Raw genomic sequence first — 57,095 nt, forward strand, 5'->3', positions numbered from 1 at the left:
GCCCCCCCGCCCCCCCTCCCCCCCCCCCCCCCCCCCGCCGTACCCTCACGAAAGACCACCGCCCAGGGAGCCCCATGACCCCCACCCCCTTGCTCACCGAACTCACCGCCCGAGCCAAGGCCAAGGCCCACTCCCGCACCACCCCCTGCCCCTGCGGCGCAGCCACCCTCGCCGACCGCCCCGACGCCACCGTCGTCCGCCACGCCGACACCGTCGCCAAGGCCCACGCCCCGGACACCCCCCGCGCCGACCTCACCCCCCGCCTCACCACCGCCACCCACCTCCCCGGCATCCTCCTCCCCCCACTCACCCCGACCCCCGTCGACCTGCACGGCCGCCTCGTCACGTTCTGGCCCTACGGCACCCCCGTAGACCCGGACACCCCCGACGCCGCCCCCTGGGAGCCCGCAGCAACCCTCCTCGCCCGCCTCCACCGCACCCCGGTCCAGACCCCCCTCCCGCCCATGCGAGGCCCCGCCAAGGCCGCCCGAGCCGTCGCCCGCCTCAGGGCAACAGCCGCCGCCCACCCCGCCACCCGCCCGGTCCTCCGCGCCTGGGACACCCTCCCGGCCTGGGCCCGAGCCGAAGCCCCGATGCCGGACACCACCACGCTGTGCCACGGCGACCTCCACCTCGGCCAGCTCGTCCGCCACCCCGCCCCCGACGGCCCCTGGCTGCTCATCGACGTCGACGACCTCGGCACCGGCGTCCCCGCCTGGGACCTGGCCCGCCCGGCGGCCTGGTACGCCTGCGGTCTCCTCCCGCCCGACGAGTGGACCCGCTTCCTCACCGCCTACCGCACGGCCGGCGGCCCCGCCGTCCCCGCCGACGGCGACCCCTGGGCCGCCCTGGACGTCCCGGCCCGCGCTCTCACCGTGCAGACGGCCGCCCGCGCCACAGCCAAGGCAGCAGCGGCGGACCGCCCCCTGGACGAGGTCGAACTGTCCATGATCGACGCATGTGCCCGAATGGCTTCGCTCCCGCCGGAGTTGACCCCGGAATTCGCGAAGTAGGGTGCAACCGACCGCACCCTGACAGAGTCTGTCCTGGGGAAACGCGAAGCAGGACCGACCGGCGAGGAGTTGAGCCGACCATGCAGTGTCCGAAGTGCCATGCGCCGATGCACACGTACAACCGCAACGGTGTCCAGATCGAGCAGTGCAGCGGCTGCCGCGGGATCTTTCTCGACTACGGCGAGCTGGAGGCGCTGACCCGCCTGGAGTCCCAGTGGTCCCAGCCCGCGCCGCCGCCCCCGCCCGCCCCGCAGGCGTACCCCGCCCCGCCCGCGCCCGCCTGGGGCGCCCAGCACGGCGGCCACGGAGGACACTACGGCGGCGGCCACCACGGCAGTCACCACCGCCACAAGAGCTTCGGCCACATGCTGTTCTCCAGCTGACGGCACACGACGAAGCCCCCGGCCGTACGAGACGGCCGGGGGCTTCGGCTGGTGCGCGATACTGGGATTGAACCAGTGACCTCTTCCGTGTCAGGGAAGCGCTCTCCCGCTGAGCTAATCGCGCAGGTGAACCTGCATGTGATGCGTACTGCGTGCGCGATACTGGGATTGAACCAGTGACCTCTTCCGTGTCAGGGAAGCGCTCTCCCGCTGAGCTAATCGCGCGGGTATGGATCTCACCGTACGTGCTGCAAGATCCAGTGGACGATACTGGGATTGAACCAGTGACCTCTTCCGTGTCAGGGAAGCGCTCTCCCGCTGAGCTAATCGTCCTTGGAGGTGGAGACGGGATTTGAACCCGTGTAGACGGCTTTGCAGGCCGTTGCCTCGCCTCTCGGCCACTCCACCAGGAGTGCAGGGGTTCGGGAAGATCCCCTGTTTCCATCGAGCGGACGACGAGGCTCGAACTCGCGACCTCAACCTTGGCAAGGTTGCGCTCTACCAACTGAGCTACGTCCGCTTGTCGTTTCGGTCCGCTCTCACGTCCCGGCGACGAACTGAACTCTAGCGGATTCCGGGGCCAGCACAAAAACGCGTTTGCGCAGCGTGCTGCGCTGCACCTGCTCGCGTACGTGGTCAGGGCCCCGAAGGGACATGCCCGGGCCACCTTCACGACACCCGCCCTAGACTCGACTGCGTGCTCGACCTCCCTCCTCTCGCCCGCTTCGGTGACCGCGTCGCCACCGGACTCCTCGACGTCACCAGCGATCCCGCGGCCCTCGACTCCACCGGTTTCTGGGCCGTCGTGGCGGACTTCGAGGGCCGGTTGACCTGCGCCCGCTTCAGGGACGTACGGGTGGAGGCCGTTCCCGCGCCGGTGCCGGGGGAGTGGCGGGGACCGGCTGCCGGTGACTGGACGTCCTCCCTCGACCGCGATGCGTACACGGCGGGTGTGCGCCGGATCCGCGAGCACATCGCGGCAGGGGAGGTCTATCAGGCGAACCTCTGCCGGGTGCTCTCCGCGCCCGTCGCGCCCGACGCCGACGTGGACGCCCTGACCGCGCTGCTGGCCCGCGGCAACCCGGCACCGTATGCAGGAACGATCCGGCTGCCCGGCCACGGGGTCGAGATAGCCACCGCCTCGCCCGAGCTCTTCCTGCGGCGCGGCGGCCGTGTCGTGGAGTCCGGGCCGATCAAGGGCACCGGGCGCACCGAGGCGGACCTGCTGGAGAAGGACTACGCCGAGAACGTGATGATCGTGGATCTGGTCCGCAACGACATCGGGCGTGTCTGCGCCACCGGCAGCGTGAGCGTGCCCGATCTGTGCGCCGTCGAGAAGCACCCCGGGCTGGTCCATCTCGTGTCGACGGTCCGCGGCGAGCTGCGTGCCGGCGTCGGCTGGCCCGAACTGCTCGACGCCACCTTCCCGCCCGGATCGGTCACCGGTGCGCCCAAGTCCAGCGCCCTGCGGATCATCGAAGCCCTGGAGACGGCGCCCCGCGGCCCGTACTGCGGAGGCATCGGCTGGATCGACGCGGACCAGGGAGCCGGCGAGCTGGCCGTCGGCATCCGTACCTTCTGGATCGACCGTGCGGAAGGCGTCCTGCGCTTCGGGACGGGCGCCGGCATCACCTGGGGCTCCGACCCGGAGGCGGAGTGGCGGGAGACCGAGCTGAAGGCGGCCCGACTGCTCGCGGTAGCGTCGGGGACGTACGAGGTGAGTGGAGAGGGACTACAGACGTGAAGATCTGGCTCGACGGCGGGCTGCAGGACAGCGAGTCCGCCCGCGTCTCCGTCTTCGACCACGGGCTGACCGTGGGCGACGGCATCTTCGAGACGGTGAAGGCGGTCGACGGGAAGCCGTTCGCGCTCACCCGGCACCTCGACCGGCTGAGCCGCTCCGCGGGCGGCCTCGGCCTGCCCGACCCCGACCACGACGAGGTCCGCCGCGCCTGCGCCGCCGTCCTCGAAGCCAACCCGGTGCCGCTCGGCCGGCTGCGCATCACCTACACCGGCGGCCACGGCCCGCTCGGCTCCGACCGCGGCGAGCACGGCCCGACCCTCGTCGTCGCCCTCGGCGAGACCACCCGGCGCCCCGACTCCACGGCCGTGATCACGGTGCCGTGGACCCGCAACGAACGCGGCGCCCTCACCGGCCTGAAGACGACCTCGTACGCCGAGAACGTCGTGGCCCTCGCCCGGGCTCGCCAACACGGCGCGTCGGAAGCCCTGTTCGCGAACACCGTCGGGCAACTCTGCGAGGGCACCGGCTCGAACGTCTTCGTCGTCCTCGACGGCGAGATCCACACCCCGCCGCTCGCCTCCGGCTGCCTCGCGGGCATCACGCGCGCGTTGACCGTCGCGTGGACCGGCGCCAAGGAGACCGACCTGCCGCTCGACGTCCTGGACCGCGCGGACGAGGTCTTCCTCACCTCCACCCTGCGCGACGTCCAGGCCGTGCACCGCGTCGACGACCGCGAACTGCCGGGCGCACCGGGCCCGGTGACCGCCAAGGCCATGCGGATCTTCGACGAGCGGTCCGGGGACGACCTGGATCCGTAAGAGCCGGGAAAACAGGCTGCCAAGGGGCGGCCGAGGCGGGTAGAACACCCCTGATGACCACGACTCTGCGGCCGACCGAGCCGCTTCAGCACCATGCCGACGGCACGCGCTCGCGCCGCTTCCAGGTGTGCGTGAACAGCCGGCCCGTCGGCACGCTGCAGCTCGGCACCTCGCCGGGCTTCGGCGACAGGGTGGCCCGCATCGTCGACCTGCGGATCGAGGAGCCGGACCGGCGCCGCGGCCGGGGCACGGTGGCCGCGCTGGCCGCGGAGGAGGTGGCGCGCGGCTGGGGAAGCCGGCAGATCGAGGTGGCCGTGCCCGCCGACGCGGCGCCGGCGCTGCGGCTCGTCGAGGCGCTCGGCTACGTCCTGCGCAACCGCGGCATGGAGAAGCCGCTCGGTGACACTCCGCCCGCGCTGCCGGACGGCAGCCGGGGCCGGCCCATGACCGAGGCCGACTACGAGGCGTGGTTCGCGCACGAATCCGAGACTTACGCGCGCGTGTGGATCGAGCGGGGCGTGCCCGAGGCCGACGCGTACGAGAGGTCGCGGCGCGATCACGAGAGGCTGCTGCCGCAAGGGCTGGACACGCGGGACATGCGGTTCAGCGTCCTCGAACACGAGGGGACGCGCGTCGGCACCCTCTGGGTGGCCCTGCTGGATGACAAGGCCTACGTCTACGACGTCGCGGCCGACGCCGCCCACCGCGGACACGGACACGGCCGCACGCTCATGCTCCTGGCGGAGACCCAGGCGATCACCGCGGGCCGACGCGTCCTCGGCCTCAACGTGTTCGCCGGCAACACCCCTGCCGAACGGCTCTACGAGTCACTCGGCTACCGGACGACGCGGTACACCCTGTACAAGCCGCTGCTCTGAGCGGGCCCGCGCCCTGAAGGGGCGCGGGGCGTGTCGATATGCGGCTCCGCCGCGAAAGCCGAGAGTGGGGGAGCGACCAGCCACGACGAGGCGCAGATGAGCGACAGCCCCTGGCCGCACATCCCGCGGAGCGCTCGGGCACCGGTCAGGCGTCCTGCCCGGCCAGCAGCCGGTCCGCGATCTCCTCGATCCGCTGCCGCAGCCCCTGCTGGCTCTTGCCGCCGTCCAGGCGCTCACCGCCGATGACGTACGTCGGGGTACCGGTCACGCCGATCGCCTTGCCCTCGGCCTGGTCGGCGTCGACGATCAGGATGTGCCGGCCGTCGATCAGCGCCGTGTCGAACTCCTCGGTGTCCAGCCCCAGTTCGGCGGCCACCTCGACCAGGAAGGGTTCTCCCTTACGGTCCAGCTCCTCGACCCGCTCCAGCACGGCCTCGACGTACTCCCAGCCCTTGCCCTGCTCGAGGGCCTCCTCGGCGGCCTGCGCGGCGGCGAAGGCATGCTTGTGCTTCTCCAGCGGGAAGTGCCGCAGCCGCAGCTCCAGCCGGTCGCCGTAGCGGGCGCGCAGGGCACGCAGGTCGTCCAGGGCGCTACGGCAGTCCGAGCACTGGAGTTCGCACCAGACGTCGAGGACGGGCACGGCGGGAGGCACGGGGGAGGAGTCGCTCATGCCGTCAGTCTCCCAGTTCGGGCGCGGTCGACCGAATCGAACCCCGGCCGCGGTGACCTGCGCCCGGGACCCTGATCCGCACCCGGAGAAGAGCCCGGAACCGGCACCTTCGGAGGAGCCGACCCGGAGATGTCCCTGATGTCCGCCCGGACCATGGCCGCGCGGGGTCCGGGCGGTGCAGGATGGAAGGGACGAAGTGCCCCCTGCCCGACCGAGCCCTGCCTGGAGGACCGGATGATTGCCGAGACCGTCTGTTCCGCCGTGTCCGCGGCCGGCCTGGGCATCGCGGTGGTCACGGCGTACCGCAAGCGCTTCCTCGCGGCCGCCCGCATCGCCGCCTACTCACTCGTCCCCATCGGCCTGGTGATGACCGGCACCGTGCAGTGGCTGGCGGACACCGCCTTCAGTCCGACGGCCTGGGCGGGCTTCGGTGTGCTCGGCGCCGCCTGGCTGCTGTTCTCCAGCACGCGCGCGGTGGAGCGCCGCCGGGGCGGCACCCGCAAGGAGCGCAGGGAAGCCAGGGCCGCGGGGCAGCGCGAGGCGGTCGCCCCGACGGCTTCCGCGCCTTCCCTGGGCCCGGGGGCCCGTCCGGCGACCCGGCCCGCGAGCGCACCCCGCGCCGAGTCGGCGGACGACTTCAGTGACATCGAGGCCATTCTGAAGAAGCACGGCATATGACCCGTGCATGACGACTGAAACGACACAGTGGATCAAGGCTGTGGCGTGAAGTGATCACGACCGGAACCGGACTTCACGGAATCCGGCGAACTGCCGGTCATTCCGTGCGTGTTGAGCGCGCCGGACGTGTGGAGTGCGCCATCATCGCCGCGAGATGCTGGACACGGAACACGGCGATACCGCGCCGCCGAAGGACGAGCCGCGCGGATGCCTCTTCGCCCTTTCCCAGCCACCGCTGATGATCTTCCTTGCGGTGATCGGGTGTCTGCTGCTCATGGCCTCGTTGCACGACCTGCTGATGCTGTGAGCCGTACCCGTGGTCCCCGGCGCCACCCGCGGGGGACCACGTCGACATCCGTGTCCGGGCAGGCCCTAGCCCGCCGCCTCCTTGCGCCGTGCCCGGTAGGCGGCCACGTGCAGACGGTTTCCGCAGGTGCGGCTGTCGCAGTAGCGGCGCGAGCGGTTGCGGGAGAGGTCGACGAAGGCGCGCCGGCAGTCGGGGGCCTCGCAGCGGCGCAGCCGCTCCTGCTCACCGGCCACCACGAAGAACGCCAGCGCCATCCCGCAGTCGGCCGCCAGATGGTCGGCGACGGAGGCACCGGGCGCGAAGTAGTGCACATGCCAGTCGTAGCCGTCGTGGTCCGTGAGGCGCGGAGTCGTACCCGCGGCGGCGACCAGCTCGTTGATCACGCCGGCGGCGGTCCGGGCGTCGTGCGCCGCGAAGACCGAGGCGAACCGGCCGCGGATCTTGCGCACGGCCGAGAGATCGAACTCCGAGAGCGTCCCCACATCGCTGATTTCGTGGTTTCGTACGAAATCCTCGAGAGCCGCGACGTCGAGCAGTCCGTCCGGTGCCGCGTTGTCCTCCGGTGCGGTGTTCACCAGATCCACCACGGTGTCGAGCGCGCACCGGGTGTCGTGGGTGATCAGCACGTTTCGCTCCCTGGCCTGGGGGTCGGGCGGACGCCCGCCTCATGCTGGCCGATGTTAGTGGCTTGCCGCCAGGCTGCGGGCGGTCGTGCCACCGGGGCACCTTCCCCCTGCGCCGCCGCACACACCGGCGCCGCCCCACGACTCAATCGCGGCGGCGGCGCTGATGCGTACCGTATGCAGTTGTTCTGGCCCGAGCCGTCTCCCCGAGTCGACGGCGCCGGGCGGCTTCGTGGTGCCTCGCCCTAGCTCTCCGCCAGGATGTGCGAGAGCTCCTGGTCGAGATCGAAATGCCGGTGTTCCGTGCCGGGAGGCACGGCGGCGTCGGTTCGCTTCAGGAAGGACTCCAGCGCCCGCGCCGGGGCTTCCAGCAGGGCCTCGCCCTCCGGAGAGCTCAGGGCGATGCAGACGACCCCCTGACCGTGACTGCGCGACGGCCAGACACGGACGTCGCCGGTGCCGGTGGGCCGGTGCAGCCCCTCCGCGAGGAGGTCGCGGGCGAACACCCACTCGACGGTCTCCTCGGCTCCGGTGTGGAAGGTGGCGTGCACGGCGTAGGGGTCGGCCGTGTCGTACCGCAGGCCTGCGGGGACAGGCAGGGAGGACTCGCTCGACACAACGAGGCGCAGGTGCAGCTCGCAGCTGACCGTGGTGTTCATAAGCGCCAGGGCCTTTCGCTCAGTGTGCGCTCGGGGATTCGCACGTCGGCGAAATCGACATGCCACCTACGGTGCCGTTGTAAACCCCTCTGAGTGTTTTGCGTGCCTTTACGTAACTCTTCCGGCCGATGGGTCGTTCATGAGGTACGGCCATTCCGGTGACTGGTTTCCGCTCGGTAAAGTAAGGTAAAGTTTGGCCGTATGAATACGGGGAGTAACCGGACCGAGGGAGTACCGGGCGAGGCTGCCGTGGCATCGGACGAGACGAGGCCGGACGGGGCGCAGAGCGAGCAGGGGCTCGGCTCCAAGGCGCCGGCGTTCATCAAGAGGCGTCGCGCACTGCATCTGAGCTGGCAGGTCGGAGTCTTCGTCATCGGTCTGGCGGTCGTGGCCGGCGGCATCGTCATGCTGCCGCTGCCTGGACCGGGCTGGGTGGTGATCTTCGGCGGCATGGCCATCTGGGCGACCGAGTTCGTATGGGCTCAGCTGGTGCTCCGCTGGACGAAACGCAAGGTCACCGAGGCGGCGCAGCGAGCCCTCGATCCCAAGGTGCGGCGTCGCAACATCACGCTCACGGCGATCGGTCTCGTGATCGTGGGTGTGCTGGCCGGGATCTACCTGTGGAAGTTCGGCGTCGTGATGCCCTGGAAGATCAAGGACCAGTGATCCGCGCGGGTGGCGCGGGCGCCGGTCGGCGCCGGTTCATGCTGGTCACAGGCACCCCCTGACATGGGGTAATGTTCTTCCTGCGTCCGGGCGATTAGCTCAGTGGGAGAGCGCTTCGTTCACACCGAAGAGGTCACTGGTTCGAACCCAGTATCGCCCACCCGGATCAACGGCCCGTCTGCGACAGCAGGCGGGCCGCCGTCGTGTGAGCCCCCTTGATGGGGTCCCGTGCTCAGGTGGGTTTCGGCCGAGCGACATCCGTGTGCGGATGCCCAGTTGATGTTCGGCCCGTCGGTCGTATGCGTCTCACCTGCGGCATCGCCCCTCTCGAGGTGCGTTCTGGTGCTGATGTGCCGTCAACTCGCCCGGGAGCCCGGCAAGAAATTCCTGTCCGAATCATTGACGCACCCCGAGGCCCTCCGTAACTTGTGGCAGCAAGCGCTTACTTGAAACGATTCATGCAGGTGGCAATGATGCCGGGGAGGGGCCCGACTGTGGGAACCAGCAGGAATGTTGAGAGGCGTACGATCCTCAAGGCCGCCGGGGCGTCGGCGGCCGTGCTGGGGCTGGCCGCGACGACGGGCTGCGGCGGCGACAGCGGCACCTCCGCCGACGGGACGGTGACGATCCGTTACTCCTGGTGGGGTGCCGACGAGCGGGCCAAGAAGATCAACCAGACCATCAGGCTCTTCGAGAAGAAGTACCCGAAGATCAAGGTGAAGACGGACTTCCAGGACTACGTCTCATTCTGGGAGAAGTTCCAGACGCAGGCGGCCGGCGGAAATCCCCCGGACGTTTTCCAAAACGCCGTCACTTTCCTTCGGAAGTACGACAAGAGAAGCGTCCTGCTCGACCTCAAGTCCCAGATCGACGCGGGCAGTCTGAGTCTCGACAACTTCCGTGCGGGTGTCACCAAGGTCGGCGAGGTCGACGGCAAGCAGCTCGGTATCCCGGTCGGCTCCAACACGATGGCGCTCGTCATCGACAAGAAGGTCTTCCAGAAGGCGGGCGTCGAGCCGGCCACGGGCTGGACCTGGGACGACTACTTCAAGGCCCTCAAGACCATCCACGACAAGACCAAGGTGCCCGGCGACACGGGCTACTTCAGCATCATGTACCTGTACGACCTGTATCTGCGGCAGAACGGAAAGGCGTTCTACACCAAGGACGGACTCGGTTTCGACGAGGCCGATCTGACGGAGTGGTGGCAGGACGGCTACAACCGGGTGAAGGCCGGCATCATCACCGACCCCAAGACCGTCGAGCAGGACCGACCCAAGTCCTCCCTCTCCGCAGGACACGGGGCCTCGGAATTCACCTGGGACAACTTCACCGTTCGCTACACCGCCGAGGGCAGCAGCGAGTACGGCCTCGCGCCGATCCCCACCATGGACGGAAAGCACACCGGGCAGTACCTGGCCTCCCTGATGCTGAGCGCCTCCGCACGCACCCAGCACCCCAAGGAAGTCGCCCAGTTCATCAACTTCATGGTCCACGACCCGGAAGTCGGCAAGATCATGGGCTACGACCGGGGCATCCTCGCCTCCACCCAGCAGTACGAAGCGTTCAAGCCGACCGACCCGGTCAACAAGGAGATCGCTCAGTACGAGGCGGACACCGCCAAGGCCGGAGTCCTCGGCACGATCACCCCGCACCCCTCCGGCGCCGACACCATCGAGGCGGCCTTCCTGCGCATCGGCGGCGACCTGGCCCAGGGCAAGACGAAGCCCTCCGCCGCGGTGAAGCAGTTCTTCGACGAGTCGCAGGCCGCCTTCCAGGCATAGCGCTCCGCTGGGGGTGCGGTTTGTTGGGTTCTGTCTGCTGCGCCGTCGTGGCTGGTCGCGCAGTTCCTCGCGCCCCTTTGGGGCGCCGCCAGCCCCCCGGCCCGGAACCGATTGGGAAGCACCGTGACGCTCGTCAAGGAATCACCGCCCGCCACCCGGAAGGCCCGCTCCACCGCCCCGGCCGCCGTCAAGCGGCGGGGGCGGCGGGAGAACCTCGCCGGCTATCTCTTCATGTCCCCGTGGATCGCGGGCTTTCTGCTCCTGACCGCGGGCCCCATGGTCGCCTCGCTCTACTTCGCGTTCACCGACTACAACCTCTTCAACACCCCGAAGTGGGTCGGTCTCGACAACTTCACCAAGATGCTCGACGACCCCCGGTGGCAGAAGTCGGTGGAGGTGACGGCCAAGTACGTGATCATCGGCACCCCGCTGAAGCTGCTGCTCGCCCTCGGGGTCGCCCTGCTGCTCGCACAGAGCCGCCGCGGACAGGCCTTCTACCGGGCCGCGTTCTACGCACCCTCACTCATCGGTGCGAGCGTCTCGGTCGCCTTCGTCTGGCGGTCGATCTTCTCCGACAACGCCATCGTCGACCGTACGATGTCGGCCTTCGGCTTCCACGCCGGCGGCTGGGTCGGCAACCCCGACTGGATCCTCTACTGCCTGGTCGCGCTCACCGTCTGGCAGTTCGGCGCGCCCATGGTCATCTTCCTGGCCGGGCTCAAGCAGGTGCCCAAGGAGCTGTACGAGGCCGCCGAGCTGGACGGTGCCGGGGCCTTCCGCAAGTTCTGGAGCATCACGCTGCCGATGATCTCCCCGGTGCTCTTCTTCAACGTACTGCTGGAGACCATCCACTCGTTCCAGATCTTCGGCTCGGCCTACGTCGTCTCCAACACCTACTGCGGCCCGGCCGACGCCACGCTCGTCTACACCTGCTACCTCTACCAGCAGGGCTTCAAGAACGCCCAGATGGGCTTCGCCTCCGCGATGGCCTGGATGCTGCTGCTCGCCGTGGCCCTGGTGACCGCCGTCCTGTTCTGGTCGCAGAAGAAGTGGGTGCACTACGAGGAGGACGCCCGATGAGCGCCACCACCCCCGCCACCCCGAAGCCGCTCGGCGGACTCGGGCGCAGGCGCGCCGGCTCGCTCGCCTGGCACATCGGCTCGCTGCTGGTCCTCGCGGTCGTCCTCTATCCCGTCGTCTGGGTGATCGGCGCGTCCTTCAAACCGAGCAAGGACATCATCAACAGCCTTCAGCTGTTCCCCGCCCATCCCATCCTGGAGAACTTCAAGGGCCTGGCCGACGGCATCGCCGACATCTCGATCTGGACGTTCTTTCAGAACTCCCTCCTGTACGCGGGCGGCGCCGTCGTCGGCATCCTGATCTCCTGCTCGCTGACGGCGTACGCCTTCGCCAAGATCAGGTTCGCGGGCCGGAACCTGCTGTTCTCGCTGATGATCGGCACGCTCCTGCTGCCGTATCACGTGCTGCTGATTCCGCAGTACGTGATGTTCCAGAAGCTGGAGCTGATCAACACCTATGTGCCGCTGCTCCTGGGCAAGTACCTGGCCACGGAGGCCTTTTTCGTCTTCCTCATGGTGCAGTTCATGCGCAACCTGCCGAGGGAGCTGGACGAGGCCGCCCGGATCGACGGCTGCGGGCATCTGCGGATCTACTGGTCGATCGTGCTGCCGCTGTGCCGGCCCGCGCTCATCACCAGCGCCATCTTCACCTTCATCAACGCCTGGAACGACTTCATGGGCCCGCTGATCTACCTCAACGAGCCCGGCAAGTACACCGTCTCCCTCGGCATGATGATGTTCCGCGACTCCGACGGCGTCGCCGCCAACTACGGCGGCCTCATCGCGATGTCGCTGGTGGCGCTGCTGCCCGTGCTGCTGTTCTTCCTCGCCTTTCAGCGCTATCTGATCGACGGCATGGCGACCTCCGGACTGAAGGGCTGAGGTGGTCACCATGGCCGAAGTACGGGTGAAGGCGCGCAAGGAGTCGGTGTTCGCGGAGCGGTTCGCTGTCTTCGCCGAGTGTCTGCTCACCGGGGTGTGGATCGCGGTGGCCTCGCTGGGAGTGGTGACCTTTCCGGCCGCCTTCGCCGCCGGGGCGAGGCATCTGCGCCGTCGTACCGGCCATGAGGGCGGCTGGCGGGAGTTCGTCGGCGACTTCCGTACGGCTGTGCGGGGCGGGTGGCTCGCCGGGCTCGCCGGGTGGGTCGCGGCGGGCCTGGTCTGGGTGGACGTCCAGGCCGTGCGCGCCGGACTGCCCGGGGGGCCGTTCGTGGGGGTCGTAGGCCTGTTCGCGCTGATCGGCCTCGTCGTGGCCGGGCTGCGTGCGGCGGCGGTCTGGGAGCCCGGGGCGGCCTGGCGGGCGCTGCTCGCCGAAGCCGGCCGCCGTACCGTCCTCGACCCCGCCGGGTCCTTCCTGCTCGTCGGCGGAGTGGTCCTCCTCGTCTGTTCCGCCCTGCTGATCGCGCCGCTGGCGGTCCCCGTCCTGGGGGCCGTCGCGGCCGCGGCCGTCGCCGTGGAGGAGCGGTACCGGCGCCGCTGACGGGCGGTGCCCTCTCCTGGGTCGGTGCCCCGGCGCCGCGCCTCTCTCTGTCATGCCCCTGAGCAGCTGCACGGAAAGACACGTCCCGCACGGAAAGGAAAGGCTGAACTCTCATGTCTCCCATCCCCCGCAGGTCCCTCCTCAAGGCGGCCGCCGTCGCCGGAGCCGCCGCGCAGTTCAGCTGGGCCTCAGGAGCCAAGGACGCGCAGGCCGCGCCCAGAGCCGAGGCCCCGGCCGCCGATCCCGTGACCCTGGACTGGCTGGAGGACGGCGGCCTGGGGGCCGCGCCCGGCTCGACAGTGGGTGTGCCCTGGCCGAAGGGCGTCCACCAGCCCGACCAGACCTTCGCGCTCACGGACGCGGACGGCAAGGCCGTACCCGTGCAGTCCTGGCCCATCGCGTACTGGCCGGACGGCTCCCTCAAGTGGTCGGCGCACGCGGTGAGTTCGGGATCCGGCAAGCTCACTCTCGCCGCCGGAGACGCAGCCGCCCCCGACAAGAAGGTCACCGTCGACCAGAGCGGCGGCACCATCGACGTGTCGACCGGCGTCATCACCGCCAAGATCGGCAAGAACGGCTCCACGATCATCAAGTCGGTGACCCGTGGCTCGACGGAGATCGCCAGGAACGGCCGGCTCGTCCTGATCCGCCAGCCGGAGATCGAGGACGGGGACCAGGGCACGGTCAAGACCGAGCGCTTCGACGGCGCGATCGGAGAGGTGACGGTCGAGCAGGACGGCCCGGTCCGTGCCGTGGTCCGCATCGACGGCAAGCACCGCAAGGGCGACCGGAGCTGGCTGCCGTTCTCCGTCCGCCTGTACTTCTACGCCGGGGCCGACTCCTTCCGCATGGTGCACACCATCACCTACGACGGCACACAGGAGCCCGGCAAGGCGAGCGGCGACTTCATCCGCGGACTGGGGGTGCGCTTCAGCGTGCCGATGCGGGACGCGTCGTACGACCGGCACATCCGCGTCGGCGGCGAGGGCACCGGTCTGCTGCGGGAGGCGGTCAAGGGGATCACCGGCCTGCGCCGCGACCCGGGCGCGGCCGTGCAGGCGGCCCAGTACGCGGGCCAGAAGCTGCCCGACCCGTCCACCTGGGACCAGCGGGTGACGACCCGGCTGCAGTACATCCCGGAGTGGGGCGACTACACCCTCGCCCAGCTCTCCGCCGACGGCTTCACGCTCCGCAAGCGGACCAAGAAGGGCTACGGCTGGATCGGCGCCGGCGGCGGCAAGCGGGCCTCCGGCTTCGGCTATGTCGGTGGCGTCAGCGGAGGATTCTCCTTCGGGCTGCGGGACTTCTGGGAGAAGCACCCCGCCCAGCTCGACATCCGCGACGCCCACACCGACGAGGCCGAGGTCACCCTCTGGCTCTGGTCGCCCGAGGCCCAGCCCATGGACCTGCGCTTCTACCACGACGGCATGGGCCAGGACACGTACGCCAAGCAGCTCGAAGGCCTCAACATCACCTACGAGGACTACGAGCCGAAGTTCGGCACCCCCTACGGCATCGCCCGCACCTCCGAACTCCTCTTCTGGGCCAACGAGTCGACCCCGGCCGCCGAGAAGCTCGCCGAACAGGTCGAGGCCGTACGAGTGCTGCCGCAGCTCGCCGCGCCGCCCAAGCAGCTCATCAAGGCCAAGGTCTTCGGCCCGGGCCTGTACTCCGAGCCGGACCGCTCCACACCGGCCAAGGCGAAGATCGAGGACCACCTCGACTTCCTCTTCACCTACTACAAGGACCAGGTGGAGCAACGCCGTTGGTACGGCTTCTGGGACTACGGCGACTTCATGCACTCCTACGACACCGTGCGCCACCAGTGGCGTTACGACGTCGGCGGCTACGCCTGGGACAACTCCGAGCTGTCGCCGGACATCTGGCTCTGGATGGCCTACGTCCGCTCGGGCCGTGCGGACATCTTCCGCTTCGCCGAGGCCCTCACCCGGCACACGGGCGAGGTCGACGTCTACCACCTGGGCGACTGGGCGGGCCTCGGCACCCGGCACGGCGTCCAGCACTACGCCGACAGTGCCAAGCAGCAGCGCATCGCCAACACCACCTACCGGCGCTACTACTACTTCCTCACCGCCGACGAACGCGTCGGCGACCTCATGCACGCCAACGTCGACTCCGACGAGACCTTCCTGGTCCTGGACCCGCAGCGCAAGGTCCGCACCGACCCGTACACGCCCGACCGACACGCCCTGTCGATCGGCTTCGGCACCGACTGGAGCGGCCTGGTGTCCGCGTGGCTGACCGAGTGGGAGCGCAAGGGCCCCAAGTGGGAGAAGGCCAAGGCGCGGGTGCTGTCCACGATGGAGGGCATCGCCGCCCAGCCCAACGGCTTCGTGCAGGGCAGCGGGCTGTACGACCTCGACACCGGCAAGCTCGCCGTCGCCTCGACGCCCGTGGTCTCCGTCTCGCACCTCTCGGCCGTGTTCGGCCTCAACGAACTGTGCGCGGAACTCATCGACCTCGTGGACATGCCCAAGTTCAACCAGGCCTACTTCGACTACTGCCGCTACTTCAACGCCACCAAGGCCGAGCAGAAGGCCCGCTACGGCTCAGACTTCGGCACCCTGCTGCTGTTCCAGGGGCACTCGCGCCTGGACGCGTACGCCGCCGTCCAGACGGGTGACGCTGCGCTGGCCAAGCGGGCGTGGACGAAGTTCTACAGCTCCGACGGGTACACGGAGACTTCGCCCTGGAAGACGGAGAAGCTGAGCGGGCCGGTGACGTTGGTCGCGGGCAGCGAGGCCGCGTGGGTGTCGTCGAACGACACCGCGCTGTATGGCCTCGCGGCCATTGAGAATCTGGCGTTGCTCGGTGACAAGATGCCGTAACGCTCCGCTGGGGGCCGGGAACTGCGCTCGTTTTTGTCTGCGGGTCCGTTGTGGCTGGTCGCGCCCACGCGGCGGAGCCGCACATTGACAGCGCCCCGCGCCCCTGACGGGGCGCTCAGTGCATGGTCGTCAGGATGTCCCGTACTCGGCGGACGTCCCTGAGGCGGCGTTCGTAAGTTGCCCCGAGTGCCAGCAGGAGCAGGCCGGCGAGTGCGAAAGGTACCCAGCGGGGGAGGGCGCCGGTCATCTGGACCAGGTACGGGGCCAGTTCGTGCAGGGCGTCCAGGACCAGGACCGAGCCGCCGAGCACGAGGGGAGCCTGGAGACGGTGGCGGGCGCCCAGCAGGGTGGTCAGCAGGGCTGCCGTGCCGAGCAGCAGCGGGCGCGTCCAGTGCGGGTCGTCCCAGGCCGCGGCGAGGCTCGGCAGCAGGGTGGCGGCGAGCCCGGCGCCGTACGCCGTCCACGACGACGCCTGCGGGTCGCGGGACCTGCGCCAGACGCCGACACACAGCGCCGGGACGGTGACCGGGAGCGTGTACGCCTCGACGGTGCCGACGTCCCAGGCGGCCAGCCGGACCCAACTGGCCAGCAGGAACAGGGCGGCGGCCACGTAGCCTGCGGGGCGGCGGTCGGAGCGTACCGCCGTGCCCGCCGCGATCACTGCGCACAGGGCCAGCACCAGGGCGAGCATCGGTGGCGCGGTGATCGCGAGGCCGACGGCCAACAGTCCGGTGGCCGCTCCGGTCACTTCGACCGGCACGCGCGCGTGGCTCTCGCCGAGCCGGGCTGCGAGCAGGGCAGCCGCCAGCGTGACCACCAGGACCAGCAGCGCAGTGTGCTGCGGCCGCCAGTCCGCCGCCAGACCTGTCGTGCACGCCAGCGCAGTGGCGTACACGACCGCGGCCGGAGCGGTGAAGGGCGCGAGGTGCGGGCGCAGCGAGGCAGCAGCGAACAGAGCCATCAGGACGGACAGCACAGTCAGGGTGGCCGTCTGGGATGCAAGCGAGAGGAAGGCGAGGGAGACCGAGCTGCCCAGGGCGAGCGTGGTGGCGGTCACGGGCAGGAGCCGGAAGGCCGCCGCCGCGAGGGCCGCTGCGGTCACCGCGCCCTGCAGCAACAGGGCGGCAGAGTAGGGAAGCTGGAGGACCGCAGGCAGCGTCATGACGGTGGCCCAGGCGAGGAGCGTCGCGCCGGTCAGCGCCTGGGGACGTCGGGCCTCGCCGCGCACCAGCAGGGCCAGCACGGCTGCAACGACCACCGGGCCGAGGAGCAGCTGACCGGGATACGGCGGCCACGGCATGTGGACGGCCGCCGCGGCACGCGCGTCCGAGGGGGCACCGGTCCACCAGCGCTCCGCCCAGCCCAGCGGGCCCAGCAGCGCAACGACGACCAGCGGCAGCGCACAGGCGACGACGACCGCCTGCACCGCACCGGAGGCCTGGACCAGCCCCCGCCGCACAGGCTCGGGCAGACGCATCCGCAAGGCCGCCAACAGCGCGATGCCGCATGCCAGATACCCCGGCACCGTCCACCCCTCCGGCAGCGTCACCCGCAGCACACCACCACCGGCGGCGACCAGGAGCAGGCCGCCCGTCACGGCGTTGCCCGTCGCCAGGGCAGGCTTCGGCAGCCGCCAGGCGGCGCCCAGCGCGATCACCGCCGCAAGGGTGAGGAGCGCCGCCGCACGGGCGGCGGCGCCCGGGCCGGCTGCATCCCAGGAGAGCCAGCCGGCCGTCAGTGCACCCAGGGCGCCCGAGCCGTACGCGCCGACGGCGGCGAGGACGCGTACGGACCTGGCGGTCACCCGGAGCGCCACACCTGTGTCGAACCCGGCCGTCACCAGAAGCGCGGCCGCGATCCCGGACGACCCCACCGTGGCCGAGATCGCCCAGAAGAACAGCGGGAGTTGGGCCGCGGCCAGCGCGGCGGGCAGCGGCAGCCGCAGCCCGGCCGCACGCGGCAGCAGACCGTACGCCGTCCAGAGCGCCGCCAGCAGGGCCGAAGCGACGGCCGTGTACCCCGCGCCGTCCGTCCCCATGAAGGCGACCTGCTGCAACGCGTACGCGTCCAGTACCGTCAGCGCCAGCCCCAGGCCGGCCACCGACTCGGCCGTCGAACGCAGCCCGCGCTGCAGCAGGGGAAACGGCGCACCGAGCGCTGCCACCGTGACCGCGCCGAGCACGAGGGCGCGCCCCGTGATCCCCAGATGCCCCCAGCTGACCAGCGTGAACACCATCGCGGCGACCGTGAGCAGGACCCCGCCGAGCAGCAGCAGAAGGTTCTGCACGCCGGGCGCGGTGGTCTCCGGGCGAGACGCCTCGACGGGCGCCTGCGGTGCCTGCTGTGCCGGGGGCACCGGGCGGGCTGCCTGGAGCGCGGCGACCAGCCAGGCACGGCGATGGAGCAACTGGGCCCGGCGGGCGTCCAGTTGCCAGAGCTCGGCGTCGAGGAGCTGCAACTCCTCGGCCGGGGGCGGAACATGCGTCATGCCTCGGAGTGTGGTCCGCGTCACGTCGTACGGCATGAGCGCAGGTACTCAGAACGTACTCAGATCCCGCCACCACGTGGCTCGGATGCGGGGCGGACGCGCTGGGTACGGGCAGAATCCCACCATGGACTGGACGCACTACCGCTTCCGCAGCCTCTGGGTCCTGCCCGCCCCGCCCGCCACCGTGTACGAGGTGCTGGAGCGGGCCGAGGAGTACCCCCGCTGGTGGCCCCAGGTGCGGGAGGTGACCCGGCTCGACGACACCACGGGCGTCATCCGGATCCGCTCCGTCCTCCCGTACGACCTGCACTTCACCGCCCGCGAGACGCGCCGCGACCCCGTCGCGGGCGTCCTGGAGATCGCGATGTCCGGCGACATCGAGGGCTGGGCGTGCTGGACCATCGCCGCCGGCGCCGCGGGCACTCTCGCCCGCTTCGAGCAGGTCGTCGACGTGCACAAGCCGCTGCTCAGGCAGTTCGCCGTACCGGGGCGGCCGTTGTTCCGCGCCAATCACCGGCTGATGATGCGGGCCGGGCGGCGAGGCCTGGTCGCCTACCTGGAAGCGGTTTGAAGGAAACCCGCGGGGACCTGTATTGTTCAGTCCGTTCCCGGGCGATTAGCTCAGTGGGAGAGCGCTTCGTTCACACCGAAGAGGTCACTGGTTCGAACCCAGTATCGCCCACCGGGAAAGGCCGGTCCGCAGCAGCGGACCGGCTTTCTTCATGTCGGCCTGCTTCATGTCGGCCTGCTTCATGCGGCCGCCGGAAGATCCGGCCGCAGCGGCCACGCCGGGTTCACGATCTCCTCCGTACCGCTCTTCGCGAACCACGCCTGCAGGCCGCGCGCCTGGGCGGCGTGCCAGGTGGTCTGCAGGGTGTGCAGTTCGGCGGGGGAGAGACGCTCCAGCCGGGTGGCGAAACGACGCCCGAGGGCCCGTACGACGTCCAGTGCGGCCAGTGCGTCCGCCGCCGCGTCGTGCGCACCCTCCAGCGTGACGCCGTAGTGCGCGCACAGGTCGGTCAGGGTGCGGCGGCCCTTGCGGTAGCGGTCCAGGTGCTTGTCGAGGACCCGGGGGTCGAGCACCCGCAGCGTCGACGACTCGAACCAGCGGTCCAGCGAAGAGGCGCGATGGCGGCGCAACTCGCGGTCCAGGAGTGTCAGATCGAACGGCGCGTTCATCACCACGAGCGGGCGGGCCATCGCCGCCTGCTCCGCCAGTTCCTCGGCTATCTCGTACATCACCGGCGCCGGCCAGCGGCCGTTGCGCTGCAGGTGTTCGTCCGTCAGCCCGTGCACAGCCGTCGCCGCCTCCGGGACCGGCACACCCGGGTTGACCAGCCAACGGGTCATCCGGGGCCGGCTGCCCGGGGCGTCCTGGACGACGACGGCGGCCGACACGATCCGGTCGGTCTCTACGTCCACGCCCGTGGTCTCCGTGTCGAATGCGGCCAGGGGCCCCTCGTACCAGGTCGTCATGCCTACACAACTCCTCGTTCACCCACGGCAGCTGACGTCCCGTCTTCTGCCTGTTTGGTGATACCCGGGCTGTTTGCGCCGTACGCCGGAAGGACACAACAGGAGTACGGGTCTTTGCAGTTCAGAGGCCCACAGCAGGGAATCACTTGGCGTGGAAGGCTGTTGGTCATGGCGATAGCGCAGCCCGAGCGGGGCGGGCTGCTGCCCGAACGTACGGGCCCCCTTCGCGGCACACTCGCCACCACCGCCTGCATGGAGACACTGCAGGTGGGTTATCTGCACGCCGTCGCCGCGGCGGCGGGCTGCTCGCTGTCCCAGCCATTTCCGGACAACGGCATCGACTGGCACGTCAGTCACGGCTCGCCCGGGCACACCGTCGACGACGAAGTGACCATCAAGGTGCAGCTGAAGTGCACGTACCAGGTCCCGCCGAACCCGCCGGGGCGCTTCTTCTCCTTCACGCTCGACAACGACCATCTGCGCAAGCTCGCGCGCACACCCGTCTCGGTGCACAAGATCCTGGTCGTGATGCTCGTCCCGAGATCCCAGGACGACTGGCTGCGCGCCAGCCACGACCGCCTCGACCTGCGGCACTGCTGCTACTGGGTCAACCTGGCCGGCCAGCCGGTCACCGGGCGGACCCGGACAACCGTGCGGATACCGACCTCACGCATCTTCGACGACCGGGCGCTGTGCGAGATCATGACGCGGGTCGGGGCCGGAGGCAGACCATGACGCACCGCCCGTTGGAGGAGCCACTGCGGCCCGTCAGGCCGCACCCGGTCGAGGCCTCCTGGCACCGGCCCCCCGAGCCCGACGAGGTCGACCCCGCCGTGCTCAGCGCCCTGCTGCAGCGGCACGGCTGGGAGCGGCGCGGCGGAGCCGCCGGACGCTACGGCCGCTGGACCCCGCCCGGCCCCGGTGGCGGCGGGACGAGCCTGCTCGTGCCCGAGAGCCGCGCCTTCCCCGACAGCGACGACCTGCTCGGCGAGGCGCTCGTCGCGCTGACCCGTAGCGCTACGCCCTCCGCGCGCGAGGTACTGGTCGGACTCGCAGTGCCCAGCGACGAGATCCGCTGGTGGCGGGATGTGCCGAGCGGTCCGGCCGGCTCCGCGCCCTGGGTGGTCGAGGAGCAGCTGCGCGCCTCCGCCCGCCAGATGCTGCTCGCCGGGGCGCTCGCCACGCGCGCGCGTGCGGGCTATTACGGCGCCCGGCACCGTCGTGCCGCCGCCGCGCTGCTGGAGAGCGTCCTCGTCGGCTCCGCGGCCGGCGGCGGGCGACTGACCGCCTTCGTGCCCGTCGGCACGGGGCGGCAGCTCGCCGTGCGCCTCCACCAGGCTCTGTACGCCGCCCGCGAGGCCATCGACTACCAACGCGCCACCGGCGGCATGGACGCCTTCGACGGCGCCGTCGAGGCGGGCGTGAGCCGTGAGCTCACCGAGGCGCTGATCGTCCTCGTACGCGGCACAGAGGGCGCCAGGATCGCCGTCGAGTGGGCACCGGCCGCAGGGGTGCCCGAGGACTGCGTCGCAGGCGTCGAGCCGGTGGAGTTCTCACCGGGCGATCTGCCCGCGCTGCGCGAGGCGGGGGCCCGCTATCTCCGCGAGGAGCCCTCGGTGCCCGTGCGGATCACCGGCACGGTGGTGCGGATGCGCAGGTCGGGGCCGCGCGGGGAGGGCAGCGTACGGCTGCGGGTGATCGCGGGAGCCGAGGTGCCGCACGTCCGGATCACGCTGGACGAGGAGGATTACCGCATCGCCGGGCACGCCCATCTCGTGGGGCTGCCCGTGCGGCTGCACGGGCGGCTGGAGAGCCGGGGCGGCTTCCGGCGGCTGACGGGGGCGTCCGGCGTGGCACCGGTGCAGGTGGAGGAGGCGGAACGGGACCGGCTCATGAAGTCCCTGCAGGAGAACCTCGACTTCTTCGAGGAGGCGTGCAGCGGGGAGGACGACGACTGAGCGCGGGCCTGCCTGCACAAAGGGCGACCGTTTCGCGGTCGGAGGGTCGGGGTCGGTACGATCCCCTATTGCGCGCGCTCCTGGTATGGCGCCGCACCCCACCTTCAGTCAGGAGAGACCGGTGTCAGACGTCCGTGTGATCATCCAACGCGATTCCGAGCGGGAAGAGCGCGTGGTGACGACGGGCACTACGGCCGCCGAGCTCTTCGCCGGCGAGCGCTCGATCGTCGCCGCGCGCGTGGGAGGCGAGCTCAAGGACCTCGCCTACTCGCCGGCCGAGGGCGAGGTCGTGGAGCCGGTGGAGATCTCCTCCGAGGACGGCCTCAACATCCTGCGCCACTCCACCGCGCACGTGATGGCGCAGGCCGTACAGGAGCTGTTCCCCGAGGCCAAGCTGGGCATCGGCCCGCCGGTCAAGGGCGGCTTCTACTACGACTTCGACGTCGAGAAGCCGTTCACGCCCGAGGATCTCAAGGCCATCGAGAAGAAGATGCAGGAGATCCAGAAGCGCGGGCAGAAGTTCTCCCGTCGTGTGGTGACCGACGAGGCGGCCCGCGAGGAGCTGGCGGACGAGCCGTACAAGCTCGAACTGATCGGCCTCAAGGGCTCGGCGTCGCACGACGACGGTGCGGACGTCGAGGTCGGCGCCGGCGAGCTGACGATCTACGACAACCTGGACGCCAAGACCGGCGAGCTGTGCTGGAAGGACCTCTGCCGCGGTCCCCACCTGCCCTCCACCAGGAACATCCCGGCGTTCAAGCTCATGCGCAACGCGGCCGCCTACTGGCGCGGCAGCGAGAAGAACCCGATGCTCCAGCGCATCTACGGCACCGCCTGGCCGTCCAAGGACGAGCTCAAGGGCTACCTCGACTTCCTCGCCGAGGCCGAGAAGCGCGACCACCGCAAGCTGGGCTCCGAACTCGACCTGTTCTCCATCCCGGAGCAGATCGGCTCCGGCCTCGCCGTCTTCCACCCCAAGGGCGGCATCGTCCGCCGCGTGATGGAGGACTACTCGCGCCGCCGGCACGAGGAGGAGGGCTACGAGTTCGTCTACACCCCGCACGCGACGAAGGGGAAGCTCTTCGAGACGTCCGGGCACCTGGACTGGTACGCCGAGGGCATGTACCCGCCCATGCAGCTCGACGAGGGCGTGGACTACTACCTCAAGCCCATGAACTGCCCGATGCACAACCTGATCTTCGACGCGCGCGGCCGCTCCTACCGTGAACTCCCGCTGCGCCTCTTCGAGTTCGGGACCGTGTACCGGTACGAGAAGTCGGGCGTCGTGCACGGTCTGACCCGTGCCCGCGGCTTCACCCAGGACGACGCGCACATCTACTGCACCCGTGAGCAGATGTCGGAGGAGCTCGACAAGACGCTCACCTTCGTCCTCGGCCTGCTGCGCGACTACGGCCTCACCGACTTCTACCTGGAGCTGTCCACCAAGGACCCGGAGAAGTTCGTCGGCTCGGACGAGGTCTGGGAGGAGGCCACGGAGACGCTGCGTCAGGTCGCCGAGAAGCAGGGCCTGCCCCTGGTGCCCGACCCGGGCGGCGCCGCCTTCTACGGCCCGAAGATCTCCGTCCAGACCAAGGACGCCATCGGCCGGACCTGGCAGATGTCGACGATCCAGCTCGACTTCAACCTGCCGGAGCGCTTCGACCTGGAGTACACGGGTCCGGACGGCGCCAAGCAGCGCCCGGTCATGATCCACCGCGCGCTGTTCGGCTCGATCGAGCGGTTCTTCGCGGTGCTCCTGGAGCACTACGCGGGCGCCTTCCCGGCGTGGCTGGCCCCGGTCCAGGCGGTCGGCATCCCGATCGGCGACGGGCACGTGGAGTACCTGGAGAAGTTCGCCGCGGCCGCGAAGAAGCAGGGCCTGCGGGTCGAGGTCGACTCCTCCTCCGACCGTATGCAGAAGAAGATCCGCAACGCGCAGAAGCAGAAGGTGCCCTTCATGGTCATCGCGGGCGACGAGGACATGTCGGCCGGTTCCGTCTCCTTCCGCTACCGCGACGGTTCGCAGGAGAACGGCATCCCGTTCGACGAGGCCATCGCGAAGATCGCGAAGGTCGTGGAGGACCGGACGCAGGTCTGAACCGGCACGTCGTGGGCCCCCGGGGAGTCAGATCCCCGGGGGCCTTTCGTCGTCCTCGCGGGCAAAGACCTGCAGCAGCCAGGAGGCGAAGGTGCCGGTCACCGCACCCAGCAGAGCCAGACCGACGGCCATCATGCCGACCGCGATCAGCCGGCCCAGCGGTGTCACCGGGGTGATGTCGCCGTAGCCGACGGTGGTGAGGGTTTCGCAGGTCCACCAGACGGCGTCCCCGAACGTGCGCATCGACGCGCCAGCCGCCCCGCGTTCCTGCTGGTAGACGGCGAGGGCCCCGGCGAAGCCCAGCAGTACCGTCGCCAGCCCGGAGTACGCGATCACACGCGCGTGCAGCGCGAGCCGGGGCTTGCCGTGCCGTCGCTGCACGGCTTCGTAGACCTTGACAATCCGAAGGGGCCGCAGCAGCGGCAGGATCAGCACCGCCGTGTCCAGCAAGTGCTTCCGCACGAACCTGTGCCCCTGCCCGCTCAGTCGCCAGAGCACCGCGTAGTTGAAGGCGAACAAGGCCCAGGAGAGCAGCAGCACCGCGAGGGCCAGCTCCTGCAGGGGGTCCGTCAGACCGGGTACCAGGACGCGGATCGCGTACGAGGCGAGGAAGGCCAGCGATGCGACGGCGAGCGGAAGCTCGGTCCGCTGCTCCCAGCGGGCTGCGCGAGTGTCATCGTCCACCGGCCCAGCTTGGCCCGGCGAGCTTTTCGCACAACCCCGCCGACACGCCGCGAACGGGCGACGCCATATGCTGCATGGCATGACGAGTGAGCCGGAGCAGCAGTTGGGAGTAGGGGTCCAGGACGCGTTCCAGCGCCTGTGGACGCCCCACCGGATGGCCTACATCCAGGGCGAGAACAAGCCGACCGGCCCCGGTGCCGACGACGGCTGCCCCTTCTGTTCCATCCCGGCCAAGTCCGACGAGGACGGGCTGATCGTCCGGCGCGGTGAGCAGGTCTACGCCGTGCTCAACCTGTACCCGTACAACGGCGGACACCTCATGGTCGTCCCCTACCGCCATGTCGCCGACTACACGGACCTCACGCACGCCGAGACCGTCGAGCTCGCCGCGCTCACCAAGCAGGCCATGACGGCCCTGCGCACCGCCTCCGGTGCCCACGGCTTCAACATCGGCATGAACCAGGGCACGGTTGCAGGCGCCGGCATCGCGGCCCACCTCCACCAGCACATCGTCCCGCGCTGGGGCGGCGACACGAACTTCATGCCGGTCGTCGGCCACACAAGGGTGCTGCCGCAGCTGCTGGCGGACACACGGAAGATGCTGGCGGAGGCCTGGCCCTCGTAACCGCTACGCGTCGTACACGTCGGCCTTCTTCGGCGTCGGGTCCTGGACCTGGGTGCTCAGGAATGCCGACCTCGTGCCGAACTTCTCCGTGTCCACGCCGTTCTCATCGAGGACCCGTATCGCCGCCGCGTGCACCACCCGCAGCACCGGCGTGGCGGCGCGAAGGGCGTCGTCGGCCATGAAGCGGTGGCGCCAGGGCTGGTCGGCCCAGGCGTGGCGGAGGCCGAAGGGCTCGGGCAGGGCTATCGTGCCGCCCAGCCAGTTCAGCAGGGGCGGGTACCAGGAGAGCGGGGCGCGGACGGCCAGTCGTACGACCTCGTCGGTGGTGACCAGCGGAAGGGCCACCTTCCGGGTCTCCCACGGCTTGAACGACTTCTGGACCTCCTTCGTCGGCGCCTCGGGCTTGCTGGTGAACAGGGAGTTCACGGGACCGAGCGCATGCCCGGTGACCTCGATGCGCAGCGTCTCGTGCAGCACGGTCACGGTGATCATCATGGTGATGATCAGCTGCCCGTCCCACAGGGTCCACTGCACGCCCAGGTAGTGCCGGTCGCCCGCGCCGAACTGCTGCTTGTTGCAGATGTCCTGTATCGCGTGGGACTTCACCTGGTACGCGTCCACGTCCGTGCCCTCGGGCCGGGCCACCTCCTTCGCGCCCTCGCCGATCGGCGTGACGATCCAGTGCCGTACGGAAGGGGTCGGGAAGCCGCCGGTGTTCAGCGTGTTCCGCTCCAGCATGCGCAGCTGGTCGTGGATCGAGCGGATGACGTCCCAGCTGCGGAAGGGGTGGATCTCCCGGGTCGGGTCGGCGGGCACCAGGTCCTCCGCGAGCTGCCAGCTGCCCCAGCGGGTGCCCATCCCGAGGATGCCCTTGGGGCCGGCGTAGAACACGGAGTTGGACTGCTGCTCGGCGCTCAGCTTGGCCAGCGACTGGCGCAGCAGGTCGGCCTTCGTCTCGCCCGGGCTGGTCGGCACCGCCTCGGGCACCTTGGCCCCGATGCTGCTGCCCGCCAGCAGACTGTCCCAGCGCTCGCGCAGATCCTTCGCCGTACGCTCGCAGATCTGCCTGGCCCAGAACCAGCCGATAACCGGCATGATCACCGAGGCCCGGGCATACCAGGCCCAGAAGCCCGTGAACGGCATGCGGATCAGGAAGATCACGGCGAGGGCTCCCACCGCCACCAGCAGGGTGGTGGCCAGCGCCCCGGCCCGCTTGTCGTCACGCTTGGCGACGGTGGTCCGGATCGAGAAGACCAGCAGCCAGACGAGGAGCCCCGGCAGGAACAGCAGGCCGCACAGCACCATCACGATGCTCAGCAGATTGTCGCGGTCCTTGCGGATGTTGTTCGCGGCCAGGCAGTGCTCGACGACGACCGGGGGCTCGGCGCCGAAGGACTGGATGAGCGGCTTGCGGCCGGACCCCACCATGCGGTCCACTACCGCCCGCGAGAAGGCCTCACCCAGGTTGGGCCGGAATATCCTCGCCCACTTCAGGCCGGGTTTGACGGTGGTCTGGTGCCACTCGTTGTCGGCCTTCTTGATGTCCGCGACCGGGTTGTCCCGGTAGGCCGCCGAGGCCAGCGCGAACGTCGCCGTCTGGCCCTCGTTGCCGGTGCGCGGCACCTGAGGGCCGAAGATGTCCCCGTAGCCGCTCTCAACGGTCATTCCCGCCCCCCGATCGCCGCCGGCCTCGCTTCTGCGGCTTTCCCGACTTCCTTGCTCCGCACACCTGTTGATCAAGCCGGCACAGTGATCCCGTCACAACTTGATCAGGCCATCAGCGTATCCGCAGGCACCGACATTCGTCGGCGGACGGCCGAAGCCGCCCGCCGACGGAGGGGAGCGTTCCACAAAAGCGACTTGGAAGCGCCCGGCGCCAACTACGAGGCGTCGCGCGCCTCTTCACGAATCCTTTCTGCGATCTGCGGGGGCATCGGCTCGTGTCGTGCGTAGGAGCGGTTGAAGCGGGCGGTGCCGTGCGACATGGACCGGAGGTCGATGGCGTACCGCCCGATCTCGATCTCGGGCACCTCGGCCCGGATGAGTGTCCGGCCGCCGGTGGTCTGTTCCGTGCCCAGCACCCGGCCGCGCCGTCCGGACAGGTCGCTCATCACGGCGCCCACGTAGTCGTCGCCGACCAGGACGGTCACCTCGGCCACCGGTTCCAGCAGGTGGATCTTCACGTCGGCCGCCGCCTCCCGCAGTGCCAGCGCGCCGGCCGTCTGGAAGGCCGCGTCCGAGGAGTCCACGGAGTGCGCCTTGCCGTCCAGCAGGGTCACCCGGACGTCGATGAGCGGATAGCCCGCGGCAACTCCCTTGGCCGCCTGGGCCCTTATGCCCTTCTCGACCGACGGGATGAACTGCCGCGGCACCGCGCCGCCGACCACCTTGTCCACGAACTCGATGCCCGAGCCGCCCGGCAGCGGCTCCACCTCGATCTCGCAGATCGCGAACTGCCCGTGCCCGCCGGACTGCTTCACATGCCGGCCACGCCCCGCCGCCTTGCCCGCGAACGTCTCCCGCAGGGAGACCTTGTGCGGTACGACGTCGACCTGGACGCCGTAGCGGCTGCGCAGCCGTTCCAGCGCGACGTCCGCGTGCGCCTCGCCCAGGCACCACAGCACCACCTGGTGGGTGTCCTGGTTCTGCTCGAGCCGCATGGTCGGATCCTCGGCGACCAGCCGGGAAAGACCCTGCGAGAGCTTGTCCTCGTCCGCTTTGCTGTGCGCCTCGATGGCGAGCGGCAGCAGCGGGTCGGGCATCTGCCAAGGCTCCATGAGCAGCGGGTCGTCCTTGGCCGAGAGGGTGTCTCCGGTCTCCGCGCGGTTCAGCTTCGCCACACACACCAGGTCGCCCGCGATGGCGTGCGTCACGGTGCGCTGCTGTTTGCCGAAGGGGGTGGAGAGCGCGCCGATGCGCTCGTCGACGTCGTGGTCCTCGTGCCCGCGGTCCGCGAGCCCGTGCCCGGACACGTGCACCGTCTCGTCGGGGCGCAGCGTGCCGGAGAAGACACGGACCATGGAGACCCGGCCGACGTAGGGGTCGGAAGCCGTCCGTACGACCTCGGCGACCAGTGGGCCGTCCGTGTCGCAGGCCTTCAGCTCGCGCGGCTTGCCGTCGATCGTGGTGACACCGGGCGTGGGGTGCTCGAACGGCGTCGGGAAGCCGCCCGTGACCAGCTCAAGCAGCTCGACGGTGCCGAGGCCCTGCCGTGCGCCGTCGGCCGCGGGGGCGGCGGCCAGGACCGGGAAGAAGACCCCGCGTGCGACGGCCCGCTCCAGGTCCTCGACGAGCGTCTTGAAGTCGATCTGCTCGCCGCCCAGATAGCGGTCCATGAGGGTCTCGTCCTCGCTCTCCGAGATGATCCCCTCGATCAGCCGGTTGCGGGCCTCCTCGATCTGAGGCAGCTGGTCCTCGCCCGGCTCCGACTCCTTGCGCTCGCCGGACGAGTAGTCGAAGAGTTTCTGCGAGAGCAGCCCGGTCAGCCCCGTGACGGGCGCGTGCCCGTCCGGACCCTGCGGGCCGTGCAGCGGCAGGTAGAGCGGGAGCACGGCGTCGGGGTCGTCCGCGCCGAAGGCCTCCGCGCAGGTCCGCGTCATCTCGTCGAAGTCCGCCCGGGCGGCCTCCAGATGGGTGATCACGATCGCTCGTGGCATGCCGACGGCCGCGCACTCCTCCCACACCATGCGGGTCGAGCCGTCCACCCCGTCGGAGGCCGAGACGACGAAAAGGGCCGCGTCCGCCGCTCGCAGACCGGCCCGCAGCTCCCCGACGAAGTCGGCGTATCCGGGAGTGTCGAGAAGATTGACCTTGATGCCGTCCCATTCGACCGGCACCAGGGAGAGCTGTACCGAGCGTTGCTGCCGGTGCTCGATCTCGTCGTAGTCGGAGACGGTGCCGCCGTCCTCCACGCGGCCCGCCCGGTTCACTGCTCCCGCGGTGAGCGCGAGAGCTTCCACCAATGTCGTCTTGCCCGATCCGGAGTGGCCGACCAGCACCACATTCCGTACGGACGCGGGGTGGTCGGCCGCTGTTGCCCTGCCGGCGGCTCCGGGGTGTGCGCTTGCCTTGTCGCCCATGGCCTTGCCTCCCGTGCACGGTGAGGTCACTGTGGGCGCGGGCATGCCGGGCCGCGTGCGGTGGCGGCTCCGATGACGCCCGCGGTCCTTCGAGCTTTCCACTCTCGTCACGGTGCGTCCATACGACGGACGTGATCGCGCCGCCCGCCGCCGGTCCGGGCCGTCCGCCGGATCTCGCCACAGACGTCCGGGTGCCCGGCAGTCGCACACGCGCGCGCCTGGCTACGATGGGCCAGCCGGAGGCCAGCAGGGGCCGCGGCCACACCGACCGTCGGGAAGGCCATGCTGAACAAGTACGCGCGTGCATTCTTCACGCGTGTCCTCACGCCGTTCGCCGCGTTTCTCATCCGCCGGGGCGTCAGCCCCGACACGGTCACGCTCCTCGGCACCGCCGGGGTGATCGCGGGCGCGCTGGTCTTCTACCCCCGGGGGGAGTTCTTCTGGGGCACGGTCGTGATCACGCTGTTCGTGTTCTCCGACCTCGTCGACGGCAACATGGCCCGCCAGCTGGGCCGCACCAGCCGCTGGGGCGCCTTCCTGGACTCCACGCTCGACCGGGTGGCCGACGGCGCGATCTTCGGCGGCTTCGCCCTCTGGTACGCGGGGAGCGGCAACGACAACGTCCTGTGCGCCGTCTCGATCTTCTGCCTGGCCAGCGGCCAGGTGGTGTCGTACACCAAGGCCCGCGGCGAGTCGATCGGCCTGCCGGTCGCCGTCAACGGGCTCGTCGAGCGCGCCGAGCGCCTGGTCATCTCACTGGTCGCGGCCGGGTTCGCCGGACTGCACAAGTTCGGTGTACCGGGCATCCAGTACCTGCTGCCGGTCGCCCTGTGGATCGTCGCAGTCGGCAGCCTGGTCACGCTGATCCAGCGGGTGGTAACCGTCCGTCGCGAGTCGGCGGAGGCGGAGGCCGCGGCGGCCGCCCCGGAGAACGCCTCACAGGGCAGCGAGGCGGCGAAGTGAGCCCCCGCGATCAGCTGACGGACGCGCTGTACGGCCTCGGCTGGGGCACCGTCAAGAAGCTCCCGGAGCCCGTCGCCGTCCGGCTCGGCCGCTCCATCGCCGACCTCGTCTGGAAGCAGCGCGGCAAGGGCGTGCAGCGCCTGGAGAGCAACTACGCGCGCGTGGTGCCCGATGCGAGCCCCGAGCGCCTCGCCGAGCTCTCGCGCGCGGGCATGCGCTCGTACCTTCGCTACTGGATGGAGTCGTTCCGGCTCCCGGCCTGGAGCGCCGAGCGGATAAAGGGCGGCTTCGACCCCAAGGACGTGCACTACCTGACCGACGGGATCGCCTCCGACCAGGGCGTCATCCTGGCGCTCCCGCACATGGCCAACTGGGACCTCGCCGGTGCCTGGGTCACCACCAAGCTGGAGACGCCGTTCACGACGGTCGCCGAGCGCCTGAAGCCCGAGACCCTCTACGACCGTTTCGTCGCCTACCGCGAGGGCCTCGGCATGGAGGTCCTGCCGCACAGCGGCGGCACCGCCTTCGGCACGCTCGCCCGGCGGCTGCGCGACGGCGGCCTGGTCTGCCTGGTCGCCGAGCGCGACCTGTCGTCCTCGGGCGTCGAGGTCGAGTTCTTCGGCGAGGCCACCCGGATGCCGGCCGGCCCCGCCCTCCTCGCCCAGCAGACCGGCGCACTGCTCCTGCCGGTCACGCTCTGGTACGACGAGTCGCCCGTCATGCAGGGGCGTGTGCACCCGCCGGTCGAGGTACCCGAGACAGGTAGCCGGGCCGAAAAGACGTCTGTCATGACACAGGCGCTGGCCGATGCCTTCGCCACCGGGATCGCCGACCATCCGGAGGACTGGCACATGCTCCAGCGCTTGTGGCTCAAGGATCTCGATCCCGCGAAGAAACCCCCGGCTCCCGAGAAGGGCACGTCGTGAGGATCGGCATCGTCTGCCCGTACTCCTGGGACGTGCCGGGCGGCGTCCAGTTCCACATCCGCGACCTCGCCGAGTACTTCATCCGCCTGGGCCACGAGGTGTCGGTCCTGGCTCCCGCCGACGACGACACGCCCCTGCCGCCGTACGTCGTCTCGGCCGGACGCGCGGTCCCGGTGCCGTACAACGGCTCGGTGGCCCGGCTGAACTTCGGGTTCCTGAGCGCCGCCCGGGTCCGGCGCTGGCTGCACGACGGCGGGTTCGACGTCGTCCACATCCACGAGCCGACCTCGCCGTCGCTCGGCCTGCTGACCTGCTGGGCGGCGTCGGGTCCGATCGTGGCCACCTTCCACACCTCCAACCCGCGCTCGCGGGCGATGATCGCCGCCTACTCGATCCTCCAGGCGGCCCTGGAGAAGATCAGCGCCCGGATCGCGGTGAGCGAGTACGCCCGCCGCACCCTGGTGGAACACCTCGGTGGCGACGCGGTCGTCATCCCGAACGGCGTCGACGTCGACTTCTTCGCCCGGGCCAAGCCCAAGGAGGAGTGGCAGGGCGACACCATCGGCTTCATCGGTCGCATCGACGAGCCCCGCAAGGGCCTGCCCGTGCTGATGAAGGCGCTGCCCAGGATCCTCGCCGAGCGCCCGAAGGCCCGGCTGCTGGTCGCCGGGCGCGGGGACGAGGAGGAGGCGGTCGAGTCGCTGCCCGCCGAACTGCGCGCGCGCGTGGAGTTCCTCGGCATGGTCAGCGACGAGGACAAGGCCCGCTTCCTGCGCAGCGTCGACCTGTACGTGGCGCCGAACACCGGCGGCGAGAGCTTCGGCATCATCCTCGTCGAGGCCATGTCCGCCGGCGCTCCCGTCCTCGCCTCCGACCTGGACGCCTTCGCCCAGGTCCTGGACCAGGGCGCGGCGGGCGAGCTGTTCGCCAACGAGGACTCCGACGCCCTGGCCGAGGCGGCTCTGCGGCTGCTGGGGGACCCGGAGCGCCGGGCCGAGCTGCGGGAGCGCGGGAGCGCCCACGTACGGCGCTTCGACTGGTCGACGGTCGGGGCGGACATCCTGTCGGTGTACGAGACGGTGACGGCGGGAGCGGCTGCGGTCGCGGCGGCGGAGGACGAGCGGGGGCCGGGGCTGCGGTCGCGGTTGGGTCTGGCGCGGGACTGACGGTTCTTTCGAACGCCGGTCAGGAATTCTCAGCCCGTACGGCGTTGAGGACGAGGCCCGTTCAGGGCCGAAGCGGGGGTCCGGGGGCGGTAGCCCCCGGGCACGGTGACGCCAACGCCCCGCACGTCACACGCCGAACCAGCGGCGCGTAACGTTGCCGCCCGTGACCGCAACCCTCATCTGGATCCTCGTCGCGCTCCTCGCGATCGGCTTGTACCTGAGCTGGACGGCGGGCCGCCTGGACCGGCTGCACGCCCGCATCGACGCCGCACGGGCCGCGCTCGACGCACAGCTGCTGCGCAGGGCCTCCGTGGCCCAGGAACTCGCCACCTCCAGCGTCCTCGACCCGGCGGCGTCGATCGTCCTGTACGAGGCGGCGCACGCCGCGCGGCAGGCCGAGGAGGAGCAACGGGAGGTCGCCGAGAGCGAGTTGAGCCAGGCGCTGCGGGCCGTCTTCGCGGAGGCGCAGCAGGTGGAGGCGGTCCGCGAGGCACCGGGCGGGGAAGCGGCCGCCCACGAGCTCACCGAGGCCGTACGCCGGGTCCCGATGGCCCGCCGCTTCCACAACGACGCGGTGGGCGCGGCCCGCCGTCTGCGCGAACACCGCAAGGTCCGCTGGTTCCGCCTGGCCGGCCACGCCCCCTTCCCCATGGCCTTCGAGATGGACGACGAGCCCCCGGCGGCACTGGCCGACCGCGCGGCCTAGGAAACCGCCGGCCATGACTGGGTGCCGGTTCTGATGCCGGCCGGGCCGGGCGTTCTCGTGCGGGAGAACTCCGACTGAGGCGCCGGCCGAGGGGCGCCGGGGGAGAAAAGGATCCACCGGCTTCTCATTGGCCCTTGCTGTGGACTGGCCCATTCACGTTTCCTCGGTGCTTGCAGCAGCCCTCTTTCACTTCAGTGAGGTCAACCCGTGTCCAGCACGCTCTCCGAAAACCAGGCCCCCGAGACCGGCACCGCGCGCGTGAAGCGCGGAATGGCCGAGCAGCTCAAGGGTGGCGTGATCATGGACGTCGTCACGCCGGAGCAGGCGAAGATCGCCGAGGACGCGGGCGCCGTCGCCGTCATGGCCCTGGAGCGGGTCCCGGCCGACATCCGCAAGGACGGCGGCGTGGCCCGGATGTCCGACCCGGACATGATCGAGGGCATCATCGAGGCCGTCTCCATCCCGGTCATGGCCAAGTCCCGCATCGGCCACTTCGTCGAGGCCCAGGTGCTGCAGTCCCTCGGCGTCGACTACATCGACGAGTCCGAGGTCCTCACCCCGGCCGACGAGGTCAACCACTCCGACAAGTGGGCGTTCACCACCCCCTTCGTCTGCGGTGCCACCAACCTGGGCGAGGCCCTGCGCCGTATCGCCGAGGGCGCGGCCATGATCCGCTCCAAGGGTGAGGCCGGCACCGGCAACGTCGTCGAGGCCGTCCGCCACCTGCGCCAGATCAAGAACGAGATCGCCAGGCTGCGCGGCTTCGACAACAACGAGCTGTACGCCGCCGCCAAGGACCTGCGCGCCCCGTACGAGCTGGTCAAGGAGGTCGCCGAGCTCGGCAAGCTCCCGGTGGTGCTGTTCTCCGCCGGTGGCGTCGCCACCCCCGCCGACGCCGCGCTGATGCGCCAGCTCGGCGCCGAGGGCGTCTTCGTCGGCTCCGGCATCTTCAAGTCCGGCGACCCGGCCAAGCGCGCCGCGGCCATCGTCAAGGCGACCACCTTCTACGACGACCCCAAGATCATCGCGGACGCGTCCCGCAACCTCGGCGAGGCCATGGTCGGCATCAACTGCGACACCCTCCCCGAGGCCGAGCGCTACGCCAACCGCGGCTGGTAAGGCACTGGATCACATGAACACCCCCGTCATAGGCGTCCTGGCCCTCCAGGGCGACGTACGGGAGCACCTCATCGCCCTGGCCGCGGCCGACGCCGTGGCCAGGCCGGTCAGGCGCCCCGAGGAGCTCGCCGAGGTGGACGGCCTGGTCATCCCCGGCGGCGAGTCCACCACCATCTCCAAGCTGGCCGTCCTCTTCGGCGTGATGGACCCGCTACGCGCGCGCGTGCGTGACGGAATGCCCGTCTACGGCACCTGCGCGGGCATGATCATGCTCGCCGACAAGATCCTCGACCCGCGCTCCGGCCAGGAGACCATCGGCGGCATCGACATGATCGTGCGCCGCAACGCGTTCGGGCGGCAGAACGAGTCCTTCGAAGCGGCGGTCGACGTCCGGGGCGTCGAGGGCGATCCTGTAGAGGGCGTATTCATCCGCGCCCCCTGGGTGGAGTCCGTCGGTGCCGAGACCGAGGTGCTCGCCGAGCACGAGGGCCACATCGTCGCGGTCCGCCAGGGCAACGCGCTCGCCACGTCGTTCCACCCGGAACTGACCGGCGACCACCGCGTGCACTCCCTGTTCGTCGACCTGGTGCGCGCGTACCGGACAGCGGAGTCCTTGTAGGATCTCTGGCGTTCGTTCATAGATGGGTTACGCGAAGGAGACAGGCAGATGTCCGGCCACTCTAAATGGGCCACGACGAAGCACAAGAAGGCCGTGATCGACGCCAAGCGCGGCAAGCTCTTCGCGAAGCTGATCAAGAACATCGAGGTCGCTGCGCGCATGGGCGGCGTCGACCTCGAAGGCAACCCGACGCTGTACGACGCCGTGCAGAAGGCCAAGAAGCAGTCGGTGCCGAACAAGAACATCGACTCCGCGATCAAGCGCGGCGGCGGTCTCGAGGCCGGTGGCGCCGACTACGAGACGATCATGTACGAGGGCTACGGCCCGAACGGCGTCGCGGTGCTCATCGAGTGCCTCACCGACAACCGCAACCGCGCGGCCTCCGACGTCCGCGTCGCCATGACCCGCAACGGCGGCAACATGGCCGACCCGGGCTCCGTGTCCTACATGTTCAGCCGCAAGGGCGTCATCATCGTCCCCAAGGGCGAGCTGACCGAGGACGACGTCCTGGGTGCCGTCCTGGACGCGGGTGCCGAGGAGGTCAACGACCTCGGTGAGTCCTTCGAGGTCATCAGCGAGGCCACAGACCTGGTCGCGGTCCGCACCGCCCTCCAGGAGGCCGGGATCGACTACGACTCCGCCGACTCCAACTTCGTGCCGTCCGTCCAGGTCGAACTGGACGAGGAGGGCGCCAAGAAGATCTTCAAGCTGATCGACGCGCTCGAGGACAGCGACGACGTGCAGAACGTCTTCGCCAACTTCGATGTCAGCGACGAGATCATGGAGAAGGTCGACGCGTAACGCTGCCGCGAACTGAGCGGTTTCGGCGGGGGGGGGGGGGGAAAAAACCCCCCCCCCCCCCCCCCGTGTTCGTGGGGGAGGGGAGAGTGGGGGGGAGGCGAAAAAAACCACCCCACCCGGGCAGCGCCTCGTCGCCATCGAGCAGGGCATCGAACAGTGGCTGGACGAGCACCGGCCCGAAGTCGTCGCCGTGGAGCGGGTGTTCAGCCAGCACAATGTACGAACCGTGATGGGCACCGCCCAGGCCAGCGCCGTAGCCATGCTGTGCGCCGCCCGCCGCGGCCTCCCCGTCGCCCTGCACACCCCCAGCGAGGTCAAGGCCGCGGTCACCGGCAGCGGCCGCGCAGACAAGGCCCAGGTCGGCGCCATGGTGACCCGCCTGCTCCGGCTCGACGCACCCCCGAAACCGGCCGACGCGGCCGACGCCCTCGCGCTCGCCATCTGCCACATCTGGCGCGCCCCCGCCCAGAACCGACTCCAGCAGGCGGTCGCCCTGCACGCAGCCAACGCAACGAAAGGCCGTACGGCATGATCGCCTTCGTGAGCGGCACGGTCGCCGCACTCGCCCCCGACGCCGCCGTGGTCGAGGTCGGCGGTGTCGGCATGGCCGTGCAGTGCACGCCGAACACGCTCTCCACGCTCCGCCTCGGCCAGCCCGCCAAGCTCGCCACCTCCCTCGTCGTACGGGAGGACTCGCTGACGCTCTACGGCTTTGTGGACGACGACGAGCGCCAGGTGTTCGAACTGCTGCAGACGGCGAGCGGCGTCGGCCCGCGCCTGGCGCAGGCGATGCTGGCCGTGCACACCCCGGACGCCCTGCGCCGTGCGGTGTCCACGAGCGACGAGAAGGCCCTCATCGCCGTCCCCGGCATCGGCAAGAAGGGCGCCCAGAAGCTGCTGCTGGAGCTCAGGGACCGGCTCGGCGAGCCGATCGGCGCCCCGGCCGTCGGTACGGCGGTCACCTCCGGCTGGCGCGACCAGCTGCATGCCGCGCTGATCGGCCTCGGGTACGCCACCCGCGAGGCCGACGAGGCCGTGTCCGCCGTGGCACCGCAGGCCGAGGCGGCCGAGGGCACGCCCCAGGTCGGTCAGCTGCTGAAGGCGGCCCTGCAGACCCTCAACCGCGCCCGCTGACCCACCTGCGCCACCCCAGTTAGGAGATCTCAGTGAACTGGGACGACCCGACCGACACCCCCGGCCCCGAGCGGCTGGTGGGCTCTGTCGCCGACCGTGAGGACCAGGCCGTCGAGGCGGCCCTGCGCCCCAAGGACCTGGACGAGTTCATCGGCCAGGAGAAGGTCCGCGAGCAGCTCGACCTGGTCCTGCGCGCCGCACGCGCGCGTGGCGCCACCGCCGACCACGTGCTGCTCTCCGGCGCACCCGGCCTCGGCAAGACCACCCTGTCGATGATCATCGCGGCCGAGATGGGCGCCCCGATCCGCATCACCTCCGGCCCCGCCATCCAGCACGCCGGAGACCTCGCCGCGATCCTCTCCTCCCTCCAGGAGGGCGAGGTCCTCTTCCTCGACGAGATCCACCGCATGTCGCGGCCCGCCGAGGAGATGCTCTACATGGCCATGGAGGACTTCCGGGTCGACGTCATCGTCGGCAAGGGCCCCGGCGCCACCGCCATCCCGCTCGAACTGCCCCCGTTCACGCTGGTCGGCGCCACCACGCGCGCGGGCCTGCTGCCGCCCCCGCTGCGCGACCGCTTCGGCTTCACCGCGCACATGGAGTTCTACGAGCCCGCCGAACTGGAGCGCGTCATCCATCGCTCGGCGAACCTGCTCGACGTCGAGATCCAGGCCGACGGCGCCGCCGAGATCGCCGGCCGCTCCCGCGGCACGCCCCGTATCGCCAACCGCCTGCTGCGCAGGGTGCGCGACTACGCCCAGGTCAAGGCCGACGGAATCATCACGCGGGACATCGCGGCGGCCGCCCTCGCGGTGTACGAGGTCGACGCCCGCGGCCTCGACCGGCTCGACCGCGGTGTGCTGGAGGCTTTGCTCAAGCTTTTCGGTGGCGGCCCCGTCGGCCTGTCCACCCTCGCGGTCGCGGTGGGGGAGGAGCGCGAGACCGTGGAAGAGGTCGCCGAGCCCTTCCTCGTGCGGGAAGGACTGCTCGCGCGTACCCCCCGAGGCCGGGTCGCCACGCCTGCCGCATGGGCGCATCTCGGTCTCGCCCCGCCCCGCTCGGCCACTGCGGGAAACGGACAACAGGACCTGTTCGGGACGTGATGCCTTTGTGACGGCGCGGGCATTGGCCGGGTCAGGAACCCAGGTGCCATGCTGAGCGTTGTTCCCTGCGTGCGGACTCGCTTAGACTCCGCCGATGCCGCCTTTGTCGGCGGTATACATACCCCCATCCATGAGGCCGCTCTCCATCGCGGTCGTGCGAAGGAATTCCGTCCCGTGCCCAATATCACCATGCTCCTCCCGTTCATCGTGCTCATCGGGGCCATGTTCCTCATGACCCGCTCGGCCAAGCGCAAGCAGCAGCAGGCCGCCCAGATGCGCAACGAGTTGCAGCCCGGCAGCGGCGTCCGCACGATCGGGGGCATGTACGCGACGGTCAAGGAGGTCAACGAGGACACGGTCCTCCTCGACGCCGGCCCGGGCGTGGAGCTCCTCTTCGCCAAGAACGCCATCGGTTCCGTACTCAGCGACGACGAGTACAACCGCATCGTGCACGGCATCGAGCACGACCTGAAGTCCGACTCCGACCTGGTCCCGGACGACGCCTCCTCCCTCACCGAGACCGACGACGCCGCCGACGAAGCTGCCGCCGCCTCCGACGACAAGTCCGTGGACCTCGACAAGAAGGACGCGTCCGAGGAGCCGGCCGACGAGACTCCGGCCGCCGAGGCCAAGTCGGACGAAGAGCCGAAGAAGACCGACGGCGACTCCGAGGCGAAGTAGTCACGTCCCGGGGCGCGCGGCCGACCTCGCGCGCCCGGGACGTGCGCATCTCGCACACGGGGATCCCGACACCAGTCATGGCCGACACCGCGCTGACCCGGCGCGGAGCGGCCCGAGAGGGAGTACGAGAAGGTGGCAGCACCTAAAAAGGGCCGGAGCGCGAGCGCCCAGAGCAAGCCGGGGCGCTCGCTGGCCCTCATCCTGATCGCCATCGTGGCGCTCACCGGAGGAATGTTCGCCTCCGGAAACACCACTCCGCGTCTCGGTATCGACCTGGCCGGTGGTACGAGCATCACGCTCCGGGCGGTCGCAGAGCCGGGCCAGGAGTCCGCGATCAACAAGACCAACATGGACACCGCGGTCGACATTATGAACAACCGCGTCAATGGTCTTGGTGTCTCGGAGGCCGAGGTTCAGACCCAGGGCAACAAGAACATCATCGTCAACATCCCCAGGGGCACGAACTCCAAGGAAGCGCGGCAGCAGGTCGGTACCACCGCCAAGCTGTACTTCCGCCCGGTGCTCACCACCGAGCTCTCCGGCGGCGCCGCGACCAGCCCGTCGCCGAGCGTATCCGGCAGCCCCTCGGGCAAGGCCACGGGCAAGGCAACCGAGAAGGCCACGGGCAAGTCGACCCCGTCCTCCTCCGCGACCCCGTCGGCGACCGCCACCTCGCAGGGCCGCGCCGTCACCGGCGCCCTGAAGGCCGACGCGACGCCGAGCGCCACCGCCTCCTCGAGCGCGAAGACCTCCGCCTCCCCGTCCGCGAGCAGCAGCTCCTCCGGCAACGCGGCGGCCGCCAAGCTGCAGGCGCAGTACACCGCACTCGACTGCGTGAACAAGAAGCAGCGCGCCACCGCGGGCCAGGGCGCCAAGCCCAGCGACCCGACGATCGCCTGCGGCCAGAACTCCTCGGGCCAGTGGCAGAAGTACATCCTCGGCCCCGCCGAGGTCGACGGCACCGACGTCAAGAATGCCCAAGCCCGCTTCAACACGCAGTCCGCCGCCGGCTGGACCGTCACCATGGACTTCACGGGCAAGGGGTCCAAGAAGTTCGGCGACATCACCGGCAAGCTGGCCAAGAACCAGCCGCCGCAGAACCAGTTCGCGATCGTCCTCGACGGCAACGTCGTCTCCGACCCGTCCGTCAACCAGGCGCTGACCGGCGGCAACGCGGAGATCACCGGCAGCTTCAGCCAGCAGGAGGCCCAGAGCCTCGCCAACATGCTGTCGTACGGCGCGCTGCCGCTGACCTTCAAGGAGGACAGCGTCACCACGGTGACCCCCGCGCTCGGCACCGAGCAGCTGCACGCCGGTCTGATCGCCGGTGCCATCGGCCTCGCACTGGTCGTCATCTACCTGCTGATCTTCTACCGTGGCCTGTCGGTCGTCGCCATCCCCTCGCTGCTGGTCTCCGCGATCCTCACCTATGCGCTGATGTCGCTGCTCGGCGAGGCCATCGGCTTCGCGCTGAACCTGCCGGCGGTCTGCGGTGCGATCGTCGCGATCGGTATCACGGCGGACTCGTTCATCGTGTTCTTCGAACGCATCCGGGACGAGATCCGCGAGGGCCGCTCGCTGCGCCCCGCCGTCGAGCGGGCCTGGCCGCGCGCCCGGCGCACCATCCTGGTCTCCGACTTCGTGTCGTTCCTCGCCGCCGCGGTGCTGTTCATCGTCACGGTCGGCAAGGTCCAGGGCTTCGCGTTCACGCTCGGTCTGACCACCGTGCTCGACGTGGTCGTCGTCTTCCTGTTCACCAAGCCGCTGATGACGATCCTCGCCCGCAAGAAGTTCTTCGCGAACGGCCACAAGTGGTCGGGCCTCGACCCGAAGGCACTCGGCGCCAAGCCGCCCCTGCGCCGCACTCGTCGTCCCTCCGCCCCCGTCGACCCGAAGGAGGCGTGAGATGTCGAAACTCGGCAGCCTCGGCGCCCGTCTGCACCGCGGTGAGGTCGGCTACGACTTCGTCGGCAACCGCAAGATCTGGTACGGCATCTCGATCCTGATCACCATCACGGCCGTCCTGGGCCTGGCGGTGCGCGGTCTGAACATGGGCATCGAGTTCCAGGGCGGTGCCGTCTTCACCACCCCGAAGCACATGACAGCCTCGGTCGCCAAGGCCGAGGGGTACGCGCACGACGCGTCCGGCCACGACGCGGTCGTCCAGAAGCTCGGCGACGGCAGCCTGCGCATCCAGATCGCGGGCATCGACACCGACAAGTCCGACGCGATCAAGGACAAGCTCGCCAAGGACCTGAACGTCAACAGCGAGAACATCAACGCCGACCTGGTCGGCCCCAGCTGGGGCGACCAGGTCGCCAACAAGGCCTGGCAGGGCCTGGCGATCTTCATGGTCCTCGTGGTGGTCTACCTGGCGATCGCGTTCGAGTGGCGGATGGCGGTCGCCGCGCTGGTCGCCCTGATCCACGACATCACCATCACGACCGGCATCTACGCCCTCGTCGGCTTCGAGGTCACGCCGGGCACGGTGATCGGTCTGCTCACGATCCTCGGTTACTCGCTCTACGACACGGTGGTCGTCTTCGACAGCCTCAAGGAGCAGACGAAGGACATCACCAAGCAGACCCGCTGGACGTTCAGCGACGTCGCCAACCGCTCGATCAACAGCACGCTGATGCGGTCCATCAACACCACGGTGGTCGCGCTGCTGCCGGTCGCGGGCCTGCTGTTCATCGGTGGCGGGTTCCTCGGCGCCGGCATGCTCAACGACATCTCGCTGTCTCTGTTCGTCGGCCTCGCGGCCGGTGCGTACTCCTCGATCTTCATCGCCACGCCGCTCGTCGCCGACCTCAAGGAGCGCGAGCCGCAGATGAAGGCGCTCAAGAAGCGCGTCCTCGCCAAGCGCGCCCAGGCCGCGGCGGAGGGCGGACCGCTGGAGGCCGAGACCGCGGACGAACGCTACGACGACGAGCCGGAGGGCGCCGCTCACGCGGTCGTCGGCCCGCGCAACCAGCCGGCGTCGCGCAACCGCGGCCGAGGCCGTCCGTCCGGGAAGCGCCGATGACCGACATCGAGGAACTGCTGCTCAGCCGCATCCGTGACGTGGCCGACTACCCGGAGCCGGGTGTGATGTTCAAGGACATCACTCCGCTGCTGGCGGACCCGGCGGCCTTCACGGCGCTCACCGACGCGCTCGCCGAGATCGCCGCGAACACGGGCGCCACCAAGGTCGTCGGCCTGGAGGCCCGCGGCTTCATCCTCGGCGCCCCGGTCGCGGTCCGCGCCGGCCTCGGCTTCATCCCCGTACGCAAGGCGGGCAAGCTCCCCGGAGCCACCCTCGGCCAGACGTACGACCTGGAGTACGGCTCGGCGGAGATCGAGGTGCACGCCGAGGACCTGTTCGCCGACGACCGCATCCTGATCGTCGACGACGTCCTCGCCACGGGCGGCACCGCCGAGGCCTCCATCCAGCTGATCCGCCGCGCGGGAGCCGAGGTCGCCGGCCTCGCGGTCCTGATGGAGCTCGGCTTCCTCGGCGGCCGCGCCCGCCTGGAACCGACCCTCACCGGAGCCCCGCTGGAGGCCCTGCTCACCGTCTGACCCACGGCACACCTCCGCAACGAACGGCCGCCCCGGCTCTCCCGGGACGGCCGTTCGCACATCACCGCCCTGGTTCCCGCCGACGACACTCGCACCAGGTGTCCCGACGCCCGCAGGCTTGAGCTCGACGCCGGGGCCGCACTGCACGGACGACCACACGGCGGCCGCAAAGTTGAACGCGGAGATCACACCGACTACGCCCAGCTGACGCCGCCACGCTCCATGGCACCCGCACGCAAAGTCGCACCACGCTCCCCCGCGCAAGCGCCCGGCTCGCACTCCGCACAAGACCGAGCTGTGCAGACGGCCCGCGCTTCCGCGTCTGACCCCGCCCCGCCCGAGCCGGCCACGCACGGGCCGACCCGCACGCTGCATGAGTGCAGTGCTCGGCTGGTGCTCGGGCCACGCTGCCCGGACGATGGCGCTCCGGCGTGCACCCGGGTGCACACCACGGTTGTGTCCCCGCGAGCGGTCGAGCGCCCCCATGCGGGCGCTCGGACTTCCCTCCCGTGCAAGGCCGTGCCCCGGCCCCCGGCCACCCGCAGGACACCCTCGGATCACCTCGAAGCCGCCTCCGGGAATCCGGCAGCAGTCCCTTGTGTTTCTTCGGTAAACGGCCCTCACATCGGCCTGAAGGCGATCCTGCGGCCCAGGATCGCTACCATGGGGTCTCCGGAGCCTGACCGGGGGACCCGGATCGCGCACGAGGAGTCCTCTTGCCAGACGAGGCCCAGCACCTGACCGCCGCCAAGCCCGAGTCCGCCTCGGCAGCCGCGGCGAAGCCCGCGCCGAACGCGCCGCACGCGAAGAACGACACCCGCGGGCCGGTCGAGCATGCCCAGTCGGCGCCCGTCGACAAGTCGGCCGAGGAGTCGCGCCCCAAGCCCGCGCCACCCGAGCGGCCCACGCCCTCCCCCTCGGTGCGCCCGAACACCGGCCAGCCCGCTCGCTCCGGCTCCTCCAACCGCGTCCGCGCCCGTCTCGCCCGCCTCGGCGTCCAGCGCTCCAACCCGTACAACCCGGTCCTGGAGCCGCTGCTGCGGATAGTGCGCAGCAACGACCCGAAGATCGAGACGGCGACGCTGCGGCAGATAGAGAAGGCCTACCAGGTCGCCGAGCGCTGGCACCGCGGCCAGAAGCGCAAGAGCGGCGACCCGTACATCACGCACCCGCTCGCCGTGACGACGATCCTCGCCGAGCTGGGCATGGATCCTGCCACCCTCATGGCCGGCCTGCTGCACGACACCGTCGAGGACACCGAGTACGGCCTCGACCAGCTCCGCCGCGACTTCGGCGACTCGGTCGCCCTGCTCGTCGACGGCGTCACCAAGCTGGACAAGGTCAAGTTCGGTGAGGCCGCGCAGGCCGAGACCGTGCGCAAGATGGTCGTCGCCATGGCCAAGGACCCGCGCGTCCTGGTCATCAAGCTCGCCGACCGCCTGCACAACATGCGCACCATGCGCTACCTCAAGCGCGAGAAGCAGGAGAAGAAGGCGCGCGAGACCCTCGAGATCTACGCGCCGCTCGCCCACCGCCTGGGCATGAACACCATCAAATGGGAACTGGAGGACCTCGCCTTCGCGATCCTCTACCCCAAGATGTACGACGAGATCGTACGGCTGGTGGCCGAAAGGGCGCCGAAGCGTGACGAATACCTGGCCATAGTGACCGACGAGGTGCAGCAGGATCTGCGGGCCGCCCGGATCAAGGCCACCGTCACCGGCCGCCCGAAGCACTACTACAGCGTCTACCAGAAGATGATCGTCCGCGGTCGCGACTTCGCGGAGATCTACGACCTGGTGGGCATTCGTGTACTTGTCGACACGGTCCGCGACTGTTATGCCGCCCTCGGCACCGTGCACGCGCGATGGAACCCGGTCCCCGGCCGGTTCAAGGACTACATCGCGATGCCCAAGTTCAACATGTACCAGTCGCTGCACACGACGGTCATCGGTCCCAACGGCAAGCCCGTCGAGCTGCAGATCCGCACGTTCGACATGCACCGCCGCGCCGAGTACGGCATCGCCGCGCACTGGAAGTACAAGCAGGAGGCCGTCGCCGGCACGTCCAAGGTGCGTTCGGACGCACCGAAGAGCACCGGCAAGGACGACCACCTCAACGACATGGCGTGGCTGCGCCAGCTGCTGGACTGGCAGAAGGAGACCGAGGACCCGGGCGAGTTCCTGGAGTCCCTGCGCTTCGACCTGTCGCGCAACGAGGTCTTCGTCTTCACCCCGAAGGGCGACGTCATAGCGCTCCCGGCCGGTGCCACCCCTGTCGACTTCGCCTACGCGGTCCACACGGAGGTCGGCCACCGCACCATAGGAGCACGGGTCAACGGCCGTCTCGTACCGCTGGAATCGACCCTCGACAACGGCGACCTGGTCGAGGTCTTCACCTCCAAGGCGGCCGGCGCGGGCCCCTCCCGCGACTGGCTCGGCTTCGTGAAGTCGCCGCGCGCCCGCAACAAGATCCGCGCGTGGTTCTCCAAGGAGCGCCGCGACGAGGCGATCGAGCAGGGCAAGGACGCCATCGTCCGCGCCATGCGCAAGCAGAACCTGCCGATCCAGCGCATTCTCACCGGCGACTCGCTCGTCACGCTCGCGCACGAGATGCGCTACCCGGACATCTCCGCGCTGTACGCGGCGATCGGCGAGGGCCATGTCTCCGCGCAGAACGTGGTGCAGAAGCTCGTCTCCGCGCTCGGCGGCGAGGAGGCGGCCACCGAGGAGATCGACGAGTCGGTCCCGCCGTCCCGCGGCCGCAGCCGCAAGCGGCGCTCCAGCGCCGACCCGGGCGTGATCGTCAAGGGCGTCGAGGACGTGTGGGTCAAGCTGGCCCGCTGTTGTACACCCGTCCCCGGCGACCCCATCATCGGCTTCGTCACGCGCGGTAGCGGAGTATCGGTTCACCGCAGTGACTGCGTCAACGTGGAGTCACTGTCCCGCGAGCCCGAGCGCATCCTCGAGGTCGAGTGGGCGCCCACCCAGTCCTCGGTCTTCCTGGTCGCCATCCAGGTCGAGGCGCTGGACCGCTCCCGGCTCCTCTCGGACGTCACCCGTGTCCTGTCCGACCAGCACGTCAACATCCTCTCCGCGGCCGTCCAGACCTCCCGCGACCGGGTGGCCACCTCCCGCTTCACCTTCGAGATGGGCGACCCGAAGCACCTCGGCCACGTCCTCAAGGCGGTACGCGGCGTGGAGGGCGTCTACGACGTGTACCGCGTGACCTCGGCGCGCAGCAGGGCGTAGCAGGGCGTAGCAGGGCGTAGCAGAGAACGTCTCACGACGCAGACGACGAAAAGGGGCCCGTACCTCGCGGTACGGGCCCCTTCTCCACACAACAGGTGTCAGCCGCCGAACTCCTGCAGACCCTTCAGCGCCTGGTCCAGGAGCGCCTGGCGGCCCTCCAGCTCGCGCTCGAGCTTGTCGGCCCTGGCGTTGTTGCCCTGGGCGCGGGCCTGCTCGATCTGGCCCTGCAGCTTGTCCACGGCGGCCTGGAGCTGACCGGTCAGACCCTCGGCACGCGCGCGTGCCTCCGGGTTCGTCCGGCGCCACTCGGCCTCCTCGGCCTCCTGAATGGCCCGCTCCACGGCGTGCATCCGGCCCTCGACCTTCGGGCGCGCGTCCCGCGGTACGTGACCGATGGCCTCCCAGCGCTCGTTGACCGAGCGGAACGCGGCGCGCGCCGCCTTGAGGTCCGTGACCGGGAGGATCTTCTCGGCCTCCTCGGCCAGCTCCTCCTTCAGCTTCAGGTTCTCCGACTGCTCGGCGTCCCGCTCGGCGAAGACCGAGCTGCGGGCGGCGAAGAACACGTCCTGGGCGCCGCGGAAGCGGTTCCACAGGTCGTCCTCGTGCTCGCGCTGGGCGCGGCCCGCGGCCTTCCACTCCGTCATCAGCTCGCGATAGCGCGCGGCCGTCGGACCCCAGTCCGTCGAGCCGGACAGCGCCTCGGCCTCGGCGACCAGCCGCTCCTTGGCCTTGCGGGCCTCCTCGCGCTGCGCGTCCAGCGAAGCGAAGTGCGCCTTGCGGCGCTTGGAGAACGCCGACCGGGCGTGCGAGAAACGGTGCCACAGCTCGTCGTCCGATTTGCGGTCGAGCCGCGGCAGCCCCTTCCAGGTGTCCACCAGCGAGCGCAGCCGCTCACCGGCCGCCCGCCACTGGTCGGACTGCGCCAGCTGTTCCGCCTCGGCGACCAGGGCCTCCTTGGCGTTCCGCGCCTCGTCGGACTGTTTCGCGCGCTGCTGCTTGCGCTCCTCACGGCGCGCCTCGACCGTTGCGACGAGCTTGTCCAGCCGCGTCCGCAGGGCGTCCAGGTCGCCGACTGCGTGGTGCGCGTCGACCTGCTCGCGGATGTGGTCGATGGCGGCCTGCGCGTCCTTCGCAGACAGGTCGGTGGTCTTCACTCGCTTCTCGAGGAGGCCGATCTCGACAACCAGGCCCTCGTACTTGCGCTCAAAATAGGCCAGCGCCTCCTCAGGGGAGCCGGCCTGCCAGGAGCCGACGACCTGCTCGCCGTCGGCCGTACGCACGTACACGGTCCCCGTCTCGTCGACGCGGCCCCACGGGTCGCTGCTCACAGCGCCTCCTCCACATGATGCCTGCGTGGGGCCTCACTGCCCCCGGGCATCGTCCACAGTTTCGTCACGGCCAACATAGGCGACCGGCGGGTTGCCTGTCCGCATCCCGCGCGACCGAAATTTCGCACTTGACGGTCAGGATTTGGTGACCGTCGCCTTGTTGATCACCACGGTCGCATTGGGTGCCGTGTTGCCCGTCGTGGGGTCCGCGGCCTGCGCGCCTGCGGCGGCGATCTTCTTGAGAACCTTCATGCCCGCCGGGGAGATCGTGCCGAACGGGGTGTAGTCGGCCGGCAGCGGACTGTCCTGGTAGACCAGGAAGAACTGGCTGCCGCCGGTGTGGCGGCCCTGCTTCGTCTGCGCGTTGTACTGGTTGGCCATGGCGACCGTACCCGCCGGGTACACCTGCCCCTTGAGGCTCTTGTCCTTGAGGTTCTCGTCCGGGATCGTGTAGCCGGGACCGCCCATTCCGGTTCCCTGCGGATCGCCGCACTGCAGCACGTAGATGCCCTGGGCGGTCAGCCGGTGGCACTTGGTGTGGTCCAAGTAGCCCTTGCCGACGAGGAAGTTGAACGAGTTGACGGTGTGCGGTGCCGCCGACGCCTTCAGCGCGATGTCTATGTCACCGCACGTCGTGGCCAGATCCATCGTGTACTTCGCCGACTTGTCGATGGTCATCGCCGGCTCCTTCTTCCAGCTCAGCTTCTTCACCGAGCCCTTGGCCGGCTTCGCGCACGGGTCCGGCGCCTTGCTGGTCGCGGCGGCGCTGGGGGACGTCTGCGAGCTCGCGTTGGCCTTGTCGTCGCCCTTGAGAACCCCGGTCGTGTACAGCGCCGCACTGCCGATGACGACCACACCGAGCACTGACGCGATCACGGAGTTGCGCATCTTCGCCTTGCGCCGCGCGGCCGTACGGCGCTGCTGCTGGCGCAAGAACTTCTCGCGGGCGAGCTGACGCTTGCGCTGTTCCTGGGTGACCACCGGGTTCTCTCCTCATGCGTCTCGTACGTGGACCGGTACGCGTGTGTCTTGTGAGCCGACCGCCTGCGTGTGCCCCGTACCGTATATGGGTTCGCTGAGGAATCGGCAGCGCCGGTAGGCTCTGAGGTCAGCAGCAGCCGCCCGTATCGACACAACGAAGGACGATCGTGCTCATTGCCGGGTTCCCCGCCGGGGCCTGGGGGACGAACTGTTATCTCGTCGCCCCCGCCGCCGGTGAGGAGTGCGTGATCATCGACCCGGGCCATCAGGCCGCCCAAGGAGTCGAGGAAGCGCTGAAGAAGCATCGGCTCAAGCCCGTCGCGGTCGTCCTCACCCATGGCCACATCGACCATGTGGCCTCGGTCGTCCCGGTGTGCGGCGCGCACGACGTACCGGCCTGGATCCACCCCGAGGACCGCTACATGATGGCGGACCCGGAGAAGGCGCTCGGCCGCTCCATCGGCATGCAGCTCATGGGCGAGCTGACGGTGGGGGAGCCCGACGACGTCAAGGAGCTGACCGACGGCGCGCAGCTGGCGCTCGCGGGTCTGGAGTTCTCCGTCGCGCATGCGCCCGGCCATACCAAGGGGTCGGTGACCTTCCAGATGCCCGAGAGTGCGGAGATCCCTTCCGTGTTCTTCTCCGGGGATCTGCTCTTCGCCGGCTCCATCGGACGCACCGACCTGCCCGGCGGTGACATGGCCGAGATGCTCGACTCGCTGGCCCGTGTGTGCCTGCCGCTCGAGGACTCGACCGTGGTGCTGTCCGGCCACGGCCCCCAGACGACCATCGGCCAGGAGCGCGCCACCAACCCGTATCTGCGGCAGGTGGCCGCCGGCCTGGGAGCGGATGTCGACGCTCCCCGACGAGGAATGTGACGAGACCTTCCGTGAGCACCTTCAAGGCCCCCAAGGGCACGTACGACCTGATTCCGCCGGACAGCGCCAAGTTCCTGGCAGTCCGCGAGGCGATCGCCGCGCCGCTGCGCAACTCCGGTTACGGCTACATCGAGACCCCCGGCTTCGAGAGCGTCGAGCTCTTCGCGCGCGGTGTCGGCGAGTCCACCGACATCGTGACCAAGGAGATGTACGCCTTCGAGACCAAGGGCGGCGACAGGCTCGCCCTGCGCCCCGAGGGCACGGCGTCCGTGCTGCGCGCGGCGCTGGAGGCCAACCTGCACAAGCTGGGCAACCTGCCCGTCAAGCTCTGGTACTCGGGCTCCTACTACCGCTACGAGCGCCCGCAGAAGGGCCGTTACAGGCACTTCTCGCAGGTCGGCGCGGAGGCGATCGGTGCGGAGGACCCGGCGCTGGACGCCGAGCTGATCATCCTGGCGGACCAGGCGTACCGCTCGCTGGGCCTGAGCAACTTCCGGATCCTGCTCAACAGCCTGGGCGACAAGGAGTGCCGTCCCGTCTACCGGACCGCGCTGCAGGACTTCCTGCGCGGACTCGACCTCGACGAGGACACCCTCCGCCGCGCCGAGATCAACCCGCTGCGCGTCCTGGACGACAAGCGCGAGTCGGTCCAGAAGCAGCTGGGCGATGCCCCCCTCCTGCGCGACTATCTCTGCGACGCCTGCAAGGCGTACCACGAGGAGGTCCGCGAGCTGATCACGGCGGCGGGCGTCGCATTCGAGGACGACCCGAAGCTGGTGCGCGGCCTGGACTACTACACCCGTACGACCTTCGAGTTCGTCCACGACGGTCTGGGCTCCCAGTCCGCGGTGGGCGGCGGCGGCCGCTACGACGGCCTGTCGGAGATGATCGGCGGTCCGGCCCTTCCGTCCGTCGGCTGGGCGTTGGGCGTCGACCGCACGGTCCTGGCGCTGGAGGCGGAGGGTGTCGAACTCGAACTCCCCTCCACGACCAGCGTGTTCGCGGTGCCGCTGGGGGAGGAGGCGCGCCGGATCCTGTTCGCGAAGGTCACCGAGCTGCGCAAGCTCGGCATCGCGGCGGACTTCTCCTACGGTGCCAAGGGGCTCAAGGGCGCGATGAAGAACGCCAACCGCAGCGGCGCCCGCTACACGGTCGTGGCCGGGGAGCGTGACCTCGCCGAGGGTATCGTCCAGCTCAAGGACATGGAGTCCGGCGAGCAGTCGGCGGTCGGGGTGAACGAGATCGTGGCGGAGCTGGAGGCACGGCTCGGCTGAGGGTTTTTCGCCCCCGCCGCCCCTACCCGTCCCGACCCGTGGGCCAGCCCCCGGACCCCCGCTCCTCAAACGCCGGAGGGGCTGAATTTCAGCCCGTCCGGCGTTTGAGGACGAGGCCGTTCAGGCCGAAAGCGGGGGTCTGGGGGCGGCAGCCCCCAGGGACGGGAATGGGAAGGGGCGGCGGGGGCGACTGCAATCATCAGCGGCTCCGCCGCGGGCTCAGTCCAGCAACCCCAACCGCATCGCACTGGTCACCGCCGCCGTCCGATCGTCGACCCCCAACTTGCCGAAGACCCGCAGGAGATGGGTCTTCACCGTCGACTCGCCGATGAACAACCGCCGCCCGATCTCCGCGTTCGTACATCCCTCCGCCACCAGCCGCAAGACCGCCGCCTCCCGCTCGGACAACCGAGGCCGCTCCGGCTTGGTGCGCAGCTGGTCGACCAGCCGGGCCGCGACCGAGGGCGCCAGCACCGTCTCGCCGCGCGAGGCCGCCCGTACCGCTTCCGCGAGTTCCGCCCGCGGCATGTCCTTGAGCAGGTAGCCCGCCGCGCCGGCCTCCACTGCCCGCAGAATGTCCCGGTCCGTCTCGTACGTCGTCAGGACGATCACCCGGCACGGCAGCCCCGCCTCGCCCATCCGCACGATCGAGTCCACGCCCCCGCCGCCCGGCATTCGCAGATCCATCAGCACGATGTCGGGCCGGAGTTCGGCCGCGAGTGCCTCCGCCTGCGGACCGCTCGCCGCGTCGGCGACGACCTCCAGGTCCGGCTCGGCGCTGAGCATCGCCCGCAGGCCCTCCCGTACGACGGGGTGGTCGTCGGCCAGGACGATCCGGATCACGATGAGCTCCTCCCCGGTGGAACGGGCAGTGATACGGGCAGGCAGACCGTCACCGTCGTGCCGTCCCCCGGTGTGCTGCGGACCTGCGCCGTCCCGCCGACCTCGCCGGCGCGGGCGCGCAGCCCCGCCAGACCGTAGCCGTCGCAGGGGGCGCCGGGGTCGAAGCCGCAGCCGTCGTCCCGTACCGACACGGTGAGCGCGTCGTCGGAGTAGGCCAGCGCGATACCCACTGCCGCCGAACTCCCCGCGTGTTTGCGGGCGTTGGCCAGGGCCTCCTGGCAGGAGCGCAGGGCCACCACTTCGGGAGCGGCGGGCAGCGGGCGCACAGGACCCTTCACCTCCAGCGTCGCCTCGTGGCGGGCGGCCAGGCGGCGCAGGGCGTCCGGGAGGGAGGTGCCGTCGAGGTCGGCGGGGGCGGCACCGGCGACCAGGGCGCGGGCCTCGGCGAGGTTCTGCCGGGCCGTCTCGTCCATGAGCGCCAGATGGCGGCGGGCCTGCGGGACGTCGTGGTCGAGTTCGGCCTCCACCGCCTGGATCAGCATCAGCAGGCTGGTGAACCCCTGCGCAAGGGTGTCGTGGATCTCCCGGGCCATGCGCTCGCGTTCGGCCAGGGCGCCGTGCGCGGTCGAGAGGCGGGAGATCTCGTGGCGGCTGGCGTCGAGTTCGGCGATCAGCTCGGCCCTTTCCCAGCTCTGCTCGATGATCCGGATGATCCAGCTGCCGATCACCACCGAGAAGACGAGGGTGACCACGGAGAAGAGGAAGTTGGCGAACAGGTCCGCGCCGCTGGGCTGCCACAGCAGCGCCCAACCGGCCACCGGTACCAGGTTGATCACGCTGACCGCCGCCAGCGACCAGCGCAGGCGAAGCGTCATGAAGCACTGGGGGATCAGAGCGAACGCCATCAGCCGCGTCTCGCCCACCAGCACGGCCGACGGCAGGAACAGTGCTATCGCCGCGGTGAGATAGCGCAGCGCCTGCCCCTGGTCCGGTGGGTCCTCCTGGAGCAGCGGGCGCCCCACCACCGCATACCAGGGCACCAACGGGACGAGCAGCGCCGCCGCGACCGCACGGACCGGGAATCCCGGGTGGGCCGCGGCGAGCACGAAGACGAGGGTGGCCGCCCAGGCGACCGCGAAGTACCCGTCCCAGAGCCGGATCGTCCGGTCCCAGGCGTGCTCCCCACGGGCCGCACCTGGACGGTTCACCCGTCGCGCCGGGTCTTCCAGCGGAAGGTCAGCAGACACAGCACCAATCCTCCGACGCACCAGGCGGCCAGCACCAGCGCGACCTTCCCGAACTCCCAGCTCCCGGCCTGCTCCAGGACCCGCGCGGAATCCGGCAGGAACACGCCCCGAAGACCCTGGCACAGCCACTTCAGCGGGAACAGGGCACCGATGTTCAGCATCCAGTCCGGGATGGTGTCGATGGAGATGTACACGCCGGAGATGAACTGCAGGACCAGGAAGGGGAGTACGACCACGGAGCTCGCGCTCTTCGCCGACTTGGGCACCGAGCTGATCGCGATGCCGAGCAGCGCGCACCCGGTCAGCCCCAGTACGAAGATCCAGGCGAAGTCGAACCACCGGGACGCGTCAGAGGGCAGGTCGACGCCGTACAAGGTGGTGCCGACGAGGAGGAGGATCGCCGTCTCGACGACACCGGTGAACAGAACCAGCCAGATCTTGCCCAGGAAGTACGCCGACGGAGGCATCGGCGTGCCGCGCAGCCGGCGCAGCACCTTCTCGTCCCGTTCCACCGCGATCGAGATGCCCAGCGACTGGAAGCTGGTCGACATGATGCCGGAGGCCATCATCGCGGGAACGTACAGCTGGGAGGCGGTGACGCCGGAGCCGTGGACGTCGTCGTGGAAGATCGACGCGAACAGGAACAGGAACACGACCGGGAACGCGAACGTGAACACCACCTGGTCGCGCTGCCGGAAGAACTGCTTGATCTCCAGCGCGCCGCGGCGCAGGCCCAGCCCCCAGGCTCCCGGCAGCCGCTGGGCGGGCGCCTCGGCCCTGGTCCGGGCGGCGGTCGTCGTCATCGTGCGTCCTCCTGCCCGGTCAGCCGGAGGTAGACGTCCTCCAGGGTGGGGCGGGCCACCCGCAGGCCCGGGATCTCGCCGTCGAAGCGGCGCATGAGCTCGGCGACCGTCCTGGTGGGGGTGTCGGTGCGCTCGGTGCGGGTGACGCCGTCCGGCTCGGTCCACTCGACGGTGGCCTCCGTGCCGTACCGCTCCCGCAGGGCGGCGGGCTCACCCTCGGCGACGACCTGCCCCTTGGCGACGACGGCGAGCCGGTCGGCGAGCGCCTCCGCCTCCTCCAGGTAGTGCGTGGTCAGCAGGATCGTCGTGCCCTCCTCGGACAGCAGCCGGATCAGGTCCCAGAACTGCCGCCGGGCCGCCGGGTCGAAACCGGTCGTCGGCTCGTCCAGGAGCAGCAGCTCGGGGTCGCCGATCACGCCCAGGGCGACGTCGAGGCGCCGGCGCTGGCCTCCGGAGAGCGCCTTGATCCGGCTGCCCGCCTTCGCTTCGAGACCCACCAGCCCGATGACCTCCTCCGGGACCCGCGGCCTCGGGTAGTAGCGGGCGAAGTGCCGTACGGTCTCGCGGACCGTCAACTCGGCGGGCGCCGATTCGTCCTGCCAGACGATTCCGACACGTGACCGCCACGCGCGCGTGCCGGTCGCCGGGTCCGAGCCGAGCACCGACACCTCGCCCCCGTCCCGCGTCCGGTTGCCCTGAAGGATCTCCACCGTGGTGCTCTTGCCGGCGCCGTTGGGTCCCAGCAGGCCGAACACCTCGCCACGCCGAATGCCCAGATCGATGCCGTCCACGGCGGTCACGTCCCCGTACTGCTTGCGCAGCCCCCGTACGTCCACCGCGAGTTCGTTCGCGTGTGCTGTCATGCCGTTCAGCCTCGGCCGGAACCGAACGCTCCGGGACGACCGTGCGTACTTCCTTATGTCCACCGAACGGTGGACAGTGGCCTTAGTGCGGCACAATGGCCCCTGCCCGAAGAAGGTCCAACTCTCAAGCAGACGGAATCGGCGTGATGAGCAAGACCACAGTCAAAGACGTCTCCACCGAGTCCGAGCCCGCTCCCGACCGCGACTCCGCGGGACCACGCACAGTGGGCGGCAGCCGGGCGTTCGCCCTGCTGCTGATCATCACGGGCGCGGCCGGTCTGCTCGCCGCCTGGGTCATCACGATCGACAAGTTCAAGCTGCTCGAGGCGAAGGTCGAGGGCAAGACCTTCACCCCCGGCTGCAGCCTCAACCCGGTCGTCTCCTGCGGCAGCGTGATGGAGTCCAAGCAGGCCGCCGCCTTCGGCTTCCCGAACCCGATGCTCGGCCTGGTCGCCTACGGCATCGTCATCTGCGTCGGCATGAGCCTGCTGGCCCGCGCCCGATTCCCGCGCTGGTACTGGCTCACCTTCAACTTCGGCACGCTCTTCGGCGTCGGCTTCTGCACCTGGCTGCAGTTCCAGTCGCTGTACCGCATCAACGCGCTGTGCCTGTGGTGCTCCCTGGCCTGGGTCGCGACGATCACCATGTTCTGGTACGTGACCTCGTTCAACATCCGCAACGGCTTCCTGCCCGCCCCGCGCTGGCTGAAGAGCTTCTTCGGCGAGTTCACCTGGGTGCTGCCCGTGCTGCACGTCGGCATCATCGGCATGCTGGTGCTGACCCGCTGGTGGGACTTCTGGACCAGCTGAGCCCCGGCCTCGGGCCCCGGCCTCCCGGGGCCCGAGGGGATTGTCAGTGCCGTGATTTAGGGTTCTTGACGTGGAGCCCGACCTGTTCACCGCAGCCGCAGAAGAACGCCAGGAGAAGGACCCGACCGGCAGTCCCCTGGCGGTGCGGATGCGCCCGCGCACCCTCGACGAGGTGGTGGGCCAGCAGCACCTGCTGAAGCCCGGTTCGCCCCTGCGCCGCCTGGTCGGCGAGGGCGCGGGCGGCCCCGCCGGCCCGTCCTCGGTGATCCTCTGGGGCCCGCCCGGCACCGGCAAGACGACCCTGGCGTACGTCGTCTCCAAGGCCACCAACAAGCGCTTCGTCGAACTGTCGGCGATCACCGCGGGCGTCAAGGAGGTCCGCGCGGTCATCGACGGCGCCCGCCGGGCCACGGGCGGCTTCGGCAAGGAGACCGTCCTCTTCCTCGACGAGATCCACCGCTTCAGCAAGGCCCAGCAGGACTCCCTCCTCCCGGCGGTCGAGAACCGCTGGGTGACACTGATTGCGGCGACCACGGAGAACCCGTACTTCTCGGTGATCTCCCCGCTCCTGTCCCGCTCGCTCCTCCTGACCCTCGAACCCCTCACCGATGACGACCTCCGGGGGCTGCTCAAGCGGGCGCTGAGCGACGAGCGTGGCCTGAAGGACGCCGTCACCCTCCCCGAGGACACCGAGGACCACCTCCTGCGCATCGCCGGCGGCGACGCCCGCCGCGCCCTGACCGCGCTGGAAGCGGCCGCCGGAGCCGCCCTCGACAAGGGCGAGACGGAGGTCTCCCTGACGACCCTGGAGGAGACGGTCGACCGGGCGGCGGTGAAGTACGACCGCGACGGCGACCAGCACTACGACGTCGCCAGCGCCCTCATCAAGTCCATCCGCGGCTCCGACGTGGACGCCGCTCTGCACTACCTGGCCCGCATGATCGAGGCCGGAGAGGACCCCCGCTTCATTGCCCGCCGCCTGATGATCTCCGCCAGCGAGGACATCGGCCTCGCCGATCCCAACGCCCTGCCGATAGCCGTCGCCGCGGCCCAGGCCGTCGCCATGATCGGCTTCCCCGAGGCCGCCCTCACCCTCAGCCACGCCACCATCGCCCTCGCCCTCGCTCCGAAGTCGAACGCCGCGACCACGGCGATCGGCGCAGCCATGGAAGACGTACGCAAGGGACTGGCGGGTCCGGTGCCCCCGCACCTGCGCGACGGGCACTACAAGGGCGCCGCCAAGCTCGGGCACGCGCAGGGGTACGTCTATCCACACGACCTGCCGGAGGGCATCGCCGAGCAGCAGTACGCCCCGGACGCCCTCAAGGACCGCGAGTACTACACCCCGACCAGACACGGAGCCGAGGCGCGGTACGCGGACGCGGTGGAATGGACCAGGCAGCACCTCGGTCGCAAGCGGTCCTGAGCGCCCTGTAGAATCCTGCGAAGTGCTGCGTCCTGTGCAGTCAGAACAGGACAGTCAGCCGGAGTCCCGGCCCCCGGGCCGGGTTCCAGGAGCGTCGCGCACCGTTCGATTGGTGTCGCGGGCAGCCCACCACCACCTGTCGTACGACGGGAGAGGTCGGTGGGCCACTCGCGTGCTGCACGTATGTGCCCAGACCAGGGGAGCGGCTGCCCGGCAGGTCCACGGACCTGAAGGGTTTCCCCGGCTGCGGATGCGACCTCCCTCAATCCTGACAAGCCGAACACTGAGAAATGAGAGATTGTGGCGAACCAGTCCCGCCCCAAGGTCAAGAAGTCGCGTGCCCTCGGCATCGCGCTGACCCCGAAGGCCGTCAAGTACTTCGAGGCCCGCCCCTACCCGCCGGGTGAGCACGGCCGTGGCCGCAAGCAGAACTCGGACTACAAGGTCCGTCTGCTCGAGAAGCAGCGTCTGCGCGCGCAGTACGACGTGTCCGAGCGCCAGCTCGTCCGCGCCTACGAGCGTGCCTCCAAGGTCCAGGGCAAGACCGGTGAGGCCCTGATCATCGAGCTCGAGCGCCGCCTCGACGCCCTGGTCCTGCGTTCGGGCATCGCCCGCACCATCTACCAGGCCCGTCAGATGGTCGTTCACGGCCACATCGAGGTCAACGGCCAGAAGGTCGACAAGCCCTCCTTCCGCGTCAAGCCCGACGACGTCGTGATGGTTCGCGAGCGCAGCCGCGAGAAGACCCTCTTCTCCATCGTCCGTGAGGGCGGCTTCGCCCCCGAGGGCGAGACCCCGCGCTACCTCCAGGTGAACCTCAAGGCCCTGGCGTTCCGCCTGGACCGTGAGCCGAACCGCAAGGAGATCCCGGTGATCTGCGACGAGCAGCTCGTCGTCGAGTACTACGCCCGCTGATCACCAGCAGGCGGTAGCACCACCTCAGCCCGCCGTCTCCCCGCCCTTGTGGGCGCGGGAGGCGGCGGGTTCGTGCATGTTCACGCTCGCCGTCGCATGCCGGACCGGCCCCCGCGGCGACGCAGCGGCCTCCCTCGGCCGCTCCAACGCCCGCGACACCGCCGCCTCCCGCACCAGCCGGGCCCCTTCCGTCACGCACTCCTCGTACCGCTCGTCCCCGAGCTGCTCCCGCGCCATCGCCTCGCACAGCTCGTGCGGCGCGTTGTAGTGCGCCGAGCCGAACAGCCGCAGACCGACCGAGGGCCACATCCGGGCCGCCGCACCCTGCAGCACCGCCGCCTCCGCCGCATCGCCCTGCACGGCCGTGACCAGGGCAAGCAGCTCGACCGCCAGCACCGAACCGAGCAGGTCGTGGAAGGAATGGGCGCCGGCGAGGCAGTCCGTCAGCAGGGTGCGAGCCCTTGCCGGGTCGCCGTCGGCCCAGGCCGCGTACGCGAGGACGTACAGGGCATAGGTGCGGGTCCACCGCTCGCCGTGATCCTCGCACACCCGGCGCACGTCCTCGCACAGCCGCACCGCGTCCGGCAGATCGCCCTGGAAAGCGCGCGCCATGGCCAGTTCGACCTGCCCCATCAGCACATTGCTGTTGAGTTCGCCGA

At 70.0% G+C, this 57,095-nt stretch carries 52 protein-coding genes, 7 tRNA genes and 1 pseudogene (1 of these 60 running past the window's edge); 40 read left to right on the plus strand and 20 right to left on the minus strand.

Going from position 1 to position 57,095, the window contains the following annotated elements; translation table 11 throughout:
- Positions 1-74 precede the first annotated feature (74 nt).
- Entirely contained in the window at positions 75-1,013 is a 939-nt protein-coding gene (locus IH68_RS0146705; RefSeq protein ID WP_030949353.1) for a phosphotransferase family protein, read from the plus strand.
- An 80-nt stretch (positions 1,014-1,093) separates the two neighbouring features.
- Positions 1,094-1,396, plus strand: coding sequence for a zf-TFIIB domain-containing protein (locus IH68_RS0146710; protein WP_078912935.1), 303 nt, complete (start codon positions 1,094-1,096; stop codon positions 1,394-1,396).
- 49 nt (positions 1,397-1,445) lie between these two features.
- Here IH68_RS0146710 and IH68_RS0146715 read toward each other — a convergent pair.
- From IH68_RS0146715 to IH68_RS0146735, 5 genes are all read right to left on the minus strand, one after another.
- Positions 1,446-1,520 (minus strand) — tRNA-Val (locus IH68_RS0146715).
- A 29-nt stretch (positions 1,521-1,549) separates the two neighbouring features.
- Positions 1,550-1,621: transfer RNA gene (locus IH68_RS0146720), tRNA-Val, on the minus strand.
- A gap of 36 nt (positions 1,622-1,657) precedes the next feature.
- Positions 1,658-1,729, minus strand: a tRNA-Val gene (locus IH68_RS0146725).
- 1 nt (position 1,730) lies between these two features.
- Positions 1,731-1,804, minus strand: a tRNA-Cys gene (locus tag IH68_RS0146730).
- Positions 1,805-1,843: 39 nt separating this feature from the next.
- Positions 1,844-1,916 (minus strand) — tRNA-Gly (locus IH68_RS0146735).
- Between the two features lie 177 nt (positions 1,917-2,093).
- Between IH68_RS0146735 and IH68_RS0146740 the strand changes: the two genes are divergently transcribed.
- The 3 genes from IH68_RS0146740 to IH68_RS0146750 are packed head-to-tail and all read left to right on the plus strand — an operon-like array spanning position 2,094 to position 4,836.
- The gene (locus tag IH68_RS0146740; protein WP_030949357.1) at positions 2,094-3,140 is read left to right on the plus strand and encodes a chorismate-binding protein; all 1,047 of its coding nucleotides are present in this window, start codon (positions 2,094-2,096) and stop codon (positions 3,138-3,140) included.
- Complete coding sequence (locus IH68_RS0146745) at positions 3,137-3,958, plus strand: aminotransferase class IV (protein ID WP_030949370.1); 822 nt, start codon at positions 3,137-3,139, stop codon at positions 3,956-3,958. The genes IH68_RS0146740 and IH68_RS0146745 overlap by 4 nt, the downstream gene beginning before the upstream one ends.
- A 53-nt stretch (positions 3,959-4,011) precedes the next feature.
- Complete coding sequence (locus tag IH68_RS0146750) at positions 4,012-4,836, plus strand: GNAT family N-acetyltransferase (RefSeq protein WP_030949373.1); 825 nt, start codon at positions 4,012-4,014, stop codon at positions 4,834-4,836.
- A gap of 145 nt (positions 4,837-4,981) precedes the next feature.
- On the opposite strand, the gene IH68_RS0146755 is transcribed toward IH68_RS0146750, so the two are convergent.
- A complete protein-coding gene (locus IH68_RS0146755; RefSeq protein ID WP_030949376.1) occupies positions 4,982-5,506 on the minus strand; it encodes a DsbA family protein in 525 nt (174 codons plus the stop codon).
- Between the two features lie 234 nt (positions 5,507-5,740).
- On the opposite strand from IH68_RS0146755, the gene IH68_RS0146760 reads away from it, so the two are divergent.
- Positions 5,741-6,184: a hypothetical protein gene (locus IH68_RS0146760; protein ID WP_030949379.1), complete on the plus strand. Its 444-nt coding sequence runs from the start codon at positions 5,741-5,743 to the stop codon at positions 6,182-6,184.
- Positions 6,185-6,338: 154 nt separating this feature from the next.
- Positions 6,339-6,491, plus strand: coding sequence for a hypothetical protein (locus IH68_RS57525; protein ID WP_180292031.1), 153 nt, complete (start codon positions 6,339-6,341; stop codon positions 6,489-6,491).
- 65 nt (positions 6,492-6,556) lie between these two features.
- Here IH68_RS57525 and IH68_RS0146770 read toward each other — a convergent pair whose 3' ends face one another.
- Positions 6,557-7,117 carry a CGNR zinc finger domain-containing protein gene (locus IH68_RS0146770; RefSeq protein ID WP_030949381.1) on the minus strand — a complete coding sequence of 187 codons (561 nt, stop codon included), beginning with the start codon at positions 7,115-7,117 and terminating at the stop codon, positions 6,557-6,559.
- A 242-nt stretch (positions 7,118-7,359) separates the two neighbouring features.
- Complete coding sequence (locus IH68_RS0146775) at positions 7,360-7,773, minus strand: SsgA family sporulation/cell division regulator (protein ID WP_004002642.1); 414 nt, start codon at positions 7,771-7,773, stop codon at positions 7,360-7,362.
- 201 nt (positions 7,774-7,974) lie between these two features.
- Between IH68_RS0146775 and IH68_RS0146780 the strand changes: the two genes are divergently transcribed.
- From IH68_RS0146780 to IH68_RS0146810, 7 genes are all read left to right on the plus strand, one after another.
- Positions 7,975-8,439 carry a TIGR02611 family protein gene (locus IH68_RS0146780; RefSeq protein ID WP_030949383.1) on the plus strand — a complete coding sequence of 155 codons (465 nt, stop codon included), beginning with the start codon at positions 7,975-7,977 and terminating at the stop codon, positions 8,437-8,439.
- Positions 8,440-8,527: 88 nt separating this feature from the next.
- Positions 8,528-8,599, plus strand: a tRNA-Val gene (locus IH68_RS0146785).
- Positions 8,600-8,933: 334 nt separating this feature from the next.
- Positions 8,934-10,223 carry an ABC transporter substrate-binding protein gene (locus IH68_RS0146790; RefSeq protein WP_030949385.1) on the plus strand — a complete coding sequence of 430 codons (1,290 nt, stop codon included), beginning with the start codon at positions 8,934-8,936 and terminating at the stop codon, positions 10,221-10,223.
- Positions 10,224-10,346: 123 nt separating this feature from the next.
- Positions 10,347-11,303: a carbohydrate ABC transporter permease gene (locus IH68_RS0146795; protein ID WP_030949388.1), complete on the plus strand. Its 957-nt coding sequence runs from the start codon at positions 10,347-10,349 to the stop codon at positions 11,301-11,303.
- A complete protein-coding gene (locus IH68_RS0146800) occupies positions 11,300-12,184 on the plus strand; it encodes a carbohydrate ABC transporter permease (RefSeq protein ID WP_030949391.1) in 885 nt (294 codons plus the stop codon). The genes IH68_RS0146795 and IH68_RS0146800 overlap by 4 nt, the downstream gene beginning before the upstream one ends.
- A 10-nt stretch (positions 12,185-12,194) precedes the next feature.
- The gene (locus tag IH68_RS0146805; RefSeq protein WP_030949394.1) at positions 12,195-12,782 is read left to right on the plus strand and encodes a hypothetical protein; all 588 of its coding nucleotides are present in this window, start codon (positions 12,195-12,197) and stop codon (positions 12,780-12,782) included.
- A gap of 113 nt (positions 12,783-12,895) precedes the next feature.
- Positions 12,896-15,631 carry a hypothetical protein gene (locus IH68_RS0146810; protein WP_030949398.1) on the plus strand — a complete coding sequence of 912 codons (2,736 nt, stop codon included), beginning with the start codon at positions 12,896-12,898 and terminating at the stop codon, positions 15,629-15,631.
- A 115-nt stretch (positions 15,632-15,746) separates the two neighbouring features.
- Here IH68_RS0146810 and IH68_RS0146815 read toward each other — a convergent pair whose 3' ends face one another.
- Positions 15,747-18,119 (minus strand): SCO7613 C-terminal domain-containing membrane protein, encoded by a 2,373-nt coding sequence (locus tag IH68_RS0146815; protein ID WP_420719042.1) that lies wholly within the window; start codon positions 18,117-18,119, stop codon positions 15,747-15,749.
- 124 nt (positions 18,120-18,243) lie between these two features.
- Here IH68_RS0146815 and IH68_RS0146820 point away from each other — a divergent pair, with 124 nt between their 5' ends.
- Positions 18,244-18,690, plus strand: coding sequence for an SRPBCC family protein (locus IH68_RS0146820; protein ID WP_030949403.1), 447 nt, complete (start codon positions 18,244-18,246; stop codon positions 18,688-18,690).
- A 39-nt stretch (positions 18,691-18,729) separates the two neighbouring features.
- Positions 18,730-18,801 (plus strand) — tRNA-Val (locus tag IH68_RS0146825).
- Positions 18,802-18,869: 68 nt separating this feature from the next.
- On the opposite strand, the gene IH68_RS0146835 is transcribed toward IH68_RS0146825, so the two are convergent.
- Positions 18,870-19,595: a 3'-5' exonuclease gene (locus IH68_RS0146835; RefSeq protein WP_030949405.1), complete on the minus strand. Its 726-nt coding sequence runs from the start codon at positions 19,593-19,595 to the stop codon at positions 18,870-18,872.
- A gap of 168 nt (positions 19,596-19,763) precedes the next feature.
- Between IH68_RS0146835 and IH68_RS0146840 the strand changes: the two genes are divergently transcribed.
- The 3 genes from IH68_RS0146840 to thrS all read left to right on the plus strand — a co-directional run bounded on the left by IH68_RS0146840 (position 19,764) and on the right by thrS (position 23,651).
- Positions 19,764-20,330 (plus strand): DUF4365 domain-containing protein, encoded by a 567-nt coding sequence (locus IH68_RS0146840; protein ID WP_030949409.1) that lies wholly within the window; start codon positions 19,764-19,766, stop codon positions 20,328-20,330.
- Positions 20,327-21,553, plus strand: coding sequence for a hypothetical protein (locus IH68_RS0146845; RefSeq protein WP_030949412.1), 1,227 nt, complete (start codon positions 20,327-20,329; stop codon positions 21,551-21,553). The genes IH68_RS0146840 and IH68_RS0146845 overlap by 4 nt, the downstream gene beginning before the upstream one ends.
- Before the next feature lie 121 nt (positions 21,554-21,674).
- Positions 21,675-23,651 carry a threonine--tRNA ligase gene (thrS, locus tag IH68_RS0146850; protein ID WP_030949415.1) on the plus strand — a complete coding sequence of 659 codons (1,977 nt, stop codon included), beginning with the start codon at positions 21,675-21,677 and terminating at the stop codon, positions 23,649-23,651.
- A gap of 27 nt (positions 23,652-23,678) precedes the next feature.
- On the opposite strand, the gene IH68_RS0146855 is transcribed toward thrS, so the two are convergent.
- Positions 23,679-24,335, minus strand: coding sequence for a potassium channel family protein (locus IH68_RS0146855; RefSeq protein ID WP_030949418.1), 657 nt, complete (start codon positions 24,333-24,335; stop codon positions 23,679-23,681).
- 67 nt (positions 24,336-24,402) lie between these two features.
- On the opposite strand from IH68_RS0146855, the gene IH68_RS0146860 reads away from it, so the two are divergent.
- Entirely contained in the window at positions 24,403-24,960 is a 558-nt protein-coding gene (locus IH68_RS0146860; protein WP_037886466.1) for an HIT family protein, read from the plus strand.
- Positions 24,961-24,963: 3 nt separating this feature from the next.
- Here IH68_RS0146860 and IH68_RS0146865 read toward each other — a convergent pair whose 3' ends face one another.
- Positions 24,964-26,625, minus strand: coding sequence for a membrane protein (locus IH68_RS0146865; RefSeq protein WP_030949420.1), 1,662 nt, complete (start codon positions 26,623-26,625; stop codon positions 24,964-24,966).
- A gap of 215 nt (positions 26,626-26,840) precedes the next feature.
- On the minus strand, positions 26,841-29,039 hold the full coding sequence (locus IH68_RS0146870) for an elongation factor G-like protein EF-G2 (RefSeq protein WP_030949423.1): 2,199 nt from the start codon (positions 29,037-29,039) through the stop codon (positions 26,841-26,843).
- 282 nt (positions 29,040-29,321) lie between these two features.
- Between IH68_RS0146870 and pgsA the strand changes: the two genes are divergently transcribed.
- The 15 genes and pseudogenes from pgsA to relA all read left to right on the plus strand — a co-directional run bounded on the left by pgsA (position 29,322) and on the right by relA (position 45,069).
- Positions 29,322-30,002, plus strand: coding sequence for a phosphatidylinositol phosphate synthase (gene pgsA / locus IH68_RS0146875; RefSeq protein WP_030949426.1), 681 nt, complete (start codon positions 29,322-29,324; stop codon positions 30,000-30,002).
- Positions 29,999-30,928, plus strand: coding sequence for a phosphatidylinositol mannoside acyltransferase (locus IH68_RS0146880; RefSeq protein WP_030949429.1), 930 nt, complete (start codon positions 29,999-30,001; stop codon positions 30,926-30,928). The genes pgsA and IH68_RS0146880 overlap by 4 nt, the downstream gene beginning before the upstream one ends.
- Positions 30,925-32,094: a glycosyltransferase family 4 protein gene (locus tag IH68_RS0146885; RefSeq protein WP_030949432.1), complete on the plus strand. Its 1,170-nt coding sequence runs from the start codon at positions 30,925-30,927 to the stop codon at positions 32,092-32,094. Before IH68_RS0146880 ends, IH68_RS0146885 begins: the two co-directional genes overlap by 4 nt.
- 163 nt (positions 32,095-32,257) lie before the next feature.
- Positions 32,258-32,800 carry a membrane protein gene (locus IH68_RS0146890; RefSeq protein ID WP_030949434.1) on the plus strand — a complete coding sequence of 181 codons (543 nt, stop codon included), beginning with the start codon at positions 32,258-32,260 and terminating at the stop codon, positions 32,798-32,800.
- A gap of 207 nt (positions 32,801-33,007) precedes the next feature.
- Entirely contained in the window at positions 33,008-33,919 is a 912-nt protein-coding gene (gene pdxS, locus IH68_RS0146895; RefSeq protein ID WP_030949436.1) for a pyridoxal 5'-phosphate synthase lyase subunit PdxS, read from the plus strand.
- Positions 33,920-33,932: 13 nt separating this feature from the next.
- Positions 33,933-34,538 carry a pyridoxal 5'-phosphate synthase glutaminase subunit PdxT gene (gene pdxT, locus IH68_RS0146900; RefSeq protein WP_030949437.1) on the plus strand — a complete coding sequence of 202 codons (606 nt, stop codon included), beginning with the start codon at positions 33,933-33,935 and terminating at the stop codon, positions 34,536-34,538.
- 48 nt (positions 34,539-34,586) lie between these two features.
- Entirely contained in the window at positions 34,587-35,339 is a 753-nt protein-coding gene (locus IH68_RS0146905) for a YebC/PmpR family DNA-binding transcriptional regulator (RefSeq protein WP_030949440.1), read from the plus strand.
- Positions 35,340-35,454: 115 nt separating this feature from the next.
- Positions 35,455-35,871, plus strand: a pseudogene (locus tag IH68_RS0146910) (crossover junction endodeoxyribonuclease RuvC); the annotation flags it as partial.
- Positions 35,868-36,473, plus strand: coding sequence for a Holliday junction branch migration protein RuvA (gene ruvA, locus IH68_RS0146915; RefSeq protein ID WP_030949446.1), 606 nt, complete (start codon positions 35,868-35,870; stop codon positions 36,471-36,473). The pseudogene IH68_RS0146910 and the gene ruvA, both read left to right, overlap by 4 nt.
- A 32-nt stretch (positions 36,474-36,505) precedes the next feature.
- Positions 36,506-37,576 carry a Holliday junction branch migration DNA helicase RuvB gene (ruvB, locus tag IH68_RS0146920; RefSeq protein WP_030949449.1) on the plus strand — a complete coding sequence of 357 codons (1,071 nt, stop codon included), beginning with the start codon at positions 36,506-36,508 and terminating at the stop codon, positions 37,574-37,576.
- 189 nt (positions 37,577-37,765) lie between these two features.
- Positions 37,766-38,257, plus strand: a complete 492-nt coding sequence (gene yajC, locus IH68_RS0146925) for a preprotein translocase subunit YajC (protein WP_030949452.1) — start codon at positions 37,766-37,768, stop codon at positions 38,255-38,257.
- A 132-nt stretch (positions 38,258-38,389) separates the two neighbouring features.
- Positions 38,390-40,162, plus strand: a complete 1,773-nt coding sequence (gene secD / locus IH68_RS0146930; protein ID WP_030949455.1) for a protein translocase subunit SecD — start codon at positions 38,390-38,392, stop codon at positions 40,160-40,162.
- A gap of 1 nt (position 40,163) precedes the next feature.
- Positions 40,164-41,282, plus strand: coding sequence for a protein translocase subunit SecF (gene secF / locus IH68_RS0146935; RefSeq protein WP_030949457.1), 1,119 nt, complete (start codon positions 40,164-40,166; stop codon positions 41,280-41,282).
- Positions 41,279-41,818 (plus strand): adenine phosphoribosyltransferase, encoded by a 540-nt coding sequence (locus IH68_RS0146940; protein WP_030949459.1) that lies wholly within the window; start codon positions 41,279-41,281, stop codon positions 41,816-41,818. Before secF ends, IH68_RS0146940 begins: the two co-directional genes overlap by 4 nt.
- Positions 41,819-42,534: 716 nt before the next feature.
- Positions 42,535-45,069, plus strand: a complete 2,535-nt coding sequence (relA, locus tag IH68_RS0146945; protein ID WP_030949461.1) for a GTP pyrophosphokinase — start codon at positions 42,535-42,537, stop codon at positions 45,067-45,069.
- 98 nt (positions 45,070-45,167) lie between these two features.
- Here relA and IH68_RS0146950 read toward each other — a convergent pair whose 3' ends face one another.
- Both IH68_RS0146950 and IH68_RS0146955 read right to left on the minus strand, forming a co-directional pair.
- Positions 45,168-46,397 carry a DUF349 domain-containing protein gene (locus IH68_RS0146950; RefSeq protein ID WP_030949463.1) on the minus strand — a complete coding sequence of 410 codons (1,230 nt, stop codon included), beginning with the start codon at positions 46,395-46,397 and terminating at the stop codon, positions 45,168-45,170.
- Between the two features lie 135 nt (positions 46,398-46,532).
- The gene (locus IH68_RS0146955) at positions 46,533-47,378 is read right to left on the minus strand and encodes a peptidylprolyl isomerase (RefSeq protein ID WP_030949465.1); all 846 of its coding nucleotides are present in this window, start codon (positions 47,376-47,378) and stop codon (positions 46,533-46,535) included.
- 167 nt (positions 47,379-47,545) lie between these two features.
- Between IH68_RS0146955 and IH68_RS0146960 the strand changes: the two genes are divergently transcribed.
- Together IH68_RS0146960 and hisS are read left to right on the plus strand one after the other, a co-directional pair.
- Entirely contained in the window at positions 47,546-48,256 is a 711-nt protein-coding gene (locus IH68_RS0146960; RefSeq protein ID WP_030949466.1) for an MBL fold metallo-hydrolase, read from the plus strand.
- Between the two features lie 11 nt (positions 48,257-48,267).
- Complete coding sequence (hisS, locus tag IH68_RS0146965) at positions 48,268-49,530, plus strand: histidine--tRNA ligase (protein WP_030949469.1); 1,263 nt, start codon at positions 48,268-48,270, stop codon at positions 49,528-49,530.
- A 219-nt stretch (positions 49,531-49,749) separates the two neighbouring features.
- Here the strand turns inward: hisS and IH68_RS0146970 are convergent, their stop codons facing one another.
- The 4 genes from IH68_RS0146970 to IH68_RS0146985 are packed head-to-tail and all read right to left on the minus strand — an operon-like array spanning position 49,750 to position 53,286.
- A complete protein-coding gene (locus tag IH68_RS0146970; protein ID WP_030949471.1) occupies positions 49,750-50,373 on the minus strand; it encodes a response regulator in 624 nt (207 codons plus the stop codon).
- Positions 50,370-51,620, minus strand: coding sequence for a sensor histidine kinase (locus tag IH68_RS0146975; protein ID WP_030949473.1), 1,251 nt, complete (start codon positions 51,618-51,620; stop codon positions 50,370-50,372). Before IH68_RS0146975 ends, IH68_RS0146970 begins: the two co-directional genes overlap by 4 nt.
- Entirely contained in the window at positions 51,578-52,423 is an 846-nt protein-coding gene (locus tag IH68_RS0146980; RefSeq protein ID WP_030949476.1) for an ABC transporter permease, read from the minus strand. Before IH68_RS0146980 ends, IH68_RS0146975 begins: the two co-directional genes overlap by 43 nt.
- The gene (locus IH68_RS0146985) at positions 52,420-53,286 is read right to left on the minus strand and encodes an ABC transporter ATP-binding protein (protein WP_030949479.1); all 867 of its coding nucleotides are present in this window, start codon (positions 53,284-53,286) and stop codon (positions 52,420-52,422) included. Before IH68_RS0146985 ends, IH68_RS0146980 begins: the two co-directional genes overlap by 4 nt.
- A 146-nt stretch (positions 53,287-53,432) precedes the next feature.
- Between IH68_RS0146985 and IH68_RS0146990 the strand changes: the two genes are divergently transcribed.
- From IH68_RS0146990 to rpsD, 3 genes are all read left to right on the plus strand, one after another.
- Positions 53,433-54,095, plus strand: a complete 663-nt coding sequence (locus tag IH68_RS0146990; RefSeq protein WP_030949482.1) for a vitamin K epoxide reductase family protein — start codon at positions 53,433-53,435, stop codon at positions 54,093-54,095.
- 70 nt (positions 54,096-54,165) lie between these two features.
- A complete protein-coding gene (locus tag IH68_RS0146995) occupies positions 54,166-55,521 on the plus strand; it encodes a replication-associated recombination protein A (protein ID WP_030949485.1) in 1,356 nt (451 codons plus the stop codon).
- Between the two features lie 300 nt (positions 55,522-55,821).
- Complete coding sequence (rpsD, locus tag IH68_RS0147000; RefSeq protein ID WP_030949488.1) at positions 55,822-56,436, plus strand: 30S ribosomal protein S4; 615 nt, start codon at positions 55,822-55,824, stop codon at positions 56,434-56,436.
- Between the two features lie 24 nt (positions 56,437-56,460).
- Here rpsD and IH68_RS0147005 read toward each other — a convergent pair whose 3' ends face one another.
- A protein-coding gene (locus IH68_RS0147005) for an ATP-binding protein (protein ID WP_030949491.1) crosses the window boundary here: on the minus strand, positions 56,461-57,095 show its 3' end. The gene runs 1,519 nt beyond the window's last position; the window shows 635 of its 2,154 coding nt (coding positions 1,520-2,154); the start codon falls outside the window, past its right edge — the gene reads right to left on this strand; its stop codon occupies positions 56,461-56,463.

Origin of the sequence: Streptomyces sp. NRRL S-646 (genome assembly GCF_000720765.1) — a bacterium.
GTDB lineage: Bacteria > Actinomycetota > Actinomycetes > Streptomycetales > Streptomycetaceae > Streptomyces.

Bases quoted from the DNA above. Each gene is read 5' to 3' on its own strand.
- IH68_RS0146705 (WP_030949353.1), top strand. From the start codon at position 75: ATGACCCCCACCCCCTTGCTCACCGAACTCACCGCCCGAGCCAAGGCC.
- IH68_RS0146710 (WP_078912935.1), top strand. From the start codon at position 1,094: ATGCAGTGTCCGAAGTGCCATGCGCCGATGCACACGTACAACCGCAAC.
- IH68_RS0146750 (WP_030949373.1), top strand. From the start codon at position 4,012: ATGACCACGACTCTGCGGCCGACCGAGCCGCTTCAGCACCATGCCGAC.
- IH68_RS0146755 (WP_030949376.1), bottom strand. From the start codon at position 5,506: ATGAGCGACTCCTCCCCCGTGCCTCCCGCCGTGCCCGTCCTCGACGTC.
- IH68_RS0146760 (WP_030949379.1), top strand. From the start codon at position 5,741: ATGATTGCCGAGACCGTCTGTTCCGCCGTGTCCGCGGCCGGCCTGGGC.
- IH68_RS57525 (WP_180292031.1), top strand. From the start codon at position 6,339: ATGCTGGACACGGAACACGGCGATACCGCGCCGCCGAAGGACGAGCCG.
- IH68_RS0146775 (WP_004002642.1), bottom strand. From the start codon at position 7,773: ATGAACACCACGGTCAGCTGCGAGCTGCACCTGCGCCTCGTTGTGTCG.
- IH68_RS0146780 (WP_030949383.1), top strand. From the start codon at position 7,975: ATGAATACGGGGAGTAACCGGACCGAGGGAGTACCGGGCGAGGCTGCC.
- IH68_RS0146800 (WP_030949391.1), top strand. From the start codon at position 11,300: ATGAGCGCCACCACCCCCGCCACCCCGAAGCCGCTCGGCGGACTCGGG.
- IH68_RS0146805 (WP_030949394.1), top strand. From the start codon at position 12,195: ATGGCCGAAGTACGGGTGAAGGCGCGCAAGGAGTCGGTGTTCGCGGAG.
- IH68_RS0146810 (WP_030949398.1), top strand. From the start codon at position 12,896: ATGTCTCCCATCCCCCGCAGGTCCCTCCTCAAGGCGGCCGCCGTCGCC.
- IH68_RS0146815 (WP_420719042.1), bottom strand. From the start codon at position 18,119: ATGACGCATGTTCCGCCCCCGGCCGAGGAGTTGCAGCTCCTCGACGCC.
- IH68_RS0146820 (WP_030949403.1), top strand. From the start codon at position 18,244: ATGGACTGGACGCACTACCGCTTCCGCAGCCTCTGGGTCCTGCCCGCC.
- IH68_RS0146835 (WP_030949405.1), bottom strand. From the start codon at position 19,595: ATGACGACCTGGTACGAGGGGCCCCTGGCCGCATTCGACACGGAGACC.
- IH68_RS0146840 (WP_030949409.1), top strand. From the start codon at position 19,764: ATGGCGATAGCGCAGCCCGAGCGGGGCGGGCTGCTGCCCGAACGTACG.
- IH68_RS0146845 (WP_030949412.1), top strand. From the start codon at position 20,327: ATGACGCACCGCCCGTTGGAGGAGCCACTGCGGCCCGTCAGGCCGCAC.
- IH68_RS0146860 (WP_037886466.1), top strand. From the start codon at position 24,403: ATGCTGCATGGCATGACGAGTGAGCCGGAGCAGCAGTTGGGAGTAGGG.
- IH68_RS0146865 (WP_030949420.1), bottom strand. From the start codon at position 26,625: ATGACCGTTGAGAGCGGCTACGGGGACATCTTCGGCCCTCAGGTGCCG.
- IH68_RS0146870 (WP_030949423.1), bottom strand. From the start codon at position 29,039: ATGGGCGACAAGGCAAGCGCACACCCCGGAGCCGCCGGCAGGGCAACA.
- pgsA (WP_030949426.1), top strand. From the start codon at position 29,322: ATGCTGAACAAGTACGCGCGTGCATTCTTCACGCGTGTCCTCACGCCG.
- pdxT (WP_030949437.1), top strand. From the start codon at position 33,933: ATGAACACCCCCGTCATAGGCGTCCTGGCCCTCCAGGGCGACGTACGG.
- IH68_RS0146905 (WP_030949440.1), top strand. From the start codon at position 34,587: ATGTCCGGCCACTCTAAATGGGCCACGACGAAGCACAAGAAGGCCGTG.
- ruvA (WP_030949446.1), top strand. From the start codon at position 35,868: ATGATCGCCTTCGTGAGCGGCACGGTCGCCGCACTCGCCCCCGACGCC.
- yajC (WP_030949452.1), top strand. From the start codon at position 37,766: ATGCTCCTCCCGTTCATCGTGCTCATCGGGGCCATGTTCCTCATGACC.
- secF (WP_030949457.1), top strand. From the start codon at position 40,164: ATGTCGAAACTCGGCAGCCTCGGCGCCCGTCTGCACCGCGGTGAGGTC.
- IH68_RS0146940 (WP_030949459.1), top strand. From the start codon at position 41,279: ATGACCGACATCGAGGAACTGCTGCTCAGCCGCATCCGTGACGTGGCC.
- IH68_RS0146980 (WP_030949476.1), bottom strand. From the start codon at position 52,423: ATGACGACGACCGCCGCCCGGACCAGGGCCGAGGCGCCCGCCCAGCGG.
- IH68_RS0146985 (WP_030949479.1), bottom strand. From the start codon at position 53,286: ATGACAGCACACGCGAACGAACTCGCGGTGGACGTACGGGGGCTGCGC.
- IH68_RS0146990 (WP_030949482.1), top strand. From the start codon at position 53,433: ATGAGCAAGACCACAGTCAAAGACGTCTCCACCGAGTCCGAGCCCGCT.